This window comes from Amycolatopsis sp. NPDC048633 (assembly GCF_040650695.1).
Classification (GTDB): domain Bacteria; phylum Actinomycetota; class Actinomycetes; order Mycobacteriales; family Pseudonocardiaceae; genus Amycolatopsis.
Genome location: NZ_JBEZHS010000009.1, coordinates 110,537 through 166,118, shown reverse-complemented (window position 1 = coordinate 166,118; position 55,582 = coordinate 110,537). Strand labels below are relative to the sequence as shown.

The following is a 55,582-nucleotide window of genomic DNA, read 5'->3' as shown; positions in this document are numbered from 1 at the left end:
GAGTCGGCGCCGGAGGCGGCCAGCGCCGCCGCCCCCGCCCTGGCCAGCGCGGCCACGAACGGCTCGGCGTCCCCCGGCCGCCGCCACCAGAGCAGACCGGACAGCACCAGTTCGCCCGCCGACAGATACCGTCCGGGGTCGGGCAGCTCCGTGACGTAGATGCGCGTCACGGGCCGGTCGAGCAGGTCGGCCCCGGCCAGCGGGCGCAACCGCAGCCCCGGCAGGCCGAGCAGAGTTTTCACGGTCGTCATCAGGCTTGTAGGAAAGCACAAACGCACCGGGTTTCGCTGCCGTGCGTTTCATGGCCCCTGCCGTTGCCGCCCGCTCCCGGTTGGGCGTCTACTGGTCTATCGCCCTCACGAAGGAGCAACAACGGTGGAGTTCCTGCGTCCTACGACGCTCGCCGAGGCCCTGGCCCTCAAAGCTGAGCGTCCCGACGCCGTGCCCATCGCCGGTGGCACCGACGTCATGGTCGAGCTGAACTTCGACCACCGGCGCCCTGACGCCCTGCTGGACCTGACCACGGTCCCGGAGCTGACGGAGTGGTCCACATCGGACGGCACGGTCCGGCTCGGCGCCGGCGTCCCGTACTCCCGCGTCATCGCCGAGCTGGGTGAATCCGTCCCGGCCCTGGCCATGGCGTCGCGCACGGTCGGGTCACCCCAGATCCGCAACCGCGGCACCGTCGGCGGCAACCTCGGTGCGGCGTCGCCCGCCGGCGACACCCACCCGGTGCTGCTCGCCCTGGACGCGCGGGTCGAGGCCGCCTCCGTCCGGGGGACCCGGATCCTCCGCGCGGAGGAGTTCTACGTCGGCGTGAAACGCCACGCCCTCGACCCGGACGAGCTGATCACCGCCGTCCACCTGCCCGCGCACGCCGGGCCGCAGCAGTTCGCCAAGGTCGGGACGCGCAACGCCATGGTCATCGCGGTCTGCTCGTTCGCACTGTGCCTCCGCGGCGGCGCGGTGGGCGCCGCGATCGGGTCGGCCGCCCCCACCCCGCGCCGGGCTCGCGCCGCCGAGGAGTTCCTGGCCGCCGAGCTGCCCTGGACGTCGACGCAGGCACTGCCGGACTCCTTGAAGCGACGCTTCGGTGAGCTGGTGGCCGAAGCGACGTCGCCGATCGACGACGTCCGCGGCAGCGCCGCCTACCGCAAGCACGCGCTGTCGGTGCTCGCACGGCGTACGTTGACCTGGGCCTGGGACGAACACCGGACGGGGGAGCGGGCATGCGCCTGAATGTCACGATCAACGGCGAGAAACGGCAGGCCGACGACGTCTGGGAAGGCGAAAGCCTGCTCTACGTCCTGCGCGAGCGGCTGGGCCTGCCGGGCTCGAAGAACGCCTGTGAGCAGGGCGAATGCGGCTCTTGCACGGTCTACCTCGACGACCTCCCGGTGTGCGCCTGCCTGGTCGCGGCCGGGCAGGCCGAGGACCGCGTGGTGCGCACGGTCGAAGGCCTGGCCGACGGCGCCACGCTCGACCCCGTCCAGCAGTCCTTTGTGGACCAAGGCGCGGTGCAGTGCGGGTTCTGCACGCCGGGCCTGGTCGTCGCCGCGCACGACCTGCTGAACCGCGTGCCCGATCCGAGCGACGAGGAGATCCGCGAAGCGCTGGCCGGCAACCTCTGCCGCTGCACCGGCTACGAAAAGATCCTCGACGCCGTGCGCGCCGTGGCGAAGGGTGGTGTCGCGTGAGGACACTCATCACCGGCGGGGCGATCGCCACGGTCAGCGGCGAGGAGTACGCGAACGGGCACGTCGTCGTCGAGAACGACCGCATCGCCGAAGTCGGCGAAGGCGTCTACACGGGCGAGTTCGACGAGCGCGTCGACGCGTCGGGCTGCCTGGTCACACCCGGGCTCATCAACACCCACCACCACCTCTACCAGTGGGCGACCCGCGGGATGGCCGCCGACCACACGCTCTTCGAGTGGCTGGTCGCGCTCTACCCGGTCTGGGGCCGCCTCGACGACGGGATCACGCACGCCGCGGGCACCGCCGGGATGGCCAGGCTCGCCCTGACCGGCTGCACGACCGTCGCCGACCACCACTACGTCTTCCCGCGCGACGGTGGCGACCAGGTCGCGGCGCTGGCCTCGGCCCGGCAGCGGATCGGCGTCCGGCTGCACGTCGTGCGCGGGTCGATGGACCGCGGCGAGTCCGACGGCGGGCTGCCGCCGGACAACCTCGTCGAGTCCACGGAGGAGGCGCTGACCGGCACCGAAGCGGCGATCGGCCGCTTCCACGACGATTCGGCGGAGGCGCACCTGCAGATCGCCGTCGGCCCGTGCTCGCCGTTCTCGGTCACCGAACGGCTGATGTCCGGCGCGGCCGACCTGGCGCGCAGCAAGGGTGTCCGGCTGCACACGCACCTCGCCGAAACCCTCGACGAAGAGCAGCAGTGCCTCGCCGAGGTCGGCTGCACGCCCGCCGAGTACGCCGACAAGCTCGGCTGGCTCGCCGACGACGTCTGGCTCGCGCACACCATCCACCTCGCGCCCGACGCGATCCGCCGCTTCGGCGCGACCGGCACCGGCTCGGCGCACTGCCCGACGTCCAATGGCCGCATCGGCGCCGGCATCGCCCCGGTCCGCGACCTCCTGGACGCCGGGGTAGCGGTCGGGCTCGGCGCCGACGGGGCCGCGTCCAACGAGTCCGGCGGCCTCGGCGAAGAGCTCCACCAGGCGTTGCTGCAGGCCCGCCAGCGCGGCGGACCACGCGGGCTGACCACACGCGAGGCGTTGTGGATGGGCACCATGGGCGGGGCCCGCTGCCTGGGCCGCGCGGACGACCTGGGCTCGATCGAGCCCGGGAAGCTCGCCGACCTGGCGATCTGGGACCTGACCGGCCTGAACTACGCCGGGATCACCGATCCGGTCGCGGCGCTGGTGCTGGGCACCACGCCGCCGGTGCGCCGGCTGTTCGTCGGCGGCAAGGCCGTCGTCGAGGACGGCACGCTGCGCGAAGCCGACGAGTCCGAGATCGCCCGCGAGCTGGCGGCCGCGAGCGCCCGGTTGCGGGAGAGCCGATGACCACCACCGTCAGCACCCAGACGGTCGACGGCGTCGGCACGTCGCCGCAGCGCCCCGACGGCATCGTGAAGGTCCGCGGCGAGTTCGCGTATTCGTCGGACCTGTGGCACGAGGACATGGTGTGGGGCGTGACCCTGCGCAGCCCGCACCCGTACGCGCGGATCACCGGCATCGACATCACCGAAGCCCTTGCCGTGCCGGGCGTGTACGCGGTGCTGACGCACGAGGACGTCCCGGGCGTCAACCGGTACGGCCTCGAGCACACCGACCAGCCGGTGCTGGCGTCCGAAGTCGTGCGCTACCAGGGCGAGCCGGTGGCGCTGGTCGCCGCCGACCACCCGGAGACGGCGCGCCGCGCGATGAAGCGGATCGTCGTTTCCTACGAAGAGCTTTCTCCGGTAACCGACTCCGAAGCGGCCGTCGCGGGCGAAGGGCCTTCGCTGCACTCTGGCGGGAACGTCGTCCGGCACGTGAAGATCCGCCGTGGACCGCAGGACTTGGCCGCTGACGTCGTGGTCTCGGGCGTCTACGAGGTCGGCATGCAGGACCAGGCGTTCCTCGGGCCGGAGTCCGGGCTCGCCGTGCCGGACACCGAAGGCGGCGTCGACCTGTATGTCGCGACGCAGTGGCTGCACGTGGACCAGCAGCAGATCGTCGCCGCGCTGGGCCTGCCGACCGAGAAGGTGCGGCTGACCCTCGGCGGCGTCGGCGGGGCGTTCGGCGGCCGCGAGGACCTGTCGATGCAGGTGCACGCGTGCCTGCTCGCGCTGCACACCGGCAAGCCGGTGAAGATGGTCTACAACCGCGAAGAGTCCTTCTACGGCCACGTCCACCGCCACCCGGCGAAGATGTACTACGAGCACGGCGCCACTCACGACGGTCGTCTCGTGTACGTGCGTACGCGGCTGTACCTCGACGGCGGCGCGTACGCGTCTTCGACGGGCGCGGTCGTCGCGAACGCGGCCACGCTCGGTGTCGGACCGTACAAAGTGGACAGTACGGCGATCGACTGCTGGGGCACCTACACGAACAACCCGCCGTGCGGCGCGATGCGCGGCTTCGGCGCGGTGCAGGCCGCGTTCGGCTACGAGTCGCAGATGGACAAGCTCGCGGCCGCGTGTGGACTGGACCCGGTCGAGATCCGCGTCCGCAACGCGATGAGCGAGGGCGACCTGATGCCGACCGGCCAGGTCGTCGATTCCGCCGCGCCGGTCGCGGAACTGCTGGGGCTGGTGCGGGACAAGCCGATGCCGCCGGAACGGCCGTTCGACCTGCGGCACATGCCGGGCGGCGTCTCGAACACGACCCACGGCGAAGGCGTCGTCCGCGGGGTCGGGTACGCCGTCGGGATCAAGAACGTCTGCTTCTCCGAGGGCTTCGACGACTACTCGACGGCCCGGGTGCGCCTGCAGCTGGTCGGCGGCGAGCCGGCGGCCACGGTGCACACCGCGGCCTGCGAGGTCGGCCAGGGCCTGGTCACGATCATGCAGCAGATCGTGCGGACCGAGCTGGGCGTCGAGCAGGTGACGATCCTGCCGATGGACACCTCGATCGGCAACGGCGGCTCGACGTCGGCGTCGCGCCAGACCTACGTCACCGGCGGCGCCGTCCAGGCCGCCTGCACGGCGGTGCGGGCGCGGCTGCTTTCCCGGTTCGACCAGAAGGTGCGCGTCGTCGGCGGCAAGCTCGTCGCGGCCGACGGCCAGGTGCTCGCCGACCTGGTGGACGTCCTCGGCGACGACGTCTACGACGAAACGGTGGAGTGGCGGCACCGGCCCACTTCCGGTCTGGATCCGGAAACCGGGCAGGGGAGTGCGCACGTGCAGTACGCGTTCGCCGCGCACCGGGCGGTCGTCGACGTCGACACCGAGCTGGGCCTGGTCAAGGTGGTCGCGCTGGACTGCGCCCAGGACGTCGGCAAGGCGCTGAACCCCCAAGCCGTGCTGGGCCAGATCCAGGGCGGTTCGGCGCAGGGGCTCGGGCTCGCGGTGATGGAGGAGATCCAGACCTCCGGCGGGAAGATCCGGAACCCCTCCTTCACCGACTACCTGATCCCGACGGTCCTGGACATGCCGCCGATGAGCATCGACGTCCTGGAACGCCCGGACCCGCACGCGCCGTACGGCCTGCGCGGGGTCGGCGAGCCGCCGACGATCTCGTCGACCCCGGCGATCGTGGCCGCGATCCGCGCCGCGACCGGGCTCGCGCTCCCGCGCGTCCCGGTGCGGCCGGAGCACCTCACGGGGACTTGAGCTACTTGAGACTCCAGTTCTGGTTGGCGTCGTCGTTGCAGCCCCAGAGCTCGAGCTGAGTGCCGTTGACGTTGCCGGCGGGCTTGTCGCCGCCGGTGACGTCGACGCACAGGCCGGACTGCGTGCCGGTGATCGAGCCGTCCACGTTCAGCTTGAACTTCTGGTTCGTGCCGCCGTGACAGGTCCAGGCGATGAGCTTGGTCCCGGCCGCGGTGCCGCCGTCGTCGGCGTCGAGGCAGAGGCCGTTCGCCTTCAGCTCACCGGCGCTGGTGAACGTCCAGGACTGGTTCGCTCCGCCGTCGCAGTCCCAGATGTCGACCTTGGTGCCGGGCGTCGTGAGGTTGCCGTTGATGTCGATGCAGCGTGACGACGACGCGCCCTGAAGCGGATGGGCGGTGCCGATGCTGCTGCCGCTCGCGTTGGCCTTCACGCGGTAGATGACCGTGCTGTGCGACGGGACGTTCGCGCTGATCGTGCCGGTGCTCGTGGTCAGCTCCTTCGACCAGAGGTTGGTCAGCCGGTAGTTCGCCGCGCTGGGCAGCCCGGCCGCGGCGGCCGTGGTCGAGACGGTTTTCGTGGTGGTGTTCTCGTTGAACAGCACGACGGCGACGTCCCCGCCCTGGAGGGGTTTCGCCAGGACGTCCAAGCCGCCGCTGGACGAGATCCGCGTGGCCTGCTTGCCGAGCGGGTCCTGGTCGACGGCGATGACGTCGCCGTTGAGGTAGGTCGAGAAGGTGGCGACGCTGGCGGAGCGCAGGTCGGCGCCGGCGATCAGGGGCGCGGCCATCGCGGCCCAGAGCGTGAAGTGGGCGCGGTCCTCCTGGAAGTCCATGCCGTCGCCGACCTCGAGCATGTCGGGGTCGTTCCAGGCGCCGGGCTTCGCGGCGGACGCGAGGCCGACGTTCTGGCGGTAGAGCGAGTCGATGCTGCCCCAGTTGTTGGTGATGTCCCCGGTGGTGCGCCACAGGTTGCCGACGTCCGGCGCCCAGGTCGACGGGGAGAAGTTGCCCCACTCGCAGATGCTGTAGGCGATCGGGCGGCCGGTGGCCTTCAGCGCGTCGCGCATCGCGGAGTAGCGGCGGATGTAGTCCTGCTGGGTCTCGCCGCCGGGGCTGCCGCAGTTGTCGTACTTGAGGTAGTCGACGCCCCAGCTCGCGTAGCTGTTCGCGTCGGTCTGCTCGTGGCCGAGGCTGCCGGGGTAGTGCTGGCAGGTTTCGGTGCCGGCGCTCTCGTAGATCCCGAACTTCATCCCGCGCGCGTGGATGTAGTCACCGAGGGCCTTGAGGCCGCTGGGGAACTTCGCGGGGTCGGCGACGAGCTTGCCGGCGGCGTCGCGGTTGCGGGTCATCCAGCAGTCGTCGAGGTTGACGTAGGTGTAGCCGCGGTCGCGCATCCCGGAGCTGACCATGAGGTCGGTGGTCTGCTTGACCAGGGTTTCGTTGATGTTGCACTCGAAGGTGTTCCAGGTGTTCCAGCCCATCGGCGGGGTGCGGAGGAGACCGTTTTCGAGGGCGCCGGCCGGTGGGCTGAGGAGCCCCACGGCGGCGATGGCGGTGGCGAGGACGGCGAGGACTCGGCGCATGGCGCTCCAACCGGACGACGGTGTGAGGCAGGAGGACTAGACCACTGCGAAGCAGCACCGAGCAGCATCCGTGTTGGATGCTGCTCGGTCAAGCGCCATTTTGAGTATTCTTGTTGGATTCCCGACTAAAGTTGCCCGTTTTCCCCCTGGAGTCGCCTGGCGACGTCCACGGACGTGGCTCCAGCGACGGCCATGGCCTCGGTGTCCCGAAGCGCGCGACAGAGGACGAAGGCGCCTTCGAGGCTGTTGACGACGGAGATGGTCAGCGTCCGGGCGGCCTCCCGGCTGATCCCGAACTTGGCGAACTTCTCGGTGCCGGCCTCGATCCACGCGGTGAAGACGTCGGCGGTGGCTTCCCTCAGTGGCTCGTTGGTGCTCGCGACCTCGAGGGCCACGGTCGCGATCGGGCAGCCCTCGACGTAGTCGGTGGCTTCGAGCGTCGCGATCCCGGCGGCGAAGAACGCCTCGATCCCGCTGATCAGGTCCGGAGCCGGGTCGATGAACAGGTCGAACAGCTGAATGTAGGCCAGCCCGGAGCTCCGGACGACCTCGGTGCCGAGCTGCTCCTTCCCGCCGGGGAAGAAGTGGTACAGCGACCCGAACGGCGCGTTCGCCTCACTGACGATCTGCTTCAGCCCGGTGCCGGTGTACCCGTTGCGCCGGAACAGCTCGGCGCCGGCGGCCATGATGCGTTCCTTGGTCCCTGCCACGGATCCGAGAATACGCGTTCGTTAGAGCGTTCTATCAACTTCGGCCGTGGCGGACGTGCGGCGCAGCGGTCAGTGGATGTCCCAGGCCGGGCCCGGGTCCTCGGCGTCGTCGCGCAGGATCGTGCCCTCGATCAGCCCGTACGGCCGGTCCGCCGCGTAGAACACCTCGTTGTCGTTCTTCAGCCCGAACGGGCTCAGGTCCACCAGGAAGTGGTGCTTGTTCGGCAGCGACAGCCGCACCTCGGCGACCTCCGGTCGCTGTTCGAGCACCGCCTGGCCCATCGCGTACAGCGTCTGCTGCAGCGAAAGGCTGTGCTTCGTCGCGAACGTCTCCAGCATCACGCGCCGGATCTCGCGGTGGCTCTCGGCCCAGTCGACGTCTTCGCCCTCGTAGCGCCACTTCGCCGTGACGGCGGTGGCGAGGATCCGGTCGTCGGTCTCGGCGAGCGTCGTGTACTGGTCGCGCGGGAAGCCGTGGAATTCCGAACCGGTGGACTTGAGCAAGGTCAGCCCGTCGATGCCGGACACGATCCACGCGCGCCCGTCCCGGACCGTCACGGCGGTGGTGCGCCGCTCGTCGCCGGAGCGGCTGAACGCGTGGTCGTGCGGCTCGCCGCCGACCGGGATCCGGTCCCAGCCGTGTTCGTCGATCTTGACCCGGGCGCCGGTGATGTTCCCTTGCGTGCCGGTGAAGTGCCGCGCCAGGCGCAGGCCGAAGTCCTCGATCTCGCCGACCGGCGCCTCCTTCGCGAAGGCGTACACGGTGTTCTTCTGCGTGTCGGTCGCGAGCACGCCCGCGTTGTCGCCGGTGAGGTGCGTCGCGGCCAGCTCGCCGCGCAGCGACGTCGACACAGTGAGGTCCTTCAGGTGGTGCACGGGGCCGTCGCGGCGCACCGTCACCAGGCGGACCTCCGCCTTGCCGTACTGGTTGGGGCCCAGGGTGATGGCCACGGTTCAGCTCCCTCGGTAGGTCGAATAGGCGAACGGGCTGAGCAGGAGCGGCACGTGGTGGTGCGCCGCGGGGTCGGAGATCCGGAAGGTGAGCGCCACCTCCGGGAAGAACGCGTCCGGGCCCAGGTAGGCGCCGGTGTCGAAGACCAGGCGGTAGGTGCCGGGGTCCAGGGTTTCGGGGCCGAGGTCACGGATGCGGCCGTCGTCGTCGGTGCGCCCGTCGGCGATCGGCTTCCCTTCGGCGGTCTCGAAGCGCACGGCGATGCCCTTCGCGGGGCGTCCGGTCGCCGTGTCGAGGACGTGGGTGGTCACGAGGCTCACGCGGTCACCGCTTTCGCGAGTCGGAGTTCGGCGATCTTCAGGAGTTCCCGGCCGGCGACGGCGAGTTCGGTCGCGGGGTCGTTCTCCAGCCGTTCGCGCAGGATCTTCAGCAGTTCATCGCCACTACGCCCGCTGGCGCACACGAGGTAGACGTGCCCGAATTTGGCTTCATACTCGGCGTTCGCTGCGGCGAAGGCGTCGGCGTTGTCCACACCGGACTGTTCCGATCGCGACCAGTCGCCCTCGGTGCCTCGCTGCTTCGGCTTTTCCCCGATCCGGGGGTGGGCGGCCATGGCCTGCCGGATCTCGTCGCTGCTCAACGGCAGGTCGGCGGCGGCTTTCAGTGCGTCCAGGTCGGCGTACGGCCGGCGTTCGAGAATCGCGTCCACCCAACGGGGGACGGCGAGACAGGCGGTCAGCGCCGGCCGGACGTCATCGGCGTCCGCGGCGTTGAAGTCGGTGAGGGTGAGCGGCACGGGGAACTCCTCGTGAGTGGCGTCCCGCTGACCGTACGTCGGCGTCGGAGTTCCGTCAACATTTTGTTGAAAGCCCTGGTCAGTCGGCTTCCCGGTTGAGGTAGTTGTAGACGGTGAACCGCGTGACGCCCAGCGCGTCGGCCACCGAGGAGACGGATTTCCGCAGGCCGAAGGCCCCGCGTTCCCGGAGGACGCGCACGGCTCGCTGCTTCCCGGCGCGGTCGAGCTCACCCAGCTTGGCACCCATTTCGCGCTCGACGTCGGCGATGAGCCGGGCCAGTGCGTCGGTCAGTTCGACGGCCGGGCCCGCCGCCTCGGCCGGTTTTTCGTTCGCTTCGGTGCGTCCCGGTTCGGCCCGGCGCACCTGCAGCGTCACCTGGGTCGCGCCCGCTTCGAGTGCTGCCTGCGCGATCACCGGAAGCGCGTCGAACAGCTGCTCCGACTCGCCCCGGGCGAGCGTCCCGAACGGCCCGAAATCGGTCTCCAGCCCCGCTTCCGCGGCGGCGGCCCGTGCGGCGAGCGCGTGCTCGGGTGGCGAACCTTCGCCGTGGAACGGTTCGCTGGTGAACTCCGCTTCAAGCCACACGAGGATGACCGTAACGTGCCGCGGCCGTCGTTGACGAGCGGCGCGCGCCGTGGTTACTGTCGTTGTGCGAAACCGTCTTTCCGTACTGTGAAATCGGCGGTGGTTCAATCCTCCCGGAGAAGGGTTTTCGGATGGATCTTGTGGTGCGCGCAGCCCGGGCCGTGACGGCAGAGGGCGAGATTTCGGCGACCATCGGTGTCGACGGCGGCCGGATCGTCGCGATCGAACCCGGCGGCGCCGCGCTGTCCGGCGATCGTGAGCTCGACCTCGGCGACGATGTCGTGCTGCTGCCGGGACTCGTCGACACGCACGTCCACGTCAACGATCCCGGCCGCGCCGAGTGGGAGGGCTTCGAGACGGCGACCCGCGCGGCCGCCGCGGGCGGGGTGACCACGATCGTGGACATGCCGCTCAACAGCCTGCCCCCGACCGTCGACGTCGCGGCGCTGGAGGTCAAACGCAAGGCGGCCACCGGTCGCGTGCACGTCGACGTCGGCTTCTGGGGTGGCGCGATCCCTGGCAACGTCGGGGATCTACGCGGCCTGCACGAAGCCGGCGTGTTCGGCTTCAAGTGCTTCCTGCTCCACTCGGGCGTCGACGAGTTCCCGCCGCTCGACCCGGCCGGACTCGACGAAGCGTTGCGGGAGCTGGGTTCCTTCGACGCGTTGATGATCGTCCACGCCGAAGACGCGCACGAGATCGACGAAGCGCCCGAACCGCACGGAGGTCGCTATGTCGACTTCCTGCGGTCTCGCCCGCGCGCGGCGGAGAACCTCGCGATCACGCACGTCATCGAAGCGGCCCGCCGCAACGACGCCCGCGCGCACATCCTGCACCTGTCCTCGGCGGAGGCCCTGCCGCTGGTAGCTTCCGCGCGCCGCGACGGCGTGGCGCTGACGGCCGAGACCTGCCCGCACTACCTCAGCTTCGTCGCCGAGGAGATCCGCGACGGCGCGACGCAGTTCAAGTGCTGCCCGCCGATCCGGGAGGCGGCCAACCGCGAGCTGCTCTGGCAAGGGCTCGCCGACGGCGTGATCGACTGCGTCGTCAGCGACCATTCACCGTGCACACCGGAGCTGAAACGCTTCGACAGCGGCGATTTCGGGCTCGCCTGGGGCGGGATTTCGAGCTTGCAGCTGGGGTTGCCGGCGATCTGGACGCAGGCGCGGCAACGCGGCTTCGCGCTCACGGACGTCGTCCGCTGGATGGCCGAGCGCCCGGCCGCGCAGGCGGGGATGCGCCGCAAGGGGCACCTCGCGGTGGGCTACGACGCCGACTTCTGCGTGTTCGCGCCGGAAGAGGCGTTCGTGGTCGACGTCGCGAAGCTGAAGCACCGCAACCCGGTCAGCGCGTACGACCGGCGCCCGCTCGCCGGCGTCGTGCGCTCGACCTGGTTGCGGGGCACCGAAATCACCGGCGACGAGCCCCTCGGCTCGTTGCTGACCCGGGGGGACTGCTGAGATGGAGGCTGCCTTGTCCGATGACCCTGTCCGTCCTGAGTGGACTGAACTGCCCGACCTCGCGTCACGCCGCTTCGGCGGGACGGTGATGTGGGCGACCGACGAGCTGTTCGCCGAGAAGGAGAACCTGGTCAACCCGTGGACGCCGGCGCACCGAGCCGAGACGTTCGGCCCGAAGGGCCAGGTCTACGACGGCTGGGAGACCCGCCGCCATCGCGAACCGGGCGACGACCAGGCCGTTCTGCGGCTCGGCCTGGCCGGCACGGTCACCGGCGTCATCGTCGACACGGCGTTCTTCAGGGGCAACTACCCGCCGTTCGTCTCGGTCGAGGCGGCGACGGTGCCGGGCTACCCGAGCGCGGCGGAGCTGGCGTCGGCGGACTGGGACATCCTGGTCGACCACGCCTCGGCGGCCGGTCATAAGGAGAACTTCTACGCGATCAACGGTTCGCGCCGCTACACGCACGTGCGGTTGACGCAGCACCCGGACGGCGGCGTCGCGCGCCTGCGCGTGCACGGCACGCCGATCCCGGACCCGGACCTGCTCGACCTGGACGCGCTCGACCTGGCCGCCCTGGAGAACGGCGCCCTGGTCACGGGGTGCAGCAACAAGTTCTATTCGTCGCCGAACAACCTGCTCTCGCCGGGGCTGGCGGCGCACCAGGCCGAGGGCTGGGAGACGGCCCGCCGCCGCGACGACGGCAACGACTGGGTGACCCTCCGCCTGGCCGGCGCGGGCATCATCCGGTTCGCCGAGCTGGACACGAGCAACCTCAAGGGCAACGCGCCCGGCTGGGCCTCGGTCAGCGGCCGCGACACCTACGGCGAGTGGGTCCCGCTGTTGTCGAAGACCCGCCTGCAGCCGGACACCCGCCACCGTTTCGCGGTGAAGGACGGCCCCGAGATCACGGAGGCCCGCCTGGACATCTTCCCGGACGGTGGGCTGGCCAGGCTGCGCCTGTTCGGCCGGCTCACCGAAGCGGGCCGGACCAACGTGAAGGCCCGCTTCTCCAAGACGCGGTGACGCTGCTCGCTTCGCGAGCCGTCGGCCATCGCCGACGGCTCGCGATCAGCCCGCGTTCGGCCGGTTGAGGTAGGCGGAGGCCAATGACAGAACGCAGGCGCACCCGATGATCGCGCTGACCCACCACTCCAGCCCGGCCACGACGCTCCAGACGAAGGCCGCCGCCGCCAGCACGGCGACGAGGATGTTCCGGAACTGCAGCGGGGTCGGTTTGGCCATGCCACCAGCCTCTCACGGGCGCGAGCCGAACTGCCGCGGGCCCGGAGGAGGCAGCTCCGGACTGGCGCCGGACCGTGTTGTCCGGTCCAGCTTGAGTCATCTGACGTCCGGGGTGGCGCCGCCTCCTACAGTCGACCGTCACCTCACGCCCGGGCTGATGCCGCTCTCCCAGCTTGCGTCACCTCCAGGTGTCTCCCGAACTGCTGCCGGCTCTCCCGCGCTCCCCGGGGGCCGCACCCCGTCCGCTGGGAAACCCAGGCGGCGCGTGCCCCTCGGGGGTCGGTATCCGTCGGCTGCGTGCACCCGAGGCGGGCGTTGCTCCACCGCGCGCGGGGGCGGTGTCAGACCTCCGCGCGCTCCCCGGGTTCGAGCAGCACAAGGCGGTCGGTGAGGCCGGCCGCCTCGAACTCCGTCCGCAGCGCGTCCGGCCCTTCGCTGAAGTGCTGCCAGCCCCGGAAATGCAGCGGCACCACCTTCGCCGCGCCGAGCACCTTCGCCGCTTCGGCGGCGTTCGCGCTGGTCAGCGTCAGGGGAGCGCCGTCGAAGAGCGCCGTCCGGGCCGCGCCGGCGAACAGCACCGCGACGTCGACGCGGAACCGCGACGCGATCTCCCGCACCAGCTCGACCGATGCGTTGTCCCCGCTGACGTACACCGTCGGCAGGCGGTCACCGCTCAGCACGAACCCGGTGACCTCGCCGGTCGTCGGCTCGGCGCCCTCCGGCCCGTGCAGCGCCGGGACGGCGGTGACCGTCAGCGGTCCGACCTGCGTCTCCTCCCACGGCTTCAGTCCCCGCGCGGTCCCGCCCAGCCGCTCGGCCCCGCTGGGCGTGATCAGCGTCAGCGGCACCGTCGCGAGGTAGGCGCGACCGCGGTCGTCCAGGTTGTCGGGGTGCTGGTCGTGGGACAGCAGGACGGCATCCACCACACCGACCGCGTCTTCGGTCAGCACCGAGTCCTCGGTCTTGATCAGCACGCGGTTGCCGATCGAGTGGTCGCCAGGCGCGTCGAAGGTCGGGTCGGTGAGCAGCCGGACGCCGCCCAGCTCCAGGAGTGCGGTCGGGCCGCCGGAGAGGGTGATCCCCAGTTTTTCGGTCATGTCCCGGCCAACAGCGCGAACGGACGTTGTCTTCCCTAAGGTGCCGACTGCCTCCGGGAGCTGATCACGCCGGTGTTGAACCCGGCCAGATGGAGCCCGCCCGCGAAACGCGCGTGTTCGATCTTCACGCACCGGTTCATCACGACGTCCAGCCCGGCCTCGCGCGCCCGGTCGGCCGCAGGCTCGTGCCACAGCCCCAGCTGGAGCCACAGCGTCCGCGCGCCGGCGTCGATCACCTCCTCGGCCACCTGGGGCAGGTCGTCGTGCTTGCGGAACACACTGACCAGGTCCGGTTCACCCGGTACGTCCTTGAGCGAGGCGTACACCGGTTTCCCGAACAGCGTGTCCAGCCGCGGGTTGACGAAGTTGACCTCGTAGCGCGTCGACGAGAGCAGGTACGTCGCGACGAAGTAGCTGGGCCGCGCCGGGTTGGCGGACGCGCCCACCAGCGTCACCGACTTCGTCCGGTTGAGGATCGCCCGCCGCTCGACGGCTCCCACCGCGTACGTCATCCGGCCACCGCCTTGCCCAGAGCCTGGTCGAGGTCCCAGAGGATGTCGTCGACGTCTTCCAGACCGATCGACAACCGGATCAGGTCGGGCCCGACACCCGCGGCCGCGAGCTGGTCCTCCGACAGCTGCGCGTGGGTGGTCGACGCCGGGTGGATCACGAGCGTCCGCGCGTCCCCGACGTTCGCCAGGTGCGACAGCAGCTCCACCGATTCGACGAACCTCTCGCCCGACGCCCGGCCACCGTCGATGCCGAACGAGAACACCGCGCCCGGCCCGGCCGGCAGGTACTTCTTCGCCAGGTCGTGGTGCTGGTGGGAGGGCAGCCCGGCGTAGGACACCCAGGCCACCCGTGGATCCGCTTCGAGGTGTTCGGCGACCACCCGGGCGTTGGCCACGTGCGCGTCCATCCGCTGCGGGAGAGTCTCGACCCCTTGCAGCAGCAGGAAAGCCGAGTGGGGCGACAGGACCGCGCCGATGTCCCGCAGCTGCTCGGCGCGCAGCCGTGTGCAGAACGCGTACTCGCCGAAGTTCTCCCAGTACCTCAGGCCGCCATAGCTCTCGACAGGCTCGGTCATCCGGGGGAACTTGCCGTTGCCCCAGTCGAACTTCCCGGACTCGACGACGATCCCGCCGAGCGTCGTCCCGTGACCGCCGAGGAACTTCGTCGCCGAGTGCAGCACGATGTCGGCGCCGTGCTCGATCGGGCGGCACAGGTACGGCGTCGCCAGCGTCGCGTCCACCACCAGCGGGATGTCGTGGGAGTGCGCGAGATCCGCCAGCGCCGCGAGGTCGGCGATGCCGCCACCGGGGTTGCCGATCACCTCGGTGTAGAGCAGCCGGGTCCGGTCGGTGATCGCGGCCGCGTAGTCGTCGATGCCGCCGCTGACGAACGTCGTCTCCACGCCGAACCGCCTGAGCGTGCCGGTGAGCTGGGTGACCGTGCCGCCGTAGAGGCCGCTCGCCGACACGATGTGGTCGCCCGCCTCGGTGAGCGCGCTGAAGGTGAGGAACTCCGCGGCCTGCCCGCTCGCGGTGGCGACGCCGCCGATGGCGCCTTCGAGACTGGCGATCCGCTCCTCGAACGCGGCCACGGTCGGGTTCCCGATGCGGCTGTAGATGTTGCCGTACTTCTGCAGCGCGAAGAGGTTCGCCGCGTCGGCGGCGTCCTCGAAGACGAAGCTCGTGGTCTGGTAGATCGGCACGGCCCGCGCGCCGGTCGCCGGATCGGGGGTCCCGCCCGCGTGCAGTGCTCGGGTGCGGAAGCCCCAGGTGTGTTCACTCATCGGTTCTCACCGTAACCGTCCTCCCCTTCGGATGGCCACGCCTCTCAGGTGATGGGCGAAGCCATTTCGTGCTGCCGAGCGTAGCACGATTTGAGATTCCGTGCGCTACACTCGAAAGCATGAAATGTGCTGCGTGTGGCAAGCCGCTGCCATCTCGGCGTGGAGCAGGACGAAATCGTCAGTACTGCGACGCCACTTGTCGGAGCGCCGCCCGTCGTCAGCGAGGGCACGTAAAGAATGACTTGACAACGCGACCGCGTCAATCCACCCTTGACACCGTGCCGGGAGAACCTTTGGCTGCGGTCGGTGAAGCGCTGCGGAAAGTCCGTGACGCGGAAGCGACATTGCGGGACGCCGTGGACGCGGCCAGGGCGGCCGGGCACACCTGGCAAGAGCTCGGCGACCTGCTGGGCACCAGCCGGCAGGCCGCCTTCCAGCGGTTCGGCCGGCCGGTCGATCCGGCGACGGGAGCGTCCATGGCGGAGGTGAAGCTGCCCGACGCGATCCATCGCGCCGAGGGGCTCGTGGCCGAGCTCGTCGGCTGCCGGTGGCACGAGGTGCGCCGGGACTTCGACGACCGCATGCGCGACGCGGTCGGCGAGGACGAGCTGCGGCTCGCCTGGGCCCAGGTGGCCGGATCGGTCGGACGTTACGAGCGGACGGGGGAGGCGTACGCGCGGTCCACGGGCGACTACACGGTCGTCCACATGCCGCTGGCTTTCGAGGCGGGCGAGCGGACCGTGCTGGTGACCTACCGCGACGACGGCCAGGTGGCCGGGCTGTGGATCCAGCCGGCCGAGCGCTAGCCGGTGACAACAGGGGGAAACGATGGAAGCACAGGGGGAACGATGAAGACAGCGATAGCGGGCGTGGTGGCGCTCTTGGTGCCATTGATGGCTCCGGCCGCCCAGGCCGCCGAAGTGCCCACGGCGACGCACCAGCTCGAGTGGGTGGTCGACGCGACCGGGCGCGTCCCGGTGTCCGATGCCGAGGTACGCGAGCACATCGCCCAGGTCATGCTGACCGCCGTGGGCGGCACGGCGGGCGTCAACGGCGCACTCGCGCAGCTGGGTCCGATCGAGCTGAAGCGGATTGTCACCGAGGCACCGGACCACGTGGCGGCCGCGGTCCACGGACCCGCCGACGACTACCTGCTCGACCTCCACGTGGACCAGGCCGGGCTGATCGACGGCCTCAGGGCGAGCCCGGACGACCCGGTCCCGGCATCCTGGCCGGAGGTCGACGCGCAGCTCGCGGCGCTCGGCGCCCGCGTGTCGTTCGGCGCGTCGGAGATCCTTCCGGACGGGCGCTGCCGGGACGTGCACGGCGTGCGCGATGACGTGCAGCGGCCGTTGGGCTCGGCCTTCAAGCTCTACGTCCTGGGCGCGCTCGGCAAGGCGGTCGCCGAGCACAAGGCGTCCTGGAGTGAGCAGCTGGCGATCCGTGACGACTGGAAGAGCCTGCCGTCCGGGGTGCTGCAGAACGAGCCGGCCGGCACGCGGCTCCCGCTGTCCACCTACGCCGACGAGATGATCTCGATCAGCGACAACACCGCGACCGACCACCTGATCCACCGGCTCGGCCGGGACGCGGTGCAACGGCAGGTCACGGCGTTCGGCAACCAGCGGCCGTCGGCGAACATCCCGTTCTTGACCACGAAGGCGATGTTCGAGCTCAAGGCCACGCAGTACCCGGCTCGCGCGGACGCCTACCTGGCGCTGCCACGCTGGGCGCGGCCCGCGGCGGTGGCCGGGCTGGAACGCCTTCCGCTCACCGGCCTCCAGAGCTGGCAGACGCCCGAGAAGATCGACGACATCGAGTGGTTCGGTTCGCCGGACGACCTGTGCCGCGCGTTCTCCGGGCTGCAGAAGGAGAACCAGCCGGAGATCGGGCACGCGTTGTCGCTGAACGACGGCGGCCTCGGACTCGACCGGGCGAAGTTCCCGGAGGTCTGGTTCAAGGGCGGCAGCGAACCCGGCGTGCTGACCTTGAACTACCTGGCCCGCACCGCGGACGGCCGCTCGCTGGTCACCAGCGTCATGGTGTCGGACCCGGCCGCGCCGTTGGACGAGAACCACGTTGCCGCACGGGGAATCGCCGTCGCGAAGGGTGCGGTGGCGCTTCTCGCGGCTACGCTTCGACCGTGACGGTGCGGTGGACTCTGACGATGGACTGCGCGGAGCCCCGCGCGCTGGCGAGGTTCTGGGCGGTGGCCCTCGGCTACATCGAGCGGCCGCCGCCGGCGGGGTTCGCGAGCTGGGAAGCGTGGTTCGCCCAGCAGGGCGTGCCCGAAGCGGAGTGGGGCGACGGCGCGTACCTGAGCGATCCGGAGGGCGTGCTGCCGAGCATGAGCTTCCTCAAGGTGCCCGAGGGGAAGGTCGCGAAGAACCGTCTGCACCTGGACATCCAGGCCGGCGGCGGACGCGAGGTTCCGTGGGACACGCGGTGGGAGCGGGTCGTCGAAGCGGTCGCCCGCATCACCGCGGCGGGCGGGACAGTGCTGTACGAGGACGAGCTGGATGGCCGCCCTGACCATGTGGTGATGGCGGATCCGGAAGGCAACGAGTTCTGCGTGCTCTGAGCTGTCGATCCGGGTGCCCCGAGTTCGTGTAGGAGGTGGATCCGGATCACGAAGGAGTGCTCATGAGCTTCAATGCCGAAGAGATCGACTACCTGCGGTCGCAGCCGCTCGCCCGCGTCGCCACGCTGGGCGCGGGTGAGCAGCCGGACGTCGTCCCGCTCGCGTTCGAGTTCGACGGCGAACACTTCTGGGTCGGTGGCGTCGGCGCGGCGGTGGCGGCGACCCGCAAGTTCCGGAACGTCGCCGCCGGCCGCCGGAAGGTCGCGCTGGTGGTGGACGACCTGGTGTCGCTGCAACCGTTCGTCGCCCGGGCGATCCGCGTGTATGGCGACGCGGACGAGCCCGTGGAGCGGACCGGCTTGGTCGGGCCGGGGCTGTACTCCCGGATCACCCCACGGATCTCGTGGAGCTGGAACATGGCGGGGGAGCCCGCGGGCGAGACGTGGTACGAGCCGAGGAGGGCAGTACATGGGTAGTCAGTAGCTCCACGCGCGAGGCCTGGGATGACTCAGATCACTCGGGGCCGTCCAGGCGTTCTCGTCACATCCGTCACTGTCGCGGGGTCTACTGCTACGACTGCGGCGCGAAAGGGACGGGACACACGGTGGACACGCTGACCGAGCGGTTCGAGCAGGAGCGGGCCCGGCTGCGGGCGGTCGCCTACCGGATGCTCGGTTCGGCGAGCGAGGCCGATGACGCTCTCCAGGAGGCCTGGCTGCGGTTCGACCGCACCGACACGGGTGAGGTCGAGAACGTCGGCGCGTGGCTGACGACTGTCGTCGCGCGGGTGTGCCTGTCGATGCTGCGGACGCGTCGCAACCACCGTGAGGAGCCTCTGGACGGCCGGCCCGAGCAGGGCGAGGACCGCCGTGACCCCGAGCAGGAGGCGGAGCTGGCCGACTCGGTCGGGCTGGCGCTGCTGGTGGTGCTCGACGCGCTGGCGCCCGCCGAGCGGGTCGCGTTCGTGCTGCACGACATGTTCGCCGTGCCGTTCGACGAGATCGCGCCCATGATCGACAAGACTCCGGCCGCGGCCCGGCAGCTCGCCAGCCGCGCCCGGCGGCGGGTCAAGGGCGGTACCGCGGCGGATGCGGGCCTGCCGAGGCGGCGCAAGGTCGTCGAGGCGTTCCTGGCCGCGTCGCGGGGTGGCGACTTCGAGGCGCTGCTCGCGCTCCTCGACCCGGACGTGGTGCTGCACGCCGACCGGTTCGTCGGCCCGAGCCCGGCGCCGGTCGTGCTGCGTGGCGTCGAGAACGTGCGCAAGGGCGCGGTACTGGCCTCCGATCGGGCTCGCGTCAGCGAGCTGGCGCTCGTCGACGGCTCGCCGGGGCTGCTGTGGGTGCGCGAGGGGCGGCTGTCGGTTGTCCTGGCGTTCCAGGTGGACGGCGACCGGATCACCGGCATCGAGGTCATCGCGGACCCGGAGCGGCTGCTTGGCCTGGAGCTGGCCGTCCTCGACTGAGGCGGGTCAGCCCAGGGCGGCGCGAAGCCGCGCGTCGCGCTCGGCCGGCGTTTGACGCGGGCAGCTCACGCACTTCGGGTTGCCGACCTCGTAGATCAGGCAGCACGACGCGCGCCGCACGGCTGGGGTCCGGCCGACCCGCAGGAAACGGGGCTTCGGGAGGTCCAGGCCGATCGCGGCCACTAGCGGCTCGGCCAGGGCCATCGCGCGCTCCGGATCGGGCGTCCACAGCAGCCGGTTGCCGATCGAGTCGGTGGCGATGGCACCGAGGGCACGCGCACGAGCGCCGGTCACGGCGGCGATCGTGGCGATGGCGGCCCCGAGCGCCTCGCCGAACGCGGCGCCCAGTTCGGGCAGCCCGCCGGCGAGGGGACGGGTGGACCGGGCACCGAGGAACCGGCCGTCGGCGAGGAGGTCGATCTCCATGGCGTCGAGCGACGGGTCGGCCGGCGCCCCGGCGACCAGGCCTTCGAGCGCGGGAGCCACGAGCACCGAGGACAGCGAGTACCACCAGATCGTGCCGAGCACTTCCGGCCGGGCACAGCCGTAGAGCTTGGCCGCGCCGCCGATGCGCGCGCGGACCCACTCCGCGTCCACGAGCAGCGTCGCGGACGCGGTCCAGTCGGGCTTCACGTCACCCAGCCTTCCAGAACGTCCTCACAGGCGCCGGTAGGTGGAGACCGTGAACGACACCGTCACCGCCTGGGGCTCGGTCAGCGCGTCCAGGCGCGCACGACGGTCGCCGCGGTCGAGGTGGAACGCCGTCGGGCCCATCTCCACCGCCTGGCGGACCTGCCGCGGTGTCAGCTGCGCCGTCCGGCGGACCTCCGTCCGTCCGGTACGGGCGAAGTACTCACCGAGCGTGCCGTCCAGGCGCTCCTCCTTGCGCTCGTCCACCGACAGCACCAGGTCGCCCAGCTCGCGCAGGTGGTCCGGGGCCGGGGACGCGACCGTCAGCAGGCCGCCGGGCCGCAGGACGCGGTGGAACTCCGGCCCGTTGCGCGGCGCGAAGACGTTCAGCACCACCGACGCCACTTCGTCGCCCACGGGCCACGGCTCCCACAGGTTCCACACCGCCGCGCCCAGGCGCGCGTGGGCGCGGGCCGCGCGTCGCAAGGCCACCGCGGAGACGTCCAGCGCCAGACCGAAAGCCTTGGGCGCCGCCTCCAAGACGTGCGCCAGGTGGTAGCCCGTCCCCGCGCCCGCGTCGATCACGAGTCCGTCGGCCTCCGCGCACACGCGGGCCAGCTCGTCCGCGAGGGGCCGGTAAGCCTCCGACGCCAGGAAGTCCGCGCGGGCCGCGACCATCGGTGCCGTGTCCGCCGTCCCGGCCGGGATTCGCGCGTGCAACAGGTTCACGTAACCCTGGCGAGCTAGATCGAACGAGTGACTCCGCGAGCAACGCAGTGTGCGATCAACAGGCTCCAGCGGAGTACCGCACACCGAACAGCGCAACGCGTCCACGACCCGGGGTGGCAGTGGGTCATTCCCGTGGTCACTCGACGTCATGGGGATATTCGACCACGACGTAACGCAACCGGACACTCCAGGACACGTCACGGGAAACCTGGCCGTAACAACCGGGCACGGACAGTTCACGCGCAGGAAACCTCTCGCGCCGCCCCGTGAAACACCGCGAGCCAAAACTTCCATCGCACGCACCCAGGGCACGGGAGGACGATGTGCTGAACGCAGGAGACACCGCATGGGTACTGGCCAGCGCCGCGCTGGTCATGCTCATGACCCCAGGATTGGCGTTCTTCTATGGCGGCATGGTCCGCGCGAAGAGCGTCTTGAACATGCTGATGATGAACTTCATCGCGCTGGCCGTGGTGGGGGTGCTTTGGGCCCTGTACGGCTTCTCGATGTCGTTCGGCGACGACGCCTTCGGCGGCCTGGTCGGTAACTTCCACTTCGCCGGCTTGGAAAACACCTTCGGGAAGCTCGCCGGCTTCGCGGTCGCCGCCACCGACTCGGCGCCCGCGGTGGCTTGGCCGGGCAGCGACGCACTGCCGGTGCTCGCGTTCGTCATGTTCCAGCTGATGTTCGCCATCATCACGCCCGCGCTGATCTCCGGCGCCATCGCCGACCGCGCGAAGTTCTGGGGCTGGACGCTGTTCGTCGTCATCTGGGTGACGATCGTGTACTTCCCGGTCGCGCACTGGGTGTTCTCGTTCAACGGCTTCATCGGCGAGAACTCGGTCGGCGGCTGGATCGCCAACAACCTCAAGGCACTCGACTTCGCCGGTGGTACCGCGGTCCACATCAACGCCGGTGCCGCGGGTCTCGCCCTCGCGTTCGTGCTCGGCAAGCGCAAGGGCTGGCCGAAGGACACCGGCCGCCCGCACAACGTGCCGTTCGTCCTGCTGGGCGCCTCCCTGCTGTGGTTCGGCTGGTACGGCTTCAACGCGGGTTCGGCGCTGGCCGCCAACGACCTCGCCGCCGTCGCGTTCACCAACACCACCGTCGCCACCGCGGCCGCCGTTCTCGGCTGGCTGATCGTGGAGCAGCTGAAGTTCGGCAAGCCGACCACCCTCGGTGCGGCTTCCGGTGCGGTCGCCGGCCTGGTCGCCATCACCCCGGCGTGTGGTTTCGTGAGCCCGCTCGGGGCCATCGCGATCGGTCTCATCGCCGGTGTCCTCTGCGCGCTCGCCATCTCGCTCAAGTTCAAGTTCGGCTTCGACGACTCGCTCGACGTCGTGGGCGTCCACCTGGTCGGTGGCATCGTCGGTACCCTGCTGATCGGCTTCTTCGGCACCACCAGCGTCAACTCGCTCGGCGCCGACGGCCTGTTCTACGGCGGTGGGTTCACCCAGCTGGGTCGTCAGGCGGCGGCCGCCGGTGCGGTGCTCGCGTACTCCTTCATCCTGTCCTTCATCATCGGTTTCGCGATCAAGAAGGCGGGCGGCTTCCGCGTCAGCACCGAGGACGAGATCACCGGTATCGACGAGGCCCAGCACGCGGAGAGCGCGTATGACTTCACCGGGTCCAGCGGCGGCATCGGCCAGCCGACGACGATCCCGGTCAAGTCCGCCACCGGCCACGCGAAACTCGAGGAGAGCAAGGCATGAAGCTCATCACGGCGATTGTGAAGCCGTTCACGCTCGACGACGTCCGCTCCGCGCTGGAGCAGCTGGGCGTGCTGGGTATGACGGTCAGCGAGGTGCAGGGCTACGGCCGGCAGAAGGGCCACACCGAGGTCTACCGCGGCGCCGAGTACTCGGTGGACTTCGTGGCCAAGCTGAAGATCGAGGTCGTCACCGACGACACCAACGTGGAGAAGGTCCTGGACGCCATCACCACGGCCGCGCACACCGGCAAGATCGGTGACGGCAAGCTGTGGGTGACGCCGGTCGAGACGGTGATCCGGGTACGGACCGGCGAGCGCGGCACGGACGCGCTATAGGCGACCGGGAAATGGCCGACGGGGGCGAACTGGTCAAAGCCACCGAGCGTTTGCTCGAGGGCAGGCACGGGAGGCTGGGGGCGTCCGCACTGCGGGCGGCCCTGGTCGACCTCTACGAGTTCTGGCTGGGCAGGGGCGCCTCGGCGGCCGGCGTCGACACCGCGGAACCGGGTGTCGCGCTGGTCGCCGTGGGCGGGCTCGGCCGCCGGGAGCTGGTGCCGTTCTCCGATCTCGACCTGGTGCTGGTGCACAACGGCAACAGCGCCATCGGCGAGATCGCGGACGCGCTCTGGTATCCCCTGTGGGACGCGAAAGTCGGGTTGGACCACTCGGTCCGCACACCCGGCGAAGCACTGAAGGTCGCTTCGGAGGACCTTCGCACGGCCATGGGCCTGCTCGACGCCCGGCACCTTTCCGGGGATGCCGAGCTGACCGGCCGCCTGGTCGCCGCGGCGCGCGACCAGTGGCGCCGCACCGCGCGCAAGCAGATCCCGGACATGACGGCGTCGGTCCGGCAGCGCTGGACCCGCAGCGGCGAGATCGCGCAGTCCGCCGAACCCGACCTCAAACACGGCCGGGGCGGGCTGCGGGACTTCGCCGTCCTGGAAGCCCTGGCCGCGGCGCAGCTCACCGCGCGGCCCGGCGAAGAGCTCTTGGAAGCCAAGGAGCTCCTGCTCGACGTCCGCACCGAGCTGCGGCGCGAGATCCGGCGCGAGCGAGACATCCTGTCCGCGCCGGAGGCCGAGCTGGTGGCTTCCGAGCTCGGCTTCGGCGACCGCTTCACCTTGGCCCGCAAGCTTTCCGGTGCGGGCCGCACGATCGCGTACGCGCTGGACGTCGCCCTCCGGTCCACTGTGGAGCCGCCGAAGGCGCGGTTCGGACGGCGTCCGTCGCGGACCCCGCTCGCCGAAGGTGTGGTGCTGCACGGGAACGAGGTCGCGCTGGCCCGCGACGCCGTCCCGGCCAAAGACCCGGCACTGCTGCTGCGGGTCGCGGCCGCGTCGGCACGGACAGGCAAGCCCATCGCACTCGGCACGCTCAAGGCGCTGGCCGAATCGGCACCTGAGCTGCGGGCGCCGTGGCCGCCCGACGCGTTGAACGCCCTGGTCGAACTGCTGGGCGCGGGGGAGGGCCTGGTCGACGCGGTCGAGTCGCTCGACCGGACCGGCCTGTGGGCCCGGCTGTTCCCCGAGTGGGGCGCGGTCCGCGACCTGCCGCCGCGCTCGCCGGTGCACCAGTGGACGGTCGACCGGCACCTCGTGCGCACCTGCGTCGAGGCCGCCAAGCTGACCACCACGGTGTCGCGGCCGGACCTGCTGCTGGTCGGCGCGCTGCTGCACGACATCGGCAAGGGCCGCGACGCCGACCACTCGGAGCTGGGTGCCAAGATCTCCGCCCAGGTCGCGACGCGGCTCGGGCTGAGCCCGGCGGACGCGGCGACGGTGTCGGCGATGGTCCGGCACCACCTCCTGCTGCCGCACACCGCGACGCGCCGGGACATCAGCGAGCCGCAGACGGTCGCGCGGGTGGTGAAGACCCTGGACAGCGACCTCGTCCTGGTCGAGCTGCTGCACGCGCTCACCCAGGCCGACTCGCTGGCCACCGGCCCCGGCGTCTGGACGGACTGGAAGGCGCGGCTGCTCGCCCAGCTCGTCACCGGGTGCGAAGAAGTGTTGCGCGGCAAGGGCTTCACCGCGCCCGAGCCGATGGACGACGAACAGCGCGAGCTCGTCGCCCAGGCCGTGGCTTCGGGCACCGGGGAGATCCGGATCAGCGCGCACGGCAAGGTCGTCACGGTGCTGCTGGCCGTCCCGGCCCGCGCGGAGCTCCTGGCGCCGGCGGCGGGCGTGCTGGCGCTGAACTCGATGGAAGTGCACTCGGCGGTCCTGCGCGGCCACGACGGCGGGCGCGCCGGGGTGTTCACGGCGTCCCCGAAGTTCGGCTCCCTGCCGGACGCGACGCTGCTGCGCGAGCAGTTCGCCCGCGCGGTCGCCGGCACCCTCCCGCTCACCCAGCGCCTGGCGGCGAAGGAACGCGACTACGGCTCATCGGACGCGGCCCCGGTCGCGCCGAAGGTCCTCTGGTTCGACGACGAGACGAGCGGCCCCGACACGGTGGTCCTCGAGCTGCGCGCCGCCGACCGGATCGGCCTGCTGTTCCGGGTCGCCGGAGCGCTGCGCCGCTGTGACGCCGAGGTCCGCTGGGCGAAGGTCTCGACCCTGGGCGGCGCGGTGGTGGACTCGTTCGCGGTGACGCCCCGCAGCGGCCGGATCGAGCCGGGCTGGCGGCGCGAGGTGGAGCAGGCGATCCTCGCGGCCGCTTCGTGAGCGAGCTTGCCCGAGCCGGCGACGGCTCGGGCAAGCTTCATCGGCTCAGTACCGCGGCGGGCTGACCGAGCCAGCGGTGCAGCGCGTCTTCCAGGCCCGGGCCACCGGCCCACACCACGTAGCCGTCGGGCCGGACCAGCCGCGGCTCGTCACCGGACCGCGTCTCGACCCGGTCGGCCCACCCCGGGGGAAGCGCCGCACCGATCAGCACCGCGCGCCCGTCGGGTGGGGCCGGGACGGCGGCGCGACCGGACACCCCCGGGTGGGTCAGCCCGATGCCTGAGATCTCCAAGGCGACCGCACGGCGGGCTTCCGGAACGGCGAGCAACCCGGTGACGATCTCCCGGACGGCCGCGGCGTCGGGATCGGGCACCCCCAGCACCGCTTGCGCTCGCGTGCTGAGCAGCACGCGAGCGGCGACCGGGTGCCGTTCGTCGTGGTAGCTGTCGAGCAGGCCGTCCGGTGCGGTGCCGCGGACCGTCGCGGCCAGCTTCCAGCCGAGGTTCACCGCGTCCTGCAAGCCCAGGTTGAGCCCCTGGCCGCCGACGGGGAGGTGGATGTGCGCGGCGTCGCCGGCGAACAGCACCCGGTTGTGGCGGTAGCGCTCCAGCTGCCGGGCCGCGTCGCCGAAGCGCGACGCCCACCGCACCTCGCCCACCTTGATCTCCGGTCCGTGTACGGCGGTCAGGGCCCGCTGCAGCTCGCCGGCGGTGACCGGTTCCTCGCGGCCGAGCCGTTGCTGCTCTTCGCCGAAGACGATCGTGCGGTAGCGCCCGCCGGACAGTGGCAGCAGGTATCCCGACCCCGAAGACGGCAGTGCCCAGGCGTCGGCCAGGCCGGCCGGCTTGGCGGAAAGGGTGATGTCCGCGACGACCAGGGAGATCCGCGCCGATGTGCCGGGGAACGCGGCTCCCAGCAACGTGCGCACCGTGCTGCGGCCGCCGTCCGCGGCGACGAGCCAGCCCGCTCGGTGGTCGCGTCCGCCCGCGGTGACCGTGACACCTTCGTCGTCCTGGGCCACGGCGGTGACGGCCGCGTCGCGCAGCACCGGGGTGCGCAGGCGCGCCTCGATCGCCGCCGCGACGTGGGCCTGTTCCACGCCGAGCTGGTACGGGAAGGGCGTCGGCAGATCGGTGTAGTCGATCGGGAGACCCGAGAAGTGCCCGGCGGGCAGCTTCGCCTGGACGTGCGGCTCGATCGCGGCGAGCAGACCGCGGTCGGCCAGCACCTCGACCGACCGGGGCTGCAGCCCGAGGGCCTTCGACTGCGTGGTGGGCCGGGCGTCCCGTTCCAGGACCAGCACGTCGAGCCCGGCGCGTTCCAGTTCGAACGCGGTCAGCAGGCCGGTCGGGCCGCCGCCCGCGACCAGGACGTCAGGCATCGAGGTTCTCCTTCTTGAGGTACCAGAGGTGCCAGACGATCAGGACGGCCAGCATGGCGAACCACTGCACGTTGGTGACCAGGGCGATGAGGTCGATCGGCAGCGTGTAGACGAGCACGATGTGCGCCACCGCGCTGACCACCAGCACGCCACCCCAGGCGGCCGTGTTGATCCGCAGGGCGCGCCGGAACCGGGCGTCGGTGTCCCAGCGGGCCGCCCACGCGTCCGCGCCCTCGGCGCCGCGCTTCACCTCGGCGATCGTGCGGCCCAGCGTCAGCTGCGCCGGCCGGCCGACGAAAACCGTGATCAGCATCCACGCGCCGAACAGGCCACCCAGCGCGGCGGTCCACCCCTCGCGGATCGCCAGCGTGCGCGGGTCGTCCGACAGCAGGCCCAGCACGACCGACAGCACCAGGACGCTGAGCGTGACCAGGGCGATCAGGTCGATCTTGCGGTTGCGTGCGATGGTCCACAGCACGTACGGCGCGGCCACCAGGACGCCGGCCATCAGCGCCCACCACTGGCTCACGCCCGCGATGCGCAGGCCGTAGAACAGCGCCATCGGCACGATCACTTCGAACACGACGTTCAGGACGTTGGCGCGGACCACCCGGCGCAGACCGGCGTCGGGCTCGGACTTCTGCTCGATCATCATGCGGATTCCCCAGTGGATTCGGGTGCGGTCGCCCGCACGTAGAGGTCGGCGAGGTCGCGGCCGATGCGCGCGAGCTCAGCGGGTTCCAGCCCGGCTGCGGCCGCCGTCGCGACGACGGCGTCGAGGCCGGAGGTGAAGGCGAGCGCCGTGGTCCGGGCGTCGAGCGGGCCGAACGCGCCTGCTGCCTGCCCGGTGCGGAAGTGCTCTTCGAACAGCGCGAGCCGCCCGTTGACGCCGGCGCTCTGCGAGCCGGCGTTCTTCACCAGGTCGATCAGCGCGCGGACTTCGGCCGGGTGCTCGCCGACGAGCTCGACGTTCGCTTCGACGAAGGCACGCAGCTGCGCGACGTGCCCGACGGCGGCGTCGATGCGCGGCTGCATGAACGCCCCGGTGACCAGCTCGATCTCGGTGACGCACGCCGCGAGCAGGTCGTCCTTGCCTGCGAAGTGGTAGCTGATCATGCCGGTGCTCGACAGGTCGGCTTGCTTCGCGATCCGGCTGAAGGACGCCTTGGCGTAGCCGGCCTCGGCGATCACTTCGATCGCCGCCCGCACGATCTGGGCCCGCCTGCCGGACTCGGTGAACGTTCTTGCTCGCATGAGCAAAATTTAGCTCAGCCGAGCAAAAATGACAAGTCGCCTGGTCAAGGCCGGGAAATGGGGGAGTGGGTCAGGCGGTGGCGGTGCCGCCGACGACCTTGTTGCGGCCCGCGTCCTTGGCCCGGTACAGGGCCTTGTCCGCGGCCTGCAGCAGGCGGTCGACCGCCGTGCCGCCGTCGGGGTACGTCGCGACACCGATCGATGCCGACAGGGCGTCGACGACGCGGATGTGGCTGCCGTCCTCGTACTCGACCTTCAAGGACTCGATCGCCGATCGGATGCGCTCGGCCACCGCGAGCACCGCCGCCGGGCCGATGTCCGGCAGCAGGACCACGAACTCCTCGCCGCCGAAGCGGCCGACCGAGTCGTAGTCGCGGACCGCGCTCTTGATCGTCGACGCGACCGCGCGCAGCACTGTGTCGCCCGCCAGGTGGCCGTGCTCGTCGTTGATCAGCTTGAAGTAGTCCAGGTCGATCATCAGCACGCCGAACGTGCTCCGCGTGTTGCGCTGAGCACGGGCCAGTTCGCGCGAAGCGAGCAAGTGCCACCCGGTCGTGTTGAACAGGCCCGTCTTCTCGTCGGTCGTCGCGGCGATCTCCAGCTGCTTGATCAGCACTGCCCGGTGCAGCACCAGCAGCGGCGGCACGATCGCGACGGCGAGCGCGGGCAGCGTCGCCAGCGTCAACGCCGTGAGCAGGCCCAGGCAGAGCGTCGCGACCTCGAGGAGGTTGTCGCCGAGGCCGCCGAAGAACGCCTTGATCGTGCGCTTCGTGATCGTCAGCGCCGGGAGGATCGTGATCGCCGCGACCAGGAAGTACGTCGCCGCGGCCAGCGCGATGGCCGTGACGCCGCGCCAGCCCGACGTCAGCGCCGTGTACATGTCGCCGATGCCGAGCCGGGCGAGCACGACCTCGGCCGAGTAGCACGTGATGACGACCAGGGTCGCGTTCAGCGTGGTCCGGAACGGCGGGACGCGCTTCATCCGCGCGAGGCTGCGCGTCGCCAGGTGCAGGTAGAGGACGGCGATCAGGGCCGTGACGAGCGCCGGCGGCAGGAGCAGCACGCCGGCGAACGTCCAGACCGACGTCAGGTTGATGTGCGGGGTGTCGGACACCAGCCGCCGGACGCGCTCGACCTGCCGGCCCAGCTCCGCCTGCAGTACGCCGAGGCCGGCGAGGACGCCGAAGACGACCAGGTCCCACGTGTGGACCGGCACCGCGACGGCCGTCCACACGGTGGCCACGAGCGCCACGGACTCGATGAAGAGGCAGTAGAAGAGGAGCGACCCGCGCTGCCGCCAGAGGGTCCAGTGAGCAGGGTTCAGCGCCCCACGGATCCGGCCCACGCGGGGTTCGGCCGGACGGGCGCCGTCCATACTCAAGGCGGGTGCAACTCCCCTGGGTGATCCGACGATCCACGTCCACTTCACCACATCGGGCGACCGCGATCGACGATTGCCACACGTTCGGAGCAGCGAAGGGAGGCCGTCGTGCGCAACCGCGAATCCTGATCTGTCGCAGTCCGTCACCACGCCGGAAAGGAGCCTGTCGTGCGCAATCGCGAGTCCTGAACCCCACGCCCGCCCGTCATCAGGTCCGGAAGGAGAGCAGCCGTGCGCAACCGCGAGTCCTGACCACGCCGTGCACCCGAATCCATCCCAGTACGAGAGGGGAAAGTCACCATGCGCAACCGTGAATCCTGAGGAACCGCGCGCCCGGGTGGGACCGCTCAGGCGGTCGCGCCGCCGTCGACCACCAGGTCGTGCCCCACGGTGAAGGCCGCTTCGTCCGAAGCCAGCCACAGCACCGCGGCGGCCACCTCGGCGGTGGCGCCCACCCGGCCCAGCGGGATCGCGCCCTTCAGTCGTGCGGCGCGGTCCGCGTCCGTCTCGCCGGGACGCAGCGACATGTCCGTGTCGGTCGCCCCCGGGCTGACCGCGTTGATGCGGACGCCGTCGGCGATGTGGTCGCGCGCCGCCGTGCGGGTCAGCGCGCTCACCGCGGCCTTCGACGCCGCGTAGGCCGCCATGTTCGGCAGCCGGCCGTGCGCGCCGATGTTCGACGCGATGGTGACGATCGCGCCGCCGCCGTGCGTCCGCATGTGCGCGATCTCGTGCTTGAGGCACAGCCAGGTGCCGGTGAGGTTCGTGCCGATCACCGCGCCGAAGGCGTCCTCGTCGAGGTCCGCCACCGGGGCCGGCGACCCGAGGACGCCCGCGTTGTTGACCGCGACGTCCAGCCCGCCGTGCCGCTCGACGACCGTGGCGACCAGCCGCGCCACGTCCGCGGAGTCGGTCACGTCGACCTTCACCGCGCTCGCCGCGTCCCCGATCTCCTTCACCGCGGACGCGAGCCGCTGCTCGTCCCGGCCCGCGACGACGACCGTCGCGCCCTCGGTGGCGAACGCCTTCGCCGTCGTCAGCCCGATGCCCGAGCCGCCGCCGGTCACCAGGACGACCTTGCCTGCGAACCGTGCCCCCATGTCTGCCTTCTTTCTGGTCTGATCAGTCTCGAATGAGTACGCGCATCGCCTGCGAGACGGCCGCGTGCAGCCGGCTCGCCGCGTCCGTGCCCTTGCCCAGGACGCGCAGTCCCTGGAGCACGGTGAGCAGGAACCGGGCGAGGGTCGCCGGGTCGCTGCCGGCGGGGAGTTCGTCCTGGGCCTTGGCGCGTTCGAGGGCCATGGTCAGGGCGACTTCGAGGGTGTCCCAGCTGCGCTCCACGATCCGGGCGACCGCCGGATCGCGGGGGAGCAGCTCGATCGCCGCGTTGACGACGAAGCAGCCGATCGGCCCGTCTTCGCCGAGGATGTCCGCGACATAACCGTCGAGGAGCCGTCGCACCGCGGCCACGCCGGAACCCGGCTTCGACAGCTCGGCCAGCACTCGCGTGTCGGTCCGCTCGGCGTACCGCTTCAACGCCGTCACGTAGAAGTCGTGCTTCGTGCCGAAGGTGGCGTACAGGCTCGCCTTGGCGACGCCGAGGTGCGTGACGAGGTCGCTGACCGACGTCGCTTCGTACCCCTGACGCCGGAAGAGCGCGAGCGCGGCGTCGCAGGCTTCGTCGACGTCGAACTCCTTGACCCGGGACATGATCGAAACCCTAGCCTTTTCGAGAACGATCGGTCAAATATGTGACCGGCGGTGTGTCGCCTCCGATGACGGCCCGTGCGGTGGCACCATGGCTGATCTGACCGGCCGGAGGGGGCGAGCGATGCAGGACCTGACGCTGCCGCCGACGGTCGTCGCCACCCATTTGCGCTCGTGTGCCGAAGAGCTCGCCGCGAGCCTGCGCTGCGGCGGCCCGGGCGCCACGACCACCGAGCTCGCCGACGTCGTCGCGCACCTGGTCGCGGGTCAGGAAGCCATCTCCCACGCGCTCGCCGGCCTCGCCGCCCGCGTCGAAGGCGGTGCGAACGCTCTCGCAGCGGCCCCGCCCCTGGACGTCGAGGTCGTCACCGAGGTGCTTCGCGAGGCGGCCATCGCGGCCCGTTGCGCGGCCGAGGCGCTCGACGAGGTCACGCCGTCGTTCGAATGTGTGAGCGAATCCGTCGCGCCTGACACCCGTTTGTAGCTGTCGTCGCGCGCGGCCGCCCGCCTAGCCTGGAGCTGCGGAGGTGACTCGCATGCGCGCGGTGTGGATGGGCACGATCGGGTTCGGCAGTTACGCCATTCCGGTGAAGGCGTACAGCGCGACCGAGGACCGCGAGATCCCGCTGCACCAGGTGCACGAGGCCGACGGCGGCCGTGTCCGGGTGAAGCGGGTGTGCGAGGTCGACGGCGCCGAGGTGCCGCCCGAGGAGATGGTCCGCGGGTACACCGTGCCCGGCGGTGACGTCGTGCTGCTCTCGGACCACGAGCTCGCGTCGCTCCCGATGCCCGGCCGCACGATCGCCATCCGCGGTTTCGCGCCGCTCGCGGACGTCGACCCGATCTGGTTCGCGAAGAGCTACTACCTCGAGCCGGAGCCGGCGGGCACCAAGCCGTACGTGCTGTTCGGCGAAGCCCTGCAGCAGTCCGGGCGGATCGCGCTGGTCACGGTCGCGCTGCGCCGCCGCGAGACGCTCGGTGCGCTGCGCGTGCGCGACCAGGTCATCGTGCTGGAGACGATGCTCTGGCCGGACGAGGTGCGCCCGCCCGACTTCCCGTTCCGGCACGCCGACGTCGACATCCGGCCCGGCGAGCTGCGGCGCGCGGTGAACCTCGTCGAGGAGCTGACCGGCGAGTTCGACCCCGGCCGCTACCCCGACCGTTACCGCGAAGCCTTTCAGGCGTTGGTCCAGGCGAAGATCGACGGCGCCGAGGTCGTCCAGCCGACGGCCGCGGAGCAGGCGGAGGGCGTCACGCGGCTGCTGGCGGCCCTGCAGGAGTCGGCATCCGAAGCCGAGGACGCACGCAACGCGTCCGTCGCGAAGGCCAAGGCCGCCGCGTCGAGGGCGGCGAAGGCGCGTACGACGGCGAAGCGGGCCGCTGCTCGCGGCCGCACGAAGACGTCCTGAGTATTACTACCCACGGGTAATTGAGGGTTCTCCCACTGCTGGCCGGGTGCCCGGCGCGGCAGACTTCCTTCTGCCAGCGGGTACCGGATCGCTGGTGAGGGGGAAGGAACCGGACGGCCCCTGGGGAGGTGAGCCGTCCGGGCACCAGGGTTCCGGGGCGGGCCGACGGAGGAGCGGCCCGTTCCCGGGACCCGTGTCGCACCGCGGGGAGGCGGGGCGACGAGGGGGGCGGCCTGAAAGCCGCCGTGGAGGGGTCGAGGGGTCTCCACGGCGGTTTTCAGGCTTCCGCTACCCGGAGCATCAGCTCCGAAGCCAGTTTCAGCAGCTGCCGTTCGGTCGGCGAGAGCGTCGTCTCGATCGCGCCGGCCAGCCAGCGTTCCCGGCGGACGCTGTACTCGCGCAGCACCGACAGCCCCGCCGGCGTGATGCTCACCAGCGAACGGCGTCCGTCCTCCGGATCCGGTGCGCGCGTCACCAGCTCGCGTTCGGTCACCCACGCGAGGATCCGGGTCAGCGACTGCGGCTGCAGCCGTTCGGCCTCGGCCAGCTCGGTCGGCGTGTGCGTACCCGCCCGGTACAGCCGGCTCAGCACCGCCAACACCGCCGGGCCCGGGCCGTTCGGGTCCCGCTCCGCGCGCATCCGCCAGTTCAGCCGCCCGACGCCTTCGCGGACCCGGTAGGCCAGTTCGGCGAGCTCGGCGTCCGCACTGACCTGCGAGGCGACTCGGCCGAGGGTGTCGGGTTCGGGCTGCATGGCCCCAGGCTATGCGGTTCCCCGGACCAGCCGGGCATAACGCCCGTCGCGCGCCAGCAGGTCGTCGTGCGTCCCGCGTTCCACGATCCGGCCCTCGTGCAGCACCACGATCTGGTCGGCGTGCTCCACAGTGGACAGCCGGTGCGCGATCGTCAGCGTCGTGCGGCCCGCGGCCAGCCGGTCGAGCTCGGCCTGCACCGAGCGTTCCGTGCGGGTGTCGAGCGCGCTGGTCGCCTCGTCGAGGATGAGCACCGGCGGGTTGCGCAGCAGGATCCGGGCGATCGCCATCCGCTGCTTCTCGCCGCCGGAGAACCGGTAGCCGCGCTGGCCGACGACGGTGTCGTAGCCCTCGGGCAGCCCGGCGAGAGTGTCGTGGATGTGCGCCGCCTTCGCCGCGGCCTCGATCTCGTCGTCGGTCGCGTCCGGCTTCGCGAAGCGCAGGTTCTCGCGGACGGTGTCGTGGAACAGGTAGGTCTCCTGGGACACCATCCCGACGCCGGCGGCGAGCGAGGCCAGTGTGACGTCGCGGATGTCGGTGCCGTCGATCTCCACGGACCCGTCGCTCACCTCGTACAGCCTCGCGACCAGGTACGCGAGCGTCGTCTTGCCCGAGCCGGTCGAGCCGACCAGCGCCGTCGTGGTCCCGGCCGGGACGTCGAGGTCGATCTCGTGGAGCGTCAGCGGGCCCTCGTCGTCGTAGCGGAACGAGACTCCGCGCATCGAGACGTCACCCCGGCGCACCTGCAGGGACCCCGCGTCCGGCTTGTCGCTGATCTCCACCCGCAGGTCCAGCACCTCGAAGATGCGCCCGAACAGCGCCTTCGACGTCGCCACGTTCTGCCCGATCGTCTGCATCGCGCTGGCCGGCGCGACCAGCCGGTTGAGCATGCTGGTGAACGCCACGACGGTGCCGAGCGAGATCGGCGACGCGCCGCCGGCCAGCGCCAGCCCGGCGATCCAGTAGACCAGCGCGGGGATGACAGTCAGGCTCATTCCGCGCGACGCGATCTGCCAGCGCCCGGCCAGCGCCGCCGCGCGTTCCAGTGACGCGATCTCCCGGGACTCGGCGCCGAACCGCTCGCGCATCGCCCGTTCGTTGCCCATCGTCTTGGCGAGCAGCACGCCGGTGACCGAGAGGGACTCCTCGACCATCGTCGTCAGCCGGGCCATCCGCCGGGTCCGGCCGCGGGCCAGCGTCCGCCGCTTCTTGCCGAGCCGCAGCGTGAACAGCAGGAACAGCGGGACGACGATCAGCGAGAGCGCCGCGAGCTGCCAGTCGAGCACGATCAGGGCGACGGTGATGGCGATCGTCGTGGTCGCGTTCTGGACCACCGACCCGGCGGTCGTGGTGATGACGTTGTCGACGCCGCCGATGTCGTTGAACACCCGCGAGAGCACTTCGCCGCTCTTCGTCCGGGTGAAGAAGCCCAGCGACATCCGCTGCAGGTGGCCGTAGACGGTGACGCGCAGCTCGTTCATCACGCGCTGGCCGATGGTGTTGGACAGCCCGGTGGTCGCCACGCCGAGGGAGCCGCTGCCGACCGCGCAGACGATCATCCCGGCGGCCAGGACGCTGATCAGGAGCGTGTCGCGGTGCGGGAGGGCGTCGTCGAGGATCTCGCGCAGCAGGAACGGCGAGACGACGCCGAGGCCGGCCTGGAGCACGATCAGCGCGAAGAGCGCGGCGAGCGGTCCGCGGTGCGGCCGGAACAGGCCGGCGATCCGCCGGAGGGGGACCGGCTCGTCGGTGTCCGTGGTCGGTTCGGCGAGTGACGGCCGGGGTCTGGTCGCGGAAGTCATACACGCATGTTTACCGATTCCGGCGACGATGGCGAGCGACTTTTCCCAGTTAAAGCCATCTTTACTCGCAGCTCGCGCGCGAGGTAGTACACCTATGTGTACTGATCGCGTGCGCGACTTTCGCGTACCCGCGAGGCGGGGAAGCCGGAGCGACTACCCTCGGGAGGGCCGGCCTCGTCCGGCGCGCCACTCTCGACCCAGCTGGAGCGTGCACACCCGTGTTCGACACCCTGTCCGATCGGCTCACCGCCGCCCTGCAGACGCTCACGCGCAAGGGCAGGCTGTCCGACGCCGACATCGACGCCACCGCGCGCGAGATCCGCATCGCGCTGCTGGAGGCCGACGTCGCCCTCGGCGTGGTCAAGACCTTCATCGCGAGGATCAAGGACCGGGCGAAGGGCGCCGAGGTATCCCAGGCGCTCAACCCCGCGCAGCAGGTCGTCAAGATCGTCAACGAGGAGCTCGTCGGCATCCTCGGCGGCGAGACGCGCCGGCTGAACCTGGCGAAGAACCCGCCCACCGTGATCATGCTCGCCGGCCTCCAGGGTGCCGGTAAGACGACGCTCGCGGGCAAGCTCGCGCTGTGGCTGAAGAAGCAGGGCCACGCGCCGATGCTGGTCGCCTGCGACCTCCAGCGCCCGAACGCCGTCACGCAGCTGCAGGTCGTCGGCGAGCGCGCCGGCGTCGTCACGTTCGCGCCCGAGCCGGGCAACGGCGTCGGCGACCCGGTCGACGTCGCCCGCCGCGCCATTGCCGAGGCGAAGCGCGCGCAGCACGACGTCGTCGTGGTCGACACCGCCGGCCGCCTGGGCGTCGACGAAGAGCTGATGAAGCAGGCCGCGGACATCCGCGACGCCGTGCGGCCGGACGAGACGCTGTTCGTCGTCGACGCGATGATCGGCCAGGACGCCGTGACCACGGCCGAGGCCTTCCGCGACGGCGTCGGCTTCTCCGGCGTCGTGCTGACGAAGCTCGACGGTGACGCCCGCGGTGGTGCCGCGCTGAGCGTCCGCGAGGTCACCGGCCAGCCGATCCTCTTCGCCTCCAACGGCGAGAAGCTCGAGGACTTCGACACCTTCCACCCGGACCGGATGGCGTCGCGGATCCTCGGCATGGGTGACGTGCTGACCCTGATCGAGCACGCCGAGCAGGCCTTCGACCAGGACCAGGCCGAGCAGGCCGCGGCGAAGCTGTCGAGCGGCCAGCTCACCCTGGAGGACTTCCTCGAGCAGATGCTCGCGGTCCGCAAGATGGGCCCGATCGGCAACCTGCTCGGCATGCTCCCGGGCGCCGGCCAGATGAAGGACCAGCTGGCCCAGGTCGACGACAAGCACCTGGACAAGCTGCAGGCGATCATCCGCGGCATGACGCCCGCCGAGCGTGACAACCCGAAGATGATCAACGGGTCGCGCCGGCTGCGCATCGCGAACGGCTCCGGCGTCTCGGTGCGCGAGGTCAACGACCTGGTCAACCGGTTCTTCGAGGCCCGCAAGATGATGGCCCAGATGGCCGGCCGGTTCGGTTTCGGCGGCGGGGGCGGCGGTTCCAAGACGCGCAAGGGCAAGAAGGGCAAGAAGGGCCGCGGCCCGACCCAGCCCAAGGTCCGCGGCGGCTTCCCCGGCGGCATGCCGATGCTGCCGCCCGGTGGCCAGATGCCCGGCGGCATGCCCGATCTGTCGCAGCTCGGCGGCATGAACGACGTCCCGGGCTTCGACCCGTCGAAGTTCAAGCTGCCGAAGAACCCCAAGGACAATTGAGCACCGCGCTCCACGCCGCCGGGGTGGTCCTGCCCGGCGGCGAGTCCCGGGACGTCTGGATCACCGGCGGCCGGATCTCGTTCGAGCCGGTGCCGGACGCCGAGACGCTGGGCCGGGGCGTCTTCCTGGTGCCCGGCCTGGTCGACGCGCACTGCCACCCCGGCATCGGCATCGGCGGGCCCGTCTCGCTGGAAGAGGCGACCGAGCAGGCGCTGGCCGACCGCGCCGCGGGCACGCTGCTGATCCGCGACTGCGGCCTGCCGATCGACGTCCGGCCGCTGCAGGCGCGGGCGGACCTGCCGACGATCATCCGCGCCGGCCGGCACCTCGCGCTGGCCAAGCGCTACATCCCGGGTCTCGGCATCGAGCTGGACGATCCTTCGCAGCTACCGGACGCCGTCGCCGAGCAGGCTCGTGACGGCGACGGCTGGGTCAAGCTGGTGGGCGACTGGATCGACCGCGGTGCCGGCGACCTGGCGCCGCTCTGGCCGGACGACGTCCTGGCCGAAGCCGTCAAGGTCGCGCACGACCACGGCGCCCGCGTCACCGCGCACGTGTTCGGCGAAGCCGCGCTGCCCGGGCTGATCGCGGCCGGCATCGACTGCCTCGAACACGGCACGGGCCTGAGCGCCGACCAGTTGTCCGAGCTGGCCCGCAACGACGTCGCGCTGGTGCCGACGCTGATCAACATCGAGAACTTCCCGGGCATCGCGGACAAGGCCGGCAAGTACCCGGCGTACGCGGACCACATGCGGGCGCTGCACGCCGGCGTCGGGGAGATGGTCGCCACGGCCATCGAAGCAGGGGTACGCGTCTTCGCGGGCAGTGACGCCGGTGGCATGGTCGAGCACGGCCGGCTCGTCGACGAGATCGAGGCATTGCACCGCGCGGGCATGACCCGCGAGGCGGCACTGGCGAGCGCGTCCTGGGCGGCGCGCGACTGGCTCGGCCACCCGGGCATCACCGACGGCGCGCCTGCCGACCTGCTCGTCTACGCGAGCGATCCGCGCGAGGACCTGGGCGTCCTGCGGCACCCTTCGCACATCGTGCTCGGCGGTGTGGTGTACGCGTAGACCCCCGCCGATTTCCTTGCGGGGTCGGCACTTTAGCGATCCGGCAGCAAGTAGGCGGATACGTTTCGCAACCGATCAGCGCAAGGTGCCTGTTTCCGCTGTGGCTGCTGTCGGATCGGTAAAGAACGGCACAGTAGCGTTGGGTGCGTGACGGACGACGACGGCGCACGGCGCGTGCTGGGGGCGCACTGGTGTTTCGTGGCGTTCTTCGCGGGGATCGCCGGCTACTACCTGATCAACCTGATCATCGCCGCGGCGGTCAACCGCAACGTCGGCGAGTTCGACCCCCTCGAGCTGCACGACATCGGCCCGCTGCTGCTCCTGGCGTTCGTGCCCAACCTCCTGCTCGGGCTCGGCCCGGCGGTGGGTTCGTGGCGCTGGGGAGAGGGCCTGCGCGCCGACTTCGGGCTCAAGCCGACCTGGCGCGACGTCCGGATCGGCCTCGCCTGCGGCGCGCTCGCCCTGGTCGTCGGCTACGGGCTCAACCTGGTGCTGATCGCCGTCTACGGCGCCGACGACGTCTCCGACAGCCCGCTGAGCGACCTCGCCGACACCTTCGACGGTGACACCGTCTGGCTGGTGCTCGCCGCGGTGATCGTCATCGCCGGCGCGCCGATCACGGAGGAGCTGCTGGTCCGCGGCACGCTGTGGAAGGCGCTGCAGTTCCACCGGGTCCCGCCGTGGGTGGTGCTGCTGCTCACCTCGCTGGTGTTCGCGCAGCTGCACGGCGAGCCGACCCGCACGATCGCCCTCTTCGGCCAGGGCATCGCGATCGGGCTGGCCCGGCACCTCTCCGGCCGGGTGAGCGCCGGGGTGATCGCCCACGCGGCCAACAACCTGCCGCCGGCGGTACTGCTGTTCGTCGCGCACTGAGCGTGGTGCGCGGATCGATGGACAGTAGTCGGACGGATACTGTGTGATCACTCTCCGGCGGCTAGGCTCGGGACAGGAGCCGACGATCGCGGAGGGCAACGCGTGACCACTTCCCAGCCCCGGGACCCGGCTCCCGACGCCGCGCCGTTCCCCGAGCCCGAAGAACCGGCCGCGACGGCGTTCCTGCCGCCCGAGCGGCGGCACCGGTGGGGCTTCGGGGCCTTCCTGCTCGTCGAGGCCGTGCTGCTGTCCTCGGCCGCGTTCGTGTCCGTGCTGGTCGGCGACACCGGTCCCGGCCCGCTGCCGATCCGGGTCGTGCTGCTCGGCACCATGCTGCCGACGATGATCGCGGCCGGCGTCGCGGTGCTGATCACCTACGTGCGCGGCAACGGGCCCGTGATCGACCTGCGGATCGAGTGGCGCTGGGCCGATGTGAAGACCGGGTTCCGCTTCGGCTGCGTCGGGCTCGTCTTCACCACCCTCGGCGCCTACCTGTGGACGCAGCTGGTCGGCAACGCCAACGCGACATCGGCGATCAGCGCGCTGGTCGAGGACCGGAAGATGTCGATCTCGGCGGCCATCGTGATGTTCGTCTACCTGTGGCTGCTCGGCCCGATCTGCGAAGAGATCATCTACCGCGGCCTGCTCTGGGGCGCCGCCGAACAGCTGCAGTGGCGCAGCGAGCGCTGGGGCCGCGTCGCGGCGTTCCTGCTGTGCACGGCGGTGTTCGCGGCCAGCCACCTCGAGCCGCTGCGTACGACGTTGCTGCTGGTCATCGCGGTGCCGATCGGGCTGGCGCGGCTCGTCACCGGACGGCTGCCGGCGAGCATCGTCGCGCACCAGGTGAACAACTTCCTGCCGGCGCTCACCATCCTGCTCGGAGCGCTCGGAGTGGCCTCTTTCTGAGCCTCTTGCCCGGTGCGCGGGGGCCGTCTGGCAGAATGAGTCACTGCTTGCTTCCGCCGGACCCTCTCACCGCGCGAAAGCTCCTGACCTTCGGGTGCCCGCGTCCGTGTCCCCACTCGGACCGCGAGTGCCCACCCCAGCATCAGAGAGATACGAGGAGTACCCACACCCGTGGCCGTCAAGATCAAGCTGCAGCGCCTCGGCAAGATCCGTGCGCCGTACTACCGCATCATCGTCGCCGACGCGCGCAACCGCCGGGACGGCAAGGCCATCGAGACGATCGGCAAGTACCACCCGAAGGAAGAGCCGAGCCTCATCGAGGTCGTCTCCGAGCGCGCCCAGTACTGGCTGGGTGTCGGCGCGCAGCCGACCGAGCCCGTCCAGCGCCTGCTGGAGATCACCGGTGACTGGCAGAAGTTCAAGGGCCTCCCGGGCGCCGAGGGCACGCTGAAGGTCGCCGAGCCGAAGCCGTCCAAGCAGGACCTGTTCAACGCGGCCCTGGCCGCGGCCGGCGAGGAGCCCTCCACCGAGGCCACCACGCCGAAGAAGAAGTCCGCCCCCAAGAAGGCCGAGGCCGAGAAGGCCGAAGCCACCGAGGGTGAGAAGGCCGAGTGAGCTTTCTGGCTGACTCCCTCGAGCACCTGGTGCGCGGGATCGTCGACAACCCGGACGAGGTCCGGGTCGAGCTGCTGACCACGCGCCGTGGCCGGACGCTCGAGGTGCACGTGCACCCCGACGACCTCGGCAAGGTGATCGGCCGGGGCGGACGCACCGCGACCGCCTTGCGCACCGTCATGGGCGGCATCGGTGGCCGCGGCGTCCGCGTGGACGTCGTCGACACCGACCGCTGATCCAGGCTTCAGAGAACGGTCAGATGGACGTCGTAGCAGGCCGCATCGCCAAGGCGCACGGAATCCGCGGGGAACTCGCGGTGGACGTGCGCACGGATTCGCCGCAAGAGCGGTTCAAGGTCGGTGCGGTCCTCACGACGAAGCTGCGTGACGGCAGCAAAAGGGAACTCACCATCGCAGCCGCCCGCGACCACAGCGGGCGGCTGCTGGTGCGTTTCGAGGAGGTCTTGACCCGCGACGTCGCCGAGACGCTGCGGGGCGCGCTCCTGCTCGTCGACACCGACGCGCTGCCGCCGACCGGCGACCCCGACGAGTTCTACGACCACGAGCTGGCCGGCCTGCGGGCCGAGCTGCTCGACGGCACCGTCGTCGGCAAGGTCGTCGAGGTCGTCCACTCGCCCGCGGGCGAGCTCCTGGAGCTGGACGTCGACGGCCGCGAGGTCCTGGTGCCGTTCGTCCTGGCGATCGTCCCCACCGTGGACGTCGCGGGCGGGCGGGTCGTGCTCGACCCTCCCGAAGGCCTGCTCGACGCCGAATGAGGGAGCGAGTGAAGTTCCGGAAGAAGGCCGCCTTCACGGCGGCCGCCGTCGTTTCGGCCATCGCTGTCCTCGCGCCGCCCGCACAGGCCGCGAGCCCGGTCTACGGCGACTTCTCGCTGATGTTCCAGCGCAGCGCCGGCCAGTTCGCTCCGCCGGGGGAGAAGGCGTACCAGTGGGCGTGGTCGCCGCAGTCGGCCACCGAGTCGCAGATCTCCTGGGGTGACCCGGTCACCTGGCCGCCGTCGTACGCGGAGCACTTCGTCCGCGACGGCAACTGGGTGCTGCTCGACGGCTGGGACGGCAACGGCACTTACTACACCGAACGCGTCACCGGCGAGACGATCTGCCAGAGCGGGATCTGCACACCGCTGCCTTCGCACGGGGGACAGCAGCACTACGTCCGGTGGACCGTGCTGCCCGCGGACTACCAGCTGAGCGCCGAAGGCACCGTCACGGAGCGGGGCAGCGGCAAGACCTTCCGGTTCAAGCACGTTCAGACCTGGCACGCGCCCGCGCCGTGCAGCTCGGCGAAGTTCGGCACCCGGACCTGCATCACGCAGAGCGAGTCCTGGTCGTCCGACCAGAACCTGCCCGCCGGCTCGCCGATCCGCGAGACGCTGCGCCGCGACATCAAGATCGCGCAGGGGCTCGGCATGGCCTTCGCGATCGACCAGCAGGTCGAGTCCCCCTGGCACGCCGAGGCCACCGAATACTGGAACTGGTGACGGCGTGCGCATCGACGTCGTCACGATCTTCCCCGAGTACCTCGACCCGCTGCGCGCCGCGCTGCTGGGCCGGGCGATCGACCGCGGCCTGATCGAGGTCGGCGTCCACGACCTGCGCGAATGGACCCACGACGTCCACCGCGCCGTCGACGACGCGCCGTACGGCGGCGGGCCCGGCATGGTGATGAAGCCGCAGATCTGGGGCCCGGCCCTGGACGACGTCTGCCGGCCGGAGACGCGCCTCGTCGTGCCGACGCCGGCCGGGCGGCCGTTCACCCAGGAGCTGGCCCACGCCTACGCCTCGGAAAAGCACCTCGTGTTCGCCTGCGGGCGGTACGAGGGCATCGACCAGCGCGTCGTCGACGACGCCGCCCGCCGGATGCCGGTCGACGAGGTGTCCATCGGCGACTACGTGCTGGTCGGCGGCGAGGCGGCGGTGCTCGTCATGGTCGAGGCCGTCGTCCGGCTGCTGCCCGGCGTGCTCGGCAACTCGCGGTCCGCCGCCGAGGACTCGTTCTCCGACGGCCTGCTCGAAGGGCCGAGCTACACCCGCCCCGAGGTGTGGCGGGACCTGGCGGTCCCGGACGTCCTGCGGTCCGGCAACCACGCGCTGATCGACCGCTGGCGGCGTGACCAGGCCCTGGAGCGGACCGCCCGCCGCCGCCCCGATCTCCTGGCCGCGCTGCCGGAAGGTAGTCTCGACAAGCACGATCGCGGGGTCCTGGAGGGCTTGGACCCCGAGCAGGCCTAGGCCGGTTCTTCCCCCGGAATCCCGGTCTGTAATACTTGACAGGTTGGCGTGAGTGGACCTCGTCGTTCACCAGCCCGCCATCAGCCCCCCGGGTCGCTCGCAGCGGCACCGTTGCGCGCCCGGGATCTGTACGCAAGCCATACCGAAGACGAGGACGGACCACCGATGAACACCCTGGACGCGCTGGACAAGCAGTCGCTGCGTTCCGACATCCCGGACTTCCGCCCGGGCGACACCCTCAAGGTGCACGTCCGCGTCATCGAGGGCAACCGCGAGCGCAACCAGGTCTTCCAGGGCGTGGTCATCCGGCGTCAGAACGGCGGCATCCGCGAGACCTTCACCGTCCGCAAGGTCTCCTTCGGCGTCGGCGTGGAGCGCACCTTCCCGGTGCACTCGCCGAACCTGGCCGAGATCGAGGTCCACAAGCGCGGTGACGTGCGGCGCGCGAAGCTGTACTACCTGCGCGACCTGCGCGGCAAGAAGGCCAAGATCAAGGAGCGCCGCGAGAACCGCGAGACGGCCTCGGCTAACTGAGCCACAACCCGGTTACCGGTAGCCTGACGACGTGGCCGAACCCGTGTCCCAGAACGCTCCTGAGGATGACCCCGATCGCTCCGAGGAGGACCAGCCCAGGCGGTCCCGCTCCGAGGAGCGCGGGGGGTCCCGACGGCGGCGAGCCAAGCCCGCCAAGAAACGGTCGTTCTGGAAGGAACTGCCGATCCTGCTCGTGATCGCCCTGGTGCTCACGATCTTGATCCAGACATTCCTCGCGAAGGTCTTTATGATCCCCTCGGGGTCCATGGAAGCCACCCTGCACGGCTGCCCCGGGTGCACCGGTGACCGGATCCTCGTCGACCGGGTCACCTACGACTTCACCGAGCCCTCGCCGGGCGACGTGATCGTGTTCAAGGGTCCGCCGGCGTGGGTCAACAACGAGATCGCGCCGCAGGAGTCGAGCAACATCATCGTCCAGGGCTTGCGCGGTCTCGGCTCGCTGGTCGGGTTCGCCCCGCCGGACGAGCGCGACTTCGTCAAGCGGGTCGTCGCGGTCGGCGGCCAGACCGTCCAGTGCTGCGACACGCAGGGCCGGGTCGTCGTGGACGGCAAGGGGCTCGACGAGCCGTACGTCCACTGGGAAGACCCGTCCAACCAGACCGAGCGGACCTTCGACCCGGTCAAGGTCCCGGTCGGGACGGTCTGGGTCATGGGCGACAACCGGAACAACTCCGACGACTCCCGGTTCCAGGGCGGCGGCGGCGTGAACGGCGCGGTCCCCGTGGACAACATCATCGGCAAGGCGCGGATCATCGTCCTGCCGCCGAGCCGGTGGGGCGGGATCACCGACCACAACCCGCAGGAGGGGGCTCAGCCCGCGGCGCTCGGTGCGCCGGCGTGGCAGAGCGGCATCCCGCTCGGGGCCGGTATCGCGGCGGCCTGGCCGGCGCTCTTCGTCGGGCGCAAGCTCAAGTCCGGAGTACGCCGGGCGGCCGGGCGGAAACGCTAGCCACCCCGATCCGTGCCGGCAGACGGGTGATCCAGCCTTGACTCTTCCCGTTCCCCTCACCGCGGCCGAGCCGACCCGGCCGCCGCGGGCCGTGGTGCGTGGCGACCTCTTCTGGGGTCTGCAGGGCGCGCTCGACCGTCGTGGCCTCGGCCCGGTCGCCGGTGTGGACGAAGCCGGCGCCGGGGCGTGCGCGGGGCCGCTGGTGGTCGCGGCCTGCGTGCTCAAGCAGGGTGACGCGGCGAAGCTGACCGAGCTGACGGACTCCAAGCTGATGACGGCCAAGGCACGGGACCGGGTCTACGACCTGGTCCTCGCCCGGGCCGTCGACTACTCGGTGATCGTCATCCCCACCGCGGAGGTCGACCTCTACGGCATCCGGGTGATGAACCTGGAGGGCATGCGGCGCGCCGCGGCGGCGTTGCGCGTGGACCCGGGCTACATCCTCACGGACGGTTTCCGGGCACCGGGCCTCACGGCGCCGAACACGGCGGTGATCAAGGGCGACCGCTCGGTGGCGTGCATCGCGGCCGCGTCGGTGCTGGCGAAGGTGACCCGCGACCGCATCATGGCGGGCTACCACGACGACCTCCCGCACTACGGTTTCGACGTGCACAAGGGTTACAGCACGTCCGACCACCTGGCCGCGCTGCGCGAGCACGGCCCCAGCGACGTCCACCGGTGGTCGTACACGAACGTCGCGACGGTGGCCATCAAGCACGGCGTGCGGCCCGCGCGGCCGGTCCTGCTGACCTACGCGGCGCTGGAAAAGGCCATGGAGGCCGGTGTCGGCGCGGGGCTCGCCGCGGTCCTCGACGAGGCACTCGAGCCACAACTCAGCCTGCCGCTGCATGCCCCGGCCGCGGGTGTGGGTCACAATGAACGCTCCGCCGGCGGAGCAGCAGCACGATCCCGAGGAGGGGCGCGGATTTCATGAGCGCAGAGGATCTCGAGAAGTACGAGACCGAGATGGAGCTCTCGCTGTACCGCGAGTACCGCGACATAGTCGGCCAGTTCTCGTACGTGGTGGAGACCGAGCGGCGGTTCTACCTGGCGAACGCGGTCGACGTCCAGGTCCGCGACGGCGGCGGCGAGGTGTACTTCGAGGTCCGCATGTCCGACGCGTGGGTCTGGGACATGTACCGCCCGGCCCGCTTCGTCAAGCACGTCCGGGTCATCACGTTCAAGGACGTCAACGTCGAGGAGCTCGACAAGCCGGACCTCCGGCTGCCCGAAGACGGCCCGTTCTCGGGCTGAGCTGGTCTTTCGCCGCGCCGGCCCGTCTTGGACGGGCCGGCGCGGTTCTTTTGCGTCTTGGCACAGCGCGCCCTTAGCACAGCGGGCCGACAGTTCAGCTCGTTCCGCCGCGTTCCGTGGACCGGTTGTCCACATACCCCCGGTTGTCCACAGAGCGGCGATTTCGCTCTGGTTTCGCCACCTCGTGCGCTGGCATCGTCGAACGCACACGCACCGTGATCGCCGGGACCGCCCTGGTGACCGGTGCACCGACGAGGGGGCGAACACGATGACGGGCACCGACCAGCTCGCAAGACACCGCCGCGACCTGGGCGAGTGGGGCGAAGACCTCGCCTCCCGGTACCTGCAGGACCGCGGCCTGGTCTTGCTCGGCCGCAATTGGCGCTGCCGCGAAGGCGAGATCGACCTCATCCTGACCGACCGCACCCGAGTCGTCTTCTGCGAGGTCAAGACCCGCACCGGCACCGAGTTCGGCCTGCCGTCGGAGACCGTCACCGAGGTGAAGGCCGGCCGAGTGCGCCGGGCCGCCCAACGCTGGCTGCGCGAGTTCCGCATCGGCTGGTGCCCGGTCCGCTACGACGTGGTGACGATCCTCGCCGAGCCCGGCACGCGCCCCCGCGTCCAGCACATCGAGGCGGCGTTCTGATGCCCATCGCCAAAGCCTGGAGCGTCGCCTTGCTGGGCATCGACGGCCGGGTCATCGAGATCGAGGCCGACCTCGGCGGCGGCCTGAGCCGCGTCACCCTGGTCGGCCTCCCCGACGCCGGGCTGCGCGAAGCCAAGGACCGCGTCCGCTCGGCCGTCCGCAACTCCGGCCAGCCCTGGCCGGACGGAAAGGTGACGCTCGGCCTGTCCCCGGCGAACCTCCCGAAGGTCGGCTCGGCGTACGACCTCGGCATCGCGGCCGCGGTCCTCGCGGCGACGGGCGCGGTCCCGGCGACGCGGCTGCTCGGCACGGTGCTGCTGGGCGAGCTCGCTCTCGACGGCCGCGTCCGCCCGGTCCGCGGAGTTCTCCCGGGCCTCCTGGCGGCCCGCGCGGCCGGCTACGAACGAGCCGTCGTCCCGGCGGACTCGCTGGTCGAAGCGGGGTTGGTGGACGGCATCGACGTCGCGGGCGCGGCCCATCTGCGCGACTTGGTGGCGTGGCTGAAGAACGAGGCCGGCCTCGTGTCGCCGGAACCCCCGGTACCGCCGACACCACCGGCGGTACCGGACCTGGCCGACGTCGTCGGCCAGCCGGAGGCGCGCTGGGCGCTGGAGGTCGCGGCGGCAGGCGGGCACCACCTCCTGCTCACCGGCCCACCGGGCGTCGGCAAGACGATGCTCGCCCGTCGCTTGCCCGGCCTCTTACCGCGCCTGTCGCACGAAGAAGCGTTGGAGGTGACGGCGGTGCACTCGGTCGACGGCTCGCTGTCGAAGTCGTCGCCGTTGGTCACGGTGCCGCCGTTCGTCGCCCCGCACCACTCGATCACGGTGGCGGCGTTGATCGGCGGCGGCAGTGGCCTGGCCGCCCCGGGCGCGATCAGCCGGGCCCACCGCGGCGTCCTGTTCCTCGACGAGGTCTGCGAGTTCGGCGGCCAGCGCCTGGAGTCGCTGCGCACGGTCCTCGAGGAGGGCGAGGTCCGCATCGCCCGGGTCAAGGGTTCGATCACGTACCCGGCGCGGTTCCAGCTGATCCTGGCCACGAACCCGTGCGCGTGCGCACCCCCGAAGGAAGCCGACTGCGTGTGCTCCCCGACCGCCCGCCGCCGCTACCTCGGCCGGCTGTCAGGTCCGCTGCTCGACCGCGTCGACCTCCGAGTCCGCCTACGGCCCCTGAGCGCGATCAACGCCCACGACACGGGAGCGACAGAGTCCTCGGAAACGGTCCGCACCCGGGTTTTGCAGGCCCGCGACCGAGCAGCCCACCGCTGGCAGGCCCACGGCTGGCGATCGAACTCGGAGGTCCCAGGCCCGGCCTTACGACGCGACTTCACCCTCTCGCCGGCCGCGACCCAGCTGCTGGACCGGGCAATGGACCGCGGAGCTTTGAGCGGCCGGGGAGCAGACCGCTGCCTGCGCATCGCCTGGACCCTGGCGGACTTGGACGGCGAGGAACGCCCAGGCACAGACCAGGTCAGCTCAGCCCTGGCTTTCCGAGAGCGAGTGGCAGCATGAGCCCCGACAACCACCACGAGGCGCGCTTGCCCGCGGGTGGCGCCATGAGTTCCGACGAGCCCCGCCAAGCCGCAGGTGGCGAGGTGAGTCCCGACAGGCAATGCCAGTCGCCCCCTGCTACCGGCAGCGACATAAGCCTCGGCGAGCATTGCCAAGCGCTCCCTGCCGCTAGTGGCGACGTGAGTTCCGGCGAGTATCGCCAGGCGCTCCTTCCCGCAGGGAGCGATATGAGTCCTGGCGAGCGCGGCCAAGTACTCCCTGTCGCTAGTGGCGACGTGAGTTCTGACGAGTGCCGCCGGTCGCTTCCTCCGGCAGGGAGCGGCATAAGTCCTGACGTTCATGGCCAGGCGGTCCCTGCCGCAGGTGGCGGTGTGAGTTTCGGCGAGCTTCGCCAGTTGTTCCCTCCGGCAGGGAGCGATATGAGTCCTGGCGAGCGCGGCCAGGTACTCCCTGTTGCTAGTAGCGACGTGAGTTCTGGCGAGCTTCGGCAGTCGCTTCCTCCGGCAGGGAGCGACATGAGCCCCGACGTGCACGGCCAAGCGCTCGCTGTCGCAGGCAGCGACGTGAGTCCCGACCAGGACCGCCAGTCGCTCCCTGCTTCCGCTAGCGAGGTGACCGCCAGCGAGCTGCGCCAAGCTCGCGCTTACCTGCTGCGCGTCGCCGAACCGCCCGCGCCGGCGCTGGTCGCCTTCATCGCCCACCACGGGCCGATCGACGCGGCCGCCCGGGTCCGACGCGGTGACTGTCCGCCCGAGGTGTTGAAGGCGACCGAGGCGCGCCGCGAGTACGACCTCGTCGGCCAAGACTTCGCGCGGGCTGCCGCGGCCGGGGCTCGGCTGGTCGTGCCCGAGGACGATGAGTGGCCCGGCTGGCCGCTGCTCGCCCTCGAGCTCGCGGCTCGGCGTGGAGTGACCGAAGCCGTGCCTCCGGTCGCGCTCTGGGTTGCCGGTGATGTCGCGCTCGGCACTGCCGCCGATCGCGCCGTTGCCGTGGTTGGGGCGCGGGCGGCCACCGACTACGGCGAGCACCACGCCGCCGAGCTGTCGTACGGCCTGGCCTCCCGGGGCGTCCCGGTGTTCTCGGGTGCGGCCTACGGCATCGACGGCGCCGCCCACCGTGGTGCGCTCGCCGCCGACGGGGTCACCGTCGCGGTGCTCGGCTGCGCCGTCGACGCGGGTTATCCGGCGGGCCACGTCGGGCTGCTGAACCGGATCGTCCGCAACGGTGGCGCGGTCGTCAGCGAATACCCGCCCGGCACCCCGCCGGCCCGGCACCGCTTCCTCGTCCGCAACCGGCTCATCGCCGCTCTCACCGAGGGCACCTTGGTCGTCGAAGCCGGGCGACGCAGCGGTGCGCGCAACACCGCGAGCACCGCCGGCGCGCTCGGCAAGGTGGTGATGGCGGTGCCGGGGCCGATCTCGTCCGGGATGTCCGTCGGCTGCCACGAGCTGATCCGCGACGCCCGGGCGACACTCGTCTCGACGGTCGACGAGGTCCTCGAGACCGTGGGCCGCTTCGGGATCGCCGAGGACCAGGCCGCCCGGCCGAAACGTCCCACCGACCGGCTGGGCCCCGAGGCGCTGCGGACGTACGAGGCGCTGGCCGTGCGCGCCGACCGGTCCGACGCCGAAATCGCGACCGAATCCGGGCTCCCGCTGCGGAAAGTGCGGGCCTTGCTGCCGGCGCTGGAGATCGACGGATTCGCGGTCCGCGGGGAAGCGGGGTGGCGACGGCGGAGGGAAAGCGCATGAAGGCCACGAATTCCCGGCGAAATCGTCGAAAGTGTTCGGCCGGTCCGGTGGGCCCGCGTGGCGATCCTTGACCGATGGCGGTTGTTCGCGCAGCGTGACATCCATGCCGCCGCCATCACGCTCCGGCCGGGGCCGCCGCCCGGACCTGCGCGCGCTCCGGGCCGCGCTGCCCGCGCCGGTCCAGGCCGCCGTCACCGGCTATGAACGGCACCTCGGGCTCGAACGGGGCCTGTCCGCGCACACCGTCCGGGCGTACGTCGGCGATGCGGTGTCGCTGCTGGGGTTCGTCGTCGTCGACGGCGGTGGCGCGCTCGCGGAGCTGGACCTCGCGCGGCTACGGTCGTGGCTCGCCGCCCAGCAGTCCGGCGGGGCGAGCCGGACGACGCTCGCGCGGCGGGCCGCCTCGGCGCGGACGTTCACCGCCTGGGCGCACCGCACCGGCGTCCTCCCGACCGACCCGGGCGGACGGCTCGCCGCCCCGCGGGCGCACCGCACCCTGCCCGGGGTGCTGCGCGCCGGGCAGGCGGGGGAGGTCATGCAGGCGTCGGCGGCCGGTGCGGCCCAGCGCGATCCTGTCGCCCTGCGTGATCGCGCGATCGTCGAGCTGCTCTACGCCACCGGCATCCGCGTGTCCGAGTTGTGCGGGTTGGACGTCGGCGAGGCGGATTTCTCCCGTCGTGTCGTGACGGTGCTCGGCAAGGGCGGCAAAGAACGCGTGGTGCCGTTCGGCGTCCCGGCGGGGGAAGCGCTGGACGACTGGATCACCGAGGGGCGGCCGAAGATCGTCGCGGAATCCGCCGGTGACGGCGCCGAGCCGGCGCTTTTCCTCGGTGTCCGGGGGAAACGCCTCGACCCGCGTGCGGTGCGGCGCGTGGTGCACGACGCCGTCACGGCGGTGCCCGGAGCGGCCGACATGGGGCCCCACGGCCTGCGACATTCGGCGGCGACGCATCTGCTGGAGGGCGGCGCCGATCTCAGGAGCGTTCAGGAACTGCTTGGTCACGCTACGCTTGCCACGACGCAGCTCTACACTCATGTGACCGTCGACCGGTTGAAAGCGATCCATGACCGAGCGCACCCCAGGGCCTGAGGCGGCCCGGGGAGTCTCGCCAGGGTCGTCACCAGCGGGCCCGGCGGCGCACGCGCATCCGCACGAGCACGGAGACGACACTGAGCCGCATGCCGAGAACGACTGTGCAATGACCGCAGGACCGCACGTGACCGACGCCACCGGAGTGACCACTCGCGGTGACGCCGCCGTGCCCGCGGAATCGCGCGCCGGCTACGACGTCGACGCCGGGATCGCGGCACTGTGGCGGCAGTTCGCCGACAGTCCCGACCAGGCGTCGCGCGATCGGCTCGTGCTGCACTACGCCCCGCTGGTCAAGTACGTCGCGGGCCGGGTCGGCACCGGCCTGCCGACCCACGTCGACGTCGGCGACCTCGTGCAGTCCGGCATCTTCGGGCTCGTCGACGCGATCGAGAAGTTCGACCCCGAGCGCGGCCTGCGCTTCGAGACGTACGCGATGCAGCGCATCCGCGGCGCGATCCTCGACGACCTCCGTTCGCAGGACTGGGTGCCGCGCGCCGTCCGCAGCAAGGCCAAGGAGGCCGAGCGCGCGATGGAGCGCCTCGGCGCCCGGCTGAACCGCACCCCGACCGACGCGGAGCTCGCCGCCGAGCTCGGCATCGGCCTCGACGACCTGCGCGACTTCTACGGCCAGCTGCAGCTCACCAGCGTCGTCGCGCTGGAGGACCTGGTGGCCGCGGGCAAGGACAGCGGGTCCCTGGTCGACACCATCCCCGACGACGACGCCGTCGACCCGGTCGCCGTGCTCGTCGACCAGGACAACCGCCGCCAGCTCGCGCAGGCCATCGCGCAGCTGACCGAGCGCGACAAGATCGTGGTCAGCCTCTACTACTTCGAGAGCCTGACCCTCGCCGAGATCGGCAAGGTCCTCGGCGTCACCGAGTCGCGGGTCAGCCAGCTGCACACGCGGGCGGTCATGCGGCTGCGCGCCAAGCTGGTCGAGCAGACCGGCTCCTGATCACGGACCACCTCCCCACGGCTTGAGCCGGAACTCGCCCACCTCACCGGTCAGGGCGAGGGGGTCGACGTATTCGTCGCCCCGCCGCACGCCCCAGTGCAGGCAGGCGGCGATCGCGCAGCCGGGGTGCCCGGCGAGCACGGACCCGAGCACCTGCCCCCGGTAGACCTGCTCTCCGACGGGCACCTTCGGCTCGACGGGCTCGTAGGTGGTGCGCAGGCCGCCGTCGTGGTCGACGGAGATGACGGGCCGCCCGGCCACCAGCCCGGCGAAGACGACGACCCCGGCATCGGCCGCCAGCACGTCCTGGCCGGGCACGGCGGCCAGGTCGACGCCGCGGTGCCCGGCGCCGTAGGGCGTTTCCGGGGCGTCGAAGTACTTGGTGACCACCGGAACGGGTGACAACGGCCAGGACAGCCGCGCTTGCGGCACGGCTCGCCGATTTCCTCTCGGCGGGAGTGGTCGGCCGCGAGCGGCGGGAGTAGTCCCCAGCGCCGCTGGTGCGTCCGGTCTTGCCGCCCGGACAGCCTCATCCTGGGGCCGGACCGACCCCGCAGCCCCGGCCGGTGCCGCCGCGAAAACGCCCGCGAACACCGCCGTGACCAGGGCGATAACACCCCAACCACGACTCGCCGGCCAACCCCGGAAACCACTGATCGACTCCATGGCTCCAGCCTGCGACACCGATCACCGCCGCGGGGGCCCGAAGCCGAATCTGTGGATAACCGGAGCCGATGTGGGCAACTCCGTCGCTCCGCGGCCGCCGGTGGGAGAGGGGCTGGTGGCAGGGGGTAGAATCTTTTCCGCGGTCCGCATCAGCGGGCTGACTTCGCGTGCACGTGCGCGCTCCCCGGTTTCGACACGGGCGAGTCGCACGGTGTCCGGCGGTCCCTGGGTTCCTCACTCCTCAGGGTCCGGACACCGCCACGGGCACCAGGGCGAGCGGCCACCCGGCCGCGAGCGACAAAACCGAGTAGCGCGCCGCGGGCGCGCACGACACAGAAGAGGTTGATTCCGGCAATGGCCGTCGTCACCATGAAGCAGCTGCTCGACAGCGGCGTCCACTTCGGGCACCAGACCCGTCGGTGGAACCCGAAGATGAAGCGCTACATCTTCACCGAGCGCAACGGCATCTACATCATCGACCTGCAGCAGACGCTGACCTACATCGACCGTGCCTTCGAGTTCATCAAGGAAACCGTCGCGCACGGTGGCACGATCATGTTCGTCGGCACCAAGAAGCAGGCGCAGGAAGCCATCGCGGCCGAAGCCTCGCGCGTGGGCATGCCCTACGTGAACCAGCGCTGGCTCGGCGGCATGCTGACCAACTTCCAGACCGTGCACAAGCGTCTTCTCCGCCTGAAGGAGCTCGAGTCGCGCGAGCAGACCGGCGGCTTCGAGGGCCTCACCAAGCGCGAGATCCTGACGCTGACCCGCGAGAAGGACAAGCTCGAGAAGACCCTCGGCGGTATCCGCGACATGGCCAAGGTGCCGAGCATCGTGTGGATCGTCGACACGAAGAAGGAGCACATCGCCGTCGGCGAGGCTCGCAAGCTGAACATCCCGGTCGTCGCGATCCTGGACACCAACTGCGACCCGGACGAGGTCGACTACCCGATCCCGGGCAACGACGACGCGATCCGGTCGGCCGCGCTGCTGACCAAGGTCGTCGCCGAGGCCGCGGCCGCCGGTCTCATGCAGCGCTCCAGCCGCAACGGTGCTTCGGCCGACTCCAAGCCGGAGCCGGGTGTCGCCACCGACGAGCCGCTGGCCGAGTGGGAGAAGGAGCTGCTCGCCGGCTCCGAGACCGCCGCCGCCGACGCGACCGAGGCGGCCGCGGCCGTCGAGGCCCCGGTGGAGACGCCGGCCGAGGCCGAGCAGGCGACCGCCTCCTCCTGATGCACCGCCGTCCGTGCGGCCGGGCCGGCTCCCGGCCAGGCCGCACGGATGTAGCTCCCCCCAAGGATTTCACGTACCTGAAAAGGACGGATTTAGCAGAATGGCGAACTACACCGCCGCTGACGTGAAGCGCCTGCGCGAGATGACCGGCGCCGGCTTCATGGACTGTAAGAAGGCGATGGAGGAGAACGACGGCGACTTCGACAAGGCCGTCGAGTTCCTCCGGATCAAGGGTGCCAAGGACGTCGGCAAGCGCGCCGAGCGCGCCACCGCCGAAGGCCTCGTCGCCGGCGACGGCGGCGTCCTGATCGAGCTCGACTCCGAAACCGACTTCGTCGCGAAAAACGCCGAGTTCCAGGCGCTCGCCGCGAAGATCGTCGAGGTCGCGAAGACCGCCAAGACCAGCGACGTGGACGCCCTCAAGGGCGCCGAGCTGGACGGCAAGACGGTCAACGAGGTCGTGCAGGAGCTGTCCGCCCGCATCGGCGAGAAGCTCGAGCTGCGTCGCGTCGTGTCCTTCGAGGGCCAGACCACGAACTACCTGCACCGCCGTGGCTCGGACCTGCCGCCGGCCGTCGGTGTGCTCATCGAGTTCACCGGTGACGACACCGAGGCCGCCCGCGCCGCCGCCATGCAGGTCGCCGCGCTGCGCGCGAAGTACCTGACCCGCGACGAGGTGCCCGCCGAGATCGTCGAGAACGAGCGCTCCATCGCGGAGAAGACCGCCCGTGAAGAGGGCAAGCCGGAGCAGGCGATGACGAAGATCGTCGAGGGCAAGGTCAACGCGTACTACAAGGACAATGTCCTGCTCGAGCAGCCGTCGGTCAAGGACAACAAGAAGACCGTCAAGGCCCTGCTCGACGCGGCCGGCGTGACGATCACGAAGTTCGCCCGCTTCGAGGTCGGCCAGGCCTGAAGCCAGGTCCGGGTGTAGGTTTCAGCCTCCAGTGCCCCGTCTCCGTCCATCGGGGACGGGGCACTGGCGGGTCCAGAAGAAGATTTTCGCGGGTCGAAGGGCCTAGGAGGCGACATAGATGGGTGACCGGGTCGAGGGTGGCTACCGGCGGGTGCTGCTGAAACTGGGCGGCGAGATGTTCGGCGGTGGTTCGATCGGCGTCGATCCGGACGTCGTCCACTCGGTCGCGCAGCAGATCGCCGACGTCGCCCGCACCGGGGTCCAGGTCGCCGTCGTCATCGGCGGTGGCAACTACTTCCGCGGCGCCGAGCTTTCGCAGCGTGGCATGGACCGCGACCGCGCCGACTACATGGCGATGCTGGGCACGGTCATGAATTGCCTGGCGCTGCAGGACTTCCTGGAGAAGGAGGGCCTGCCCACCCGGGTGCAGACCGCGATCACGATGGGCCAGGTCGCCGAGCCGTACATCCCGCGCCGCGCCGAGCGGCACCTGGAGAAGGGCCGCGTCGTGATCTTCGGCGCCGGGGTCGGCATGCCGTACTTCTCCACCGACACCGCGGCCGCGCAGCGGGCCCTCGAGCTGGGCTGCGAGGCCGTGCTGATGGCGAAGGCCGTCGACGGCGTCTACACCGCGGACCCGAAGGCCGACCCGACCGCCGAGATGTTCCGCGAGATCACCCACCGCGAGGTCCTGGAGCGGGACCTCAAGGTCGCCGACGCGACGGCGTTCAGCCTCTGCATGGACAACAACATGCCGATCATCGTGTTCAACCTGCTCACCGAGGGGAACATTGCCCGCGCAGTGAGTGGTGAAAGAATCGGCACGTTGGTCAGCACCCCCGCCGACGGGGTGCCGGCCTAGACCTGCTGGGATCAGCAAGCGCCACACCATCACAACACCGGGAGTAGCCGTGATCGACGAGACCCTCCTCGACGCCGAGGAGAAGATGGAAAAAGCGGTGTCCGTCGCCAAGGACGACCTGACCTCGGTGCGCACTGGCCGGGCCACTTCGTCCATGTTCTCGCGCATCGTGGTCGAGTACTACGGCGCGCCGACCCCGCTGAACCAGCTGGCCAGCGTGAACGTGCCGGAAGCCCGGATGGCGCTGATCAAGCCCTACGACCAGACCCAGCTCAACGCCATCGAGAAGGCCATCCGCGAGTCCGACCTCGGGGTCAACCCGAGCAACGACGGCCAGGTCATCCGGATCGTCATCCCGCAGCTCACCGAAGAGCGGCGCAAGGAGATGGTCAAGGTCGCCAAGGGCAAGGGCGAGGACGCGCGGGTGACCATCCGCAGCATCCGCCGCAAGGCCAAGGAAGAGCTCGACCGCATCGGCAAGGACGGCGAAGCGGGCGAGGACGAGGTCGTGCGCGCGGAGAAGGAGCTGCAGAACCTCACCGACACCTACTCGCACAAGGTCGACGAGCTGGTCAAGCACAAGGAAGCCGAGCTGCTCGAGGTCTGATGGCACAGGTGAGCGAGGAACGCGAGAACCGGGTGGACGCCACCGGCGAAGAACCGCCGGCCGCCTCCGGCACGCCGGGGCCGGCCGAGGACGGTGCGCCGGCCGCACCGGAGTTCCCGGGCACCGCCGGGGCGGCGGGC

Annotated in this window: 61 protein-coding genes (2 of these 61 cut by a window edge); 39 read left to right on the top strand and 22 right to left on the bottom strand. The window is 70.9% G+C overall.

What is annotated here, in order from left to right; genetic code table 11:
• Positions 1-251, bottom strand: the 5' end (the start) of a protein-coding gene (locus tag AB0C38_RS19075) for a PucR family transcriptional regulator ligand-binding domain-containing protein (RefSeq protein WP_360674636.1). 1,075 nt of this gene lie to the left of the window's left edge; 251 of the gene's 1,326 nt are visible here — the first part of the coding sequence; it begins with the start codon at positions 249-251; the stop codon falls past the left edge of the window.
• Positions 252-375: 124 nt separating this feature from the next.
• On the opposite strand from AB0C38_RS19075, the gene AB0C38_RS19070 reads away from it, so the two are divergent.
• The 4 genes from AB0C38_RS19070 to pucD are packed head-to-tail and all read left to right on the top strand — an operon-like array spanning position 376 to position 5,286.
• Positions 376-1,239: a xanthine dehydrogenase family protein subunit M gene (locus AB0C38_RS19070; protein ID WP_360674633.1), complete on the top strand. Its 864-nt coding sequence runs from the start codon at positions 376-378 to the stop codon at positions 1,237-1,239.
• Complete coding sequence (locus AB0C38_RS19065) at positions 1,230-1,697, top strand: (2Fe-2S)-binding protein (protein WP_360674630.1); 468 nt, start codon at positions 1,230-1,232, stop codon at positions 1,695-1,697. Before AB0C38_RS19070 ends, AB0C38_RS19065 begins: the two co-directional genes overlap by 10 nt.
• Positions 1,694-3,034: an 8-oxoguanine deaminase gene (locus AB0C38_RS19060; protein WP_360674627.1), complete on the top strand. Its 1,341-nt coding sequence runs from the start codon at positions 1,694-1,696 to the stop codon at positions 3,032-3,034. Before AB0C38_RS19065 ends, AB0C38_RS19060 begins: the two co-directional genes overlap by 4 nt.
• The gene (pucD, locus tag AB0C38_RS19055; protein ID WP_360674624.1) at positions 3,031-5,286 is read left to right on the top strand and encodes a xanthine dehydrogenase subunit D; all 2,256 of its coding nucleotides are present in this window, start codon (positions 3,031-3,033) and stop codon (positions 5,284-5,286) included. Before AB0C38_RS19060 ends, pucD begins: the two co-directional genes overlap by 4 nt.
• A gap of 1 nt (position 5,287) precedes the next feature.
• Here the strand turns inward: pucD and AB0C38_RS19050 are convergent, their stop codons facing one another.
• From AB0C38_RS19050 to AB0C38_RS19025, 6 genes are all read right to left on the bottom strand, one after another.
• The gene (locus AB0C38_RS19050; protein ID WP_360674621.1) at positions 5,288-6,868 is read right to left on the bottom strand and encodes an alpha-galactosidase; all 1,581 of its coding nucleotides are present in this window, start codon (positions 6,866-6,868) and stop codon (positions 5,288-5,290) included.
• Between the two features lie 125 nt (positions 6,869-6,993).
• A complete protein-coding gene (locus AB0C38_RS19045) occupies positions 6,994-7,554 on the bottom strand; it encodes a TetR/AcrR family transcriptional regulator (protein ID WP_360674901.1) in 561 nt (186 codons plus the stop codon).
• 93 nt (positions 7,555-7,647) lie between these two features.
• Positions 7,648-8,529 (bottom strand): factor-independent urate hydroxylase, encoded by an 882-nt coding sequence (gene pucL, locus AB0C38_RS19040; RefSeq protein WP_360674618.1) that lies wholly within the window; start codon positions 8,527-8,529, stop codon positions 7,648-7,650.
• 3 nt (positions 8,530-8,532) lie between these two features.
• Positions 8,533-8,850: a hydroxyisourate hydrolase gene (gene uraH, locus AB0C38_RS19035; protein ID WP_360674615.1), complete on the bottom strand. Its 318-nt coding sequence runs from the start codon at positions 8,848-8,850 to the stop codon at positions 8,533-8,535.
• The gene (gene uraD / locus AB0C38_RS19030) at positions 8,847-9,326 is read right to left on the bottom strand and encodes a 2-oxo-4-hydroxy-4-carboxy-5-ureidoimidazoline decarboxylase (RefSeq protein ID WP_360674612.1); all 480 of its coding nucleotides are present in this window, start codon (positions 9,324-9,326) and stop codon (positions 8,847-8,849) included. The genes uraH and uraD overlap by 4 nt, the downstream gene beginning before the upstream one ends.
• A gap of 79 nt (positions 9,327-9,405) precedes the next feature.
• Complete coding sequence (locus AB0C38_RS19025) at positions 9,406-9,912, bottom strand: helix-turn-helix domain-containing protein (RefSeq protein ID WP_360674609.1); 507 nt, start codon at positions 9,910-9,912, stop codon at positions 9,406-9,408.
• Positions 9,913-10,043: 131 nt separating this feature from the next.
• Here AB0C38_RS19025 and allB point away from each other — a divergent pair, with 131 nt between their 5' ends.
• Complete coding sequence (gene allB, locus AB0C38_RS19020) at positions 10,044-11,372, top strand: allantoinase AllB (protein ID WP_360674606.1); 1,329 nt, start codon at positions 10,044-10,046, stop codon at positions 11,370-11,372.
• Between the two features lies 1 nt (position 11,373).
• Positions 11,374-12,396, top strand: coding sequence for an allantoicase (alc, locus tag AB0C38_RS19015; protein WP_360674603.1), 1,023 nt, complete (start codon positions 11,374-11,376; stop codon positions 12,394-12,396).
• A 45-nt stretch (positions 12,397-12,441) separates the two neighbouring features.
• Here the strand turns inward: alc and AB0C38_RS19010 are convergent, their stop codons facing one another.
• From AB0C38_RS19010 to AB0C38_RS18995, 4 genes are all read right to left on the bottom strand, one after another.
• Positions 12,442-12,615, bottom strand: a complete 174-nt coding sequence (locus AB0C38_RS19010) for a hypothetical protein (protein ID WP_196425520.1) — start codon at positions 12,613-12,615, stop codon at positions 12,442-12,444.
• A 341-nt stretch (positions 12,616-12,956) separates the two neighbouring features.
• Positions 12,957-13,712, bottom strand: coding sequence for an MBL fold metallo-hydrolase (locus AB0C38_RS19005; protein ID WP_360674599.1), 756 nt, complete (start codon positions 13,710-13,712; stop codon positions 12,957-12,959).
• 35 nt (positions 13,713-13,747) lie between these two features.
• Complete coding sequence (locus AB0C38_RS19000) at positions 13,748-14,224, bottom strand: CoA-binding protein (protein ID WP_360674596.1); 477 nt, start codon at positions 14,222-14,224, stop codon at positions 13,748-13,750.
• On the bottom strand, positions 14,221-15,507 hold the full coding sequence (locus AB0C38_RS18995; protein ID WP_360674593.1) for an O-acetylhomoserine aminocarboxypropyltransferase/cysteine synthase family protein: 1,287 nt from the start codon (positions 15,505-15,507) through the stop codon (positions 14,221-14,223). Before AB0C38_RS18995 ends, AB0C38_RS19000 begins: the two co-directional genes overlap by 4 nt.
• A 278-nt stretch (positions 15,508-15,785) precedes the next feature.
• Here AB0C38_RS18995 and AB0C38_RS18990 point away from each other — a divergent pair, with 278 nt between their 5' ends.
• The 5 genes from AB0C38_RS18990 to AB0C38_RS18970 all read left to right on the top strand — a co-directional run bounded on the left by AB0C38_RS18990 (position 15,786) and on the right by AB0C38_RS18970 (position 19,550).
• Positions 15,786-16,313 (top strand): DUF3887 domain-containing protein, encoded by a 528-nt coding sequence (locus AB0C38_RS18990; RefSeq protein ID WP_360674590.1) that lies wholly within the window; start codon positions 15,786-15,788, stop codon positions 16,311-16,313.
• A 42-nt stretch (positions 16,314-16,355) separates the two neighbouring features.
• Positions 16,356-17,654 (top strand): serine hydrolase, encoded by a 1,299-nt coding sequence (locus AB0C38_RS18985; RefSeq protein WP_360674587.1) that lies wholly within the window; start codon positions 16,356-16,358, stop codon positions 17,652-17,654.
• Positions 17,655-17,674: 20 nt separating this feature from the next.
• On the top strand, positions 17,675-18,088 hold the full coding sequence (locus tag AB0C38_RS18980) for a VOC family protein (protein ID WP_360674898.1): 414 nt from the start codon (positions 17,675-17,677) through the stop codon (positions 18,086-18,088).
• Positions 18,089-18,150: 62 nt separating this feature from the next.
• The gene (locus AB0C38_RS18975; protein ID WP_360674584.1) at positions 18,151-18,564 is read left to right on the top strand and encodes a PPOX class F420-dependent oxidoreductase; all 414 of its coding nucleotides are present in this window, start codon (positions 18,151-18,153) and stop codon (positions 18,562-18,564) included.
• Positions 18,565-18,692: 128 nt separating this feature from the next.
• Entirely contained in the window at positions 18,693-19,550 is an 858-nt protein-coding gene (locus AB0C38_RS18970) for a sigma-70 family RNA polymerase sigma factor (RefSeq protein ID WP_360674581.1), read from the top strand.
• A gap of 6 nt (positions 19,551-19,556) precedes the next feature.
• Here AB0C38_RS18970 and AB0C38_RS18965 read toward each other — a convergent pair whose 3' ends face one another.
• Both AB0C38_RS18965 and AB0C38_RS18960 read right to left on the bottom strand, forming a co-directional pair.
• Positions 19,557-20,183: a (2Fe-2S)-binding protein gene (locus tag AB0C38_RS18965; protein ID WP_360674578.1), complete on the bottom strand. Its 627-nt coding sequence runs from the start codon at positions 20,181-20,183 to the stop codon at positions 19,557-19,559.
• Between the two features lie 24 nt (positions 20,184-20,207).
• A complete protein-coding gene (locus tag AB0C38_RS18960; RefSeq protein WP_360674576.1) occupies positions 20,208-21,059 on the bottom strand; it encodes a putative RNA methyltransferase in 852 nt (283 codons plus the stop codon).
• 173 nt (positions 21,060-21,232) lie between these two features.
• Here AB0C38_RS18960 and AB0C38_RS18955 point away from each other — a divergent pair, with 173 nt between their 5' ends.
• From AB0C38_RS18955 to AB0C38_RS18945, 3 genes are read left to right on the top strand one after another with little or no spacing between them, the layout of a single operon-like run.
• Positions 21,233-22,621 (top strand): ammonium transporter, encoded by a 1,389-nt coding sequence (locus tag AB0C38_RS18955; protein ID WP_360674573.1) that lies wholly within the window; start codon positions 21,233-21,235, stop codon positions 22,619-22,621.
• Positions 22,618-22,956 (top strand): P-II family nitrogen regulator, encoded by a 339-nt coding sequence (locus tag AB0C38_RS18950; protein WP_093952295.1) that lies wholly within the window; start codon positions 22,618-22,620, stop codon positions 22,954-22,956. Before AB0C38_RS18955 ends, AB0C38_RS18950 begins: the two co-directional genes overlap by 4 nt.
• An 11-nt stretch (positions 22,957-22,967) precedes the next feature.
• Positions 22,968-25,283 carry a [protein-PII] uridylyltransferase gene (locus AB0C38_RS18945; protein ID WP_360674571.1) on the top strand — a complete coding sequence of 772 codons (2,316 nt, stop codon included), beginning with the start codon at positions 22,968-22,970 and terminating at the stop codon, positions 25,281-25,283.
• Positions 25,284-25,320: 37 nt separating this feature from the next.
• Here AB0C38_RS18945 and AB0C38_RS18940 read toward each other — a convergent pair whose 3' ends face one another.
• The 6 genes from AB0C38_RS18940 to AB0C38_RS18915 form a co-directional block, all read right to left on the bottom strand.
• On the bottom strand, positions 25,321-26,664 hold the full coding sequence (locus AB0C38_RS18940) for an FAD-dependent oxidoreductase (protein WP_360674568.1): 1,344 nt from the start codon (positions 26,662-26,664) through the stop codon (positions 25,321-25,323).
• Complete coding sequence (locus AB0C38_RS18935) at positions 26,657-27,319, bottom strand: VC0807 family protein (RefSeq protein WP_360674561.1); 663 nt, start codon at positions 27,317-27,319, stop codon at positions 26,657-26,659. The genes AB0C38_RS18940 and AB0C38_RS18935 overlap by 8 nt, the downstream gene beginning before the upstream one ends.
• Complete coding sequence (locus AB0C38_RS18930; protein WP_360674558.1) at positions 27,316-27,918, bottom strand: TetR/AcrR family transcriptional regulator; 603 nt, start codon at positions 27,916-27,918, stop codon at positions 27,316-27,318. The genes AB0C38_RS18935 and AB0C38_RS18930 overlap by 4 nt, the downstream gene beginning before the upstream one ends.
• Positions 27,919-27,988: 70 nt before the next feature.
• A complete protein-coding gene (locus tag AB0C38_RS18925) occupies positions 27,989-29,293 on the bottom strand; it encodes a GGDEF domain-containing protein (protein WP_360674555.1) in 1,305 nt (434 codons plus the stop codon).
• Between the two features lie 353 nt (positions 29,294-29,646).
• Complete coding sequence (locus AB0C38_RS18920; RefSeq protein WP_360674552.1) at positions 29,647-30,399, bottom strand: glucose 1-dehydrogenase; 753 nt, start codon at positions 30,397-30,399, stop codon at positions 29,647-29,649.
• A gap of 22 nt (positions 30,400-30,421) precedes the next feature.
• A complete protein-coding gene (locus AB0C38_RS18915; RefSeq protein ID WP_360674549.1) occupies positions 30,422-31,009 on the bottom strand; it encodes a TetR/AcrR family transcriptional regulator in 588 nt (195 codons plus the stop codon).
• 121 nt (positions 31,010-31,130) lie between these two features.
• On the opposite strand from AB0C38_RS18915, the gene AB0C38_RS18910 reads away from it, so the two are divergent.
• Both AB0C38_RS18910 and AB0C38_RS18905 read left to right on the top strand, forming a co-directional pair.
• The gene (locus AB0C38_RS18910; RefSeq protein WP_360674895.1) at positions 31,131-31,490 is read left to right on the top strand and encodes a hypothetical protein; all 360 of its coding nucleotides are present in this window, start codon (positions 31,131-31,133) and stop codon (positions 31,488-31,490) included.
• A gap of 52 nt (positions 31,491-31,542) precedes the next feature.
• Positions 31,543-32,415 (top strand): Ku protein, encoded by an 873-nt coding sequence (locus tag AB0C38_RS18905; protein WP_360674546.1) that lies wholly within the window; start codon positions 31,543-31,545, stop codon positions 32,413-32,415.
• Positions 32,416-32,692: 277 nt separating this feature from the next.
• Here AB0C38_RS18905 and AB0C38_RS18900 read toward each other — a convergent pair whose 3' ends face one another.
• Together AB0C38_RS18900 and AB0C38_RS18895 are read right to left on the bottom strand one after the other, a co-directional pair.
• Positions 32,693-33,169: a MarR family transcriptional regulator gene (locus AB0C38_RS18900; protein WP_360674543.1), complete on the bottom strand. Its 477-nt coding sequence runs from the start codon at positions 33,167-33,169 to the stop codon at positions 32,693-32,695.
• A gap of 9 nt (positions 33,170-33,178) precedes the next feature.
• Positions 33,179-34,969 (bottom strand): ABC transporter ATP-binding protein, encoded by a 1,791-nt coding sequence (locus AB0C38_RS18895; protein ID WP_360674540.1) that lies wholly within the window; start codon positions 34,967-34,969, stop codon positions 33,179-33,181.
• Positions 34,970-35,187: 218 nt separating this feature from the next.
• Here AB0C38_RS18895 and ffh point away from each other — a divergent pair, with 218 nt between their 5' ends.
• From ffh to AB0C38_RS18805, 18 genes are all read left to right on the top strand, one after another.
• Complete coding sequence (ffh, locus tag AB0C38_RS18890; RefSeq protein WP_360674537.1) at positions 35,188-36,726, top strand: signal recognition particle protein; 1,539 nt, start codon at positions 35,188-35,190, stop codon at positions 36,724-36,726.
• Positions 36,723-37,799 (top strand): amidohydrolase family protein, encoded by a 1,077-nt coding sequence (locus tag AB0C38_RS18885; RefSeq protein WP_360674534.1) that lies wholly within the window; start codon positions 36,723-36,725, stop codon positions 37,797-37,799. Before ffh ends, AB0C38_RS18885 begins: the two co-directional genes overlap by 4 nt.
• Positions 37,800-37,946: 147 nt before the next feature.
• On the top strand, positions 37,947-38,672 hold the full coding sequence (locus AB0C38_RS18880; RefSeq protein WP_360674531.1) for a type II CAAX endopeptidase family protein: 726 nt from the start codon (positions 37,947-37,949) through the stop codon (positions 38,670-38,672).
• Positions 38,673-38,774: 102 nt separating this feature from the next.
• A complete protein-coding gene (locus AB0C38_RS18875; RefSeq protein ID WP_360674528.1) occupies positions 38,775-39,578 on the top strand; it encodes a type II CAAX endopeptidase family protein in 804 nt (267 codons plus the stop codon).
• A 171-nt stretch (positions 39,579-39,749) separates the two neighbouring features.
• Positions 39,750-40,193, top strand: coding sequence for a 30S ribosomal protein S16 (gene rpsP, locus AB0C38_RS18870; protein WP_360674525.1), 444 nt, complete (start codon positions 39,750-39,752; stop codon positions 40,191-40,193).
• A complete protein-coding gene (locus AB0C38_RS18865; RefSeq protein ID WP_003103110.1) occupies positions 40,190-40,429 on the top strand; it encodes an RNA-binding protein in 240 nt (79 codons plus the stop codon). The genes rpsP and AB0C38_RS18865 overlap by 4 nt, the downstream gene beginning before the upstream one ends.
• Before the next feature lie 23 nt (positions 40,430-40,452).
• Positions 40,453-40,968, top strand: a complete 516-nt coding sequence (gene rimM, locus AB0C38_RS18860) for a ribosome maturation factor RimM (protein WP_360674522.1) — start codon at positions 40,453-40,455, stop codon at positions 40,966-40,968.
• A gap of 8 nt (positions 40,969-40,976) precedes the next feature.
• On the top strand, positions 40,977-41,693 hold the full coding sequence (locus tag AB0C38_RS18855) for a hypothetical protein (protein ID WP_360674519.1): 717 nt from the start codon (positions 40,977-40,979) through the stop codon (positions 41,691-41,693).
• Between the two features lie 4 nt (positions 41,694-41,697).
• Complete coding sequence (trmD, locus tag AB0C38_RS18850) at positions 41,698-42,444, top strand: tRNA (guanosine(37)-N1)-methyltransferase TrmD (RefSeq protein WP_360674516.1); 747 nt, start codon at positions 41,698-41,700, stop codon at positions 42,442-42,444.
• 165 nt (positions 42,445-42,609) lie between these two features.
• A complete protein-coding gene (rplS, locus tag AB0C38_RS18845; protein WP_360674513.1) occupies positions 42,610-42,978 on the top strand; it encodes a 50S ribosomal protein L19 in 369 nt (122 codons plus the stop codon).
• Between the two features lie 31 nt (positions 42,979-43,009).
• On the top strand, positions 43,010-43,948 hold the full coding sequence (gene lepB, locus AB0C38_RS18840; RefSeq protein WP_360674510.1) for a signal peptidase I: 939 nt from the start codon (positions 43,010-43,012) through the stop codon (positions 43,946-43,948).
• Positions 43,949-44,039: 91 nt separating this feature from the next.
• Entirely contained in the window at positions 44,040-44,882 is an 843-nt protein-coding gene (locus AB0C38_RS18835) for a ribonuclease HII (protein WP_360674892.1), read from the top strand.
• Entirely contained in the window at positions 44,879-45,202 is a 324-nt protein-coding gene (locus AB0C38_RS18830; RefSeq protein WP_003096226.1) for a DUF2469 domain-containing protein, read from the top strand. The genes AB0C38_RS18835 and AB0C38_RS18830 overlap by 4 nt, the downstream gene beginning before the upstream one ends.
• 268 nt (positions 45,203-45,470) lie before the next feature.
• Positions 45,471-45,848, top strand: coding sequence for a YraN family protein (locus AB0C38_RS18825; RefSeq protein WP_360674508.1), 378 nt, complete (start codon positions 45,471-45,473; stop codon positions 45,846-45,848).
• Positions 45,848-47,359: a YifB family Mg chelatase-like AAA ATPase gene (locus AB0C38_RS18820; RefSeq protein WP_360674505.1), complete on the top strand. Its 1,512-nt coding sequence runs from the start codon at positions 45,848-45,850 to the stop codon at positions 47,357-47,359. Before AB0C38_RS18825 ends, AB0C38_RS18820 begins: the two co-directional genes overlap by 1 nt.
• Positions 47,360-47,970: 611 nt before the next feature.
• Complete coding sequence (gene dprA, locus AB0C38_RS18815; RefSeq protein ID WP_360674502.1) at positions 47,971-49,110, top strand: DNA-processing protein DprA; 1,140 nt, start codon at positions 47,971-47,973, stop codon at positions 49,108-49,110.
• 103 nt (positions 49,111-49,213) lie between these two features.
• Positions 49,214-50,200, top strand: coding sequence for a tyrosine recombinase XerC (locus AB0C38_RS18810; RefSeq protein WP_360674499.1), 987 nt, complete (start codon positions 49,214-49,216; stop codon positions 50,198-50,200).
• 109 nt (positions 50,201-50,309) lie between these two features.
• A complete protein-coding gene (locus AB0C38_RS18805; RefSeq protein WP_360674497.1) occupies positions 50,310-51,158 on the top strand; it encodes a FliA/WhiG family RNA polymerase sigma factor in 849 nt (282 codons plus the stop codon).
• On the opposite strand, the gene AB0C38_RS18800 is transcribed toward AB0C38_RS18805, so the two are convergent.
• Positions 51,159-51,824, bottom strand: a complete 666-nt coding sequence (locus AB0C38_RS18800; protein WP_360674494.1) for a M23 family metallopeptidase — start codon at positions 51,822-51,824, stop codon at positions 51,159-51,161.
• A gap of 354 nt (positions 51,825-52,178) precedes the next feature.
• Here AB0C38_RS18800 and rpsB point away from each other — a divergent pair, with 354 nt between their 5' ends.
• The 5 genes from rpsB to AB0C38_RS18775 form a co-directional block, all read left to right on the top strand.
• On the top strand, positions 52,179-53,057 hold the full coding sequence (gene rpsB / locus AB0C38_RS18795; RefSeq protein ID WP_360674491.1) for a 30S ribosomal protein S2: 879 nt from the start codon (positions 52,179-52,181) through the stop codon (positions 53,055-53,057).
• A 100-nt stretch (positions 53,058-53,157) separates the two neighbouring features.
• A complete protein-coding gene (gene tsf / locus AB0C38_RS18790) occupies positions 53,158-53,973 on the top strand; it encodes a translation elongation factor Ts (protein ID WP_360674488.1) in 816 nt (271 codons plus the stop codon).
• A gap of 118 nt (positions 53,974-54,091) precedes the next feature.
• On the top strand, positions 54,092-54,835 hold the full coding sequence (gene pyrH / locus AB0C38_RS18785) for a UMP kinase (RefSeq protein WP_003065595.1): 744 nt from the start codon (positions 54,092-54,094) through the stop codon (positions 54,833-54,835).
• 49 nt (positions 54,836-54,884) lie between these two features.
• Positions 54,885-55,442, top strand: a complete 558-nt coding sequence (gene frr / locus AB0C38_RS18780) for a ribosome recycling factor (protein ID WP_247062391.1) — start codon at positions 54,885-54,887, stop codon at positions 55,440-55,442.
• On the top strand, positions 55,442-55,582 hold the 5' end (the start) of the coding sequence (locus AB0C38_RS18775; RefSeq protein ID WP_360674484.1) for a phosphatidate cytidylyltransferase. The gene runs 924 nt beyond the window's last position; only the first 141 of its 1,065 coding nucleotides appear in the window; the start codon lies at positions 55,442-55,444; the stop codon falls past the right edge of the window. The genes frr and AB0C38_RS18775 overlap by 1 nt, the downstream gene beginning before the upstream one ends.

Coding starts and splice junctions, on each gene's coding strand:
- AB0C38_RS18820 (WP_360674505.1), top strand. CDS start 45,848: ATGCCCATCGCCAAAGCCTGGAGCGTCGCCTTGCTGGGCATCGACGGC.
- AB0C38_RS18925 (WP_360674555.1), bottom strand. CDS start 29,293: ATGGACGGCGCCCGTCCGGCCGAACCCCGCGTGGGCCGGATCCGTGGG.
- AB0C38_RS19005 (WP_360674599.1), bottom strand. CDS start 13,712: ATGACCGAAAAACTGGGGATCACCCTCTCCGGCGGCCCGACCGCACTC.
- AB0C38_RS18930 (WP_360674558.1), bottom strand. CDS start 27,918: ATGCGAGCAAGAACGTTCACCGAGTCCGGCAGGCGGGCCCAGATCGTG.
- AB0C38_RS18980 (WP_360674898.1), top strand. CDS start 17,675: ATGGACTGCGCGGAGCCCCGCGCGCTGGCGAGGTTCTGGGCGGTGGCC.
- alc (WP_360674603.1), top strand. CDS start 11,374: ATGGAGGCTGCCTTGTCCGATGACCCTGTCCGTCCTGAGTGGACTGAA.
- rimM (WP_360674522.1), top strand. CDS start 40,453: ATGGACGTCGTAGCAGGCCGCATCGCCAAGGCGCACGGAATCCGCGGG.
- AB0C38_RS18935 (WP_360674561.1), bottom strand. CDS start 27,319: ATGATGATCGAGCAGAAGTCCGAGCCCGACGCCGGTCTGCGCCGGGTG.
- AB0C38_RS18940 (WP_360674568.1), bottom strand. CDS start 26,664: ATGCCTGACGTCCTGGTCGCGGGCGGCGGCCCGACCGGCCTGCTGACC.
- AB0C38_RS18895 (WP_360674540.1), bottom strand. CDS start 34,969: ATGACTTCCGCGACCAGACCCCGGCCGTCACTCGCCGAACCGACCACG.
- AB0C38_RS18830 (WP_003096226.1), top strand. CDS start 44,879: ATGAGCGCAGAGGATCTCGAGAAGTACGAGACCGAGATGGAGCTCTCG.
- rplS (WP_360674513.1), top strand. CDS start 42,610: ATGAACACCCTGGACGCGCTGGACAAGCAGTCGCTGCGTTCCGACATC.
- AB0C38_RS18950 (WP_093952295.1), top strand. CDS start 22,618: ATGAAGCTCATCACGGCGATTGTGAAGCCGTTCACGCTCGACGACGTC.
- AB0C38_RS18910 (WP_360674895.1), top strand. CDS start 31,131: ATGCAGGACCTGACGCTGCCGCCGACGGTCGTCGCCACCCATTTGCGC.
- AB0C38_RS19000 (WP_360674596.1), bottom strand. CDS start 14,224: ATGACGTACGCGGTGGGAGCCGTCGAGCGGCGGGCGATCCTCAACCGG.
- AB0C38_RS18905 (WP_360674546.1), top strand. CDS start 31,543: ATGCGCGCGGTGTGGATGGGCACGATCGGGTTCGGCAGTTACGCCATT.
- allB (WP_360674606.1), top strand. CDS start 10,044: ATGGATCTTGTGGTGCGCGCAGCCCGGGCCGTGACGGCAGAGGGCGAG.
- rpsB (WP_360674491.1), top strand. CDS start 52,179: ATGGCCGTCGTCACCATGAAGCAGCTGCTCGACAGCGGCGTCCACTTC.
- AB0C38_RS18945 (WP_360674571.1), top strand. CDS start 22,968: ATGGCCGACGGGGGCGAACTGGTCAAAGCCACCGAGCGTTTGCTCGAG.
- AB0C38_RS18995 (WP_360674593.1), bottom strand. CDS start 15,507: ATGAGTGAACACACCTGGGGCTTCCGCACCCGAGCACTGCACGCGGGC.
- AB0C38_RS19050 (WP_360674621.1), bottom strand. CDS start 6,868: ATGCGCCGAGTCCTCGCCGTCCTCGCCACCGCCATCGCCGCCGTGGGG.
- AB0C38_RS18920 (WP_360674552.1), bottom strand. CDS start 30,399: ATGGGGGCACGGTTCGCAGGCAAGGTCGTCCTGGTGACCGGCGGCGGC.
- AB0C38_RS18805 (WP_360674497.1), top strand. CDS start 50,310: ATGACCGCAGGACCGCACGTGACCGACGCCACCGGAGTGACCACTCGC.
- pyrH (WP_003065595.1), top strand. CDS start 54,092: ATGGGTGACCGGGTCGAGGGTGGCTACCGGCGGGTGCTGCTGAAACTG.
- AB0C38_RS18985 (WP_360674587.1), top strand. CDS start 16,356: ATGAAGACAGCGATAGCGGGCGTGGTGGCGCTCTTGGTGCCATTGATG.
- tsf (WP_360674488.1), top strand. CDS start 53,158: ATGGCGAACTACACCGCCGCTGACGTGAAGCGCCTGCGCGAGATGACC.
- AB0C38_RS18825 (WP_360674508.1), top strand. CDS start 45,471: ATGACGGGCACCGACCAGCTCGCAAGACACCGCCGCGACCTGGGCGAG.
- AB0C38_RS18900 (WP_360674543.1), bottom strand. CDS start 33,169: ATGCAGCCCGAACCCGACACCCTCGGCCGAGTCGCCTCGCAGGTCAGT.
- AB0C38_RS19065 (WP_360674630.1), top strand. CDS start 1,230: ATGCGCCTGAATGTCACGATCAACGGCGAGAAACGGCAGGCCGACGAC.
- AB0C38_RS18915 (WP_360674549.1), bottom strand. CDS start 31,009: ATGTCCCGGGTCAAGGAGTTCGACGTCGACGAAGCCTGCGACGCCGCG.
- AB0C38_RS18960 (WP_360674576.1), bottom strand. CDS start 21,059: ATGACGTCGAGTGACCACGGGAATGACCCACTGCCACCCCGGGTCGTG.
- AB0C38_RS18800 (WP_360674494.1), bottom strand. CDS start 51,824: ATGGAGTCGATCAGTGGTTTCCGGGGTTGGCCGGCGAGTCGTGGTTGG.
- AB0C38_RS18810 (WP_360674499.1), top strand. CDS start 49,214: ATGCCGCCGCCATCACGCTCCGGCCGGGGCCGCCGCCCGGACCTGCGC.
- AB0C38_RS18975 (WP_360674584.1), top strand. CDS start 18,151: ATGAGCTTCAATGCCGAAGAGATCGACTACCTGCGGTCGCAGCCGCTC.
- pucD (WP_360674624.1), top strand. CDS start 3,031: ATGACCACCACCGTCAGCACCCAGACGGTCGACGGCGTCGGCACGTCG.
- AB0C38_RS19010 (WP_196425520.1), bottom strand. CDS start 12,615: ATGGCCAAACCGACCCCGCTGCAGTTCCGGAACATCCTCGTCGCCGTG.
- AB0C38_RS19045 (WP_360674901.1), bottom strand. CDS start 7,554: ATGGCCGCCGGCGCCGAGCTGTTCCGGCGCAACGGGTACACCGGCACC.